Origin of the sequence: Xanthomonas hyacinthi, assembly GCF_009769165.1 — a bacterium.
GTDB classification, from domain to species: domain Bacteria; phylum Pseudomonadota; class Gammaproteobacteria; order Xanthomonadales; family Xanthomonadaceae; genus Xanthomonas_A; species Xanthomonas_A hyacinthi.
Genome location: NZ_CP043476.1, coordinates 1,598,447 through 1,655,204, shown reverse-complemented (window position 1 = coordinate 1,655,204; position 56,758 = coordinate 1,598,447). Strand labels below are relative to the sequence as shown.

The 56,758-nt window shown below is 70.6% G+C and carries 48 protein-coding genes and 4 pseudogenes (2 of these 52 cut by a window edge); 28 read left to right on the top strand and 24 right to left on the bottom strand.

Annotated elements, in window-relative coordinates; translation table 11 throughout:
• From FZ025_RS07435 to yccS, 5 genes are all read left to right on the top strand, one after another.
• Positions 1-1,373: the 3' portion of a TonB-dependent siderophore receptor gene (locus FZ025_RS07435; RefSeq protein ID WP_053057245.1), read on the top strand. It extends 721 nt beyond the left edge of the window; 1,373 of the gene's 2,094 nt are visible here — the last part of the coding sequence; its start codon lies beyond the left edge, outside the window; it ends in the stop codon at positions 1,371-1,373.
• 96 nt (positions 1,374-1,469) lie between these two features.
• Positions 1,470-2,012, top strand: coding sequence for a TonB-dependent receptor plug domain-containing protein (locus FZ025_RS07430; protein WP_053057244.1), 543 nt, complete (start codon positions 1,470-1,472; stop codon positions 2,010-2,012).
• Positions 1,904-3,583 carry a TonB-dependent siderophore receptor gene (locus FZ025_RS07425; protein WP_158185534.1) on the top strand — a complete coding sequence of 560 codons (1,680 nt, stop codon included), beginning with the start codon at positions 1,904-1,906 and terminating at the stop codon, positions 3,581-3,583. Before FZ025_RS07430 ends, FZ025_RS07425 begins: the two co-directional genes overlap by 109 nt.
• Before the next feature lie 182 nt (positions 3,584-3,765).
• Positions 3,766-5,859 (top strand): TonB-dependent siderophore receptor, encoded by a 2,094-nt coding sequence (locus FZ025_RS07420; RefSeq protein ID WP_046979442.1) that lies wholly within the window; start codon positions 3,766-3,768, stop codon positions 5,857-5,859.
• A 108-nt stretch (positions 5,860-5,967) separates the two neighbouring features.
• On the top strand, positions 5,968-8,190 hold the full coding sequence (gene yccS, locus FZ025_RS07415; RefSeq protein ID WP_046979441.1) for a YccS family putative transporter: 2,223 nt from the start codon (positions 5,968-5,970) through the stop codon (positions 8,188-8,190).
• Here yccS and FZ025_RS07410 read toward each other — a convergent pair.
• The gene (locus FZ025_RS07410; protein WP_104558415.1) at positions 8,135-9,346 is read right to left on the bottom strand and encodes an MFS transporter; all 1,212 of its coding nucleotides are present in this window, start codon (positions 9,344-9,346) and stop codon (positions 8,135-8,137) included. The two genes, yccS and FZ025_RS07410, sit on opposite strands and share 56 nt — an antisense overlap.
• Before the next feature lie 105 nt (positions 9,347-9,451).
• Here FZ025_RS07410 and FZ025_RS07405 point away from each other — a divergent pair.
• The 5 genes and pseudogenes from FZ025_RS07405 to FZ025_RS07385 form a co-directional block, all read left to right on the top strand.
• Positions 9,452-10,048 (top strand): annotated as a pseudogene (locus tag FZ025_RS07405) (LysR family transcriptional regulator); the annotation flags it as partial.
• A gap of 113 nt (positions 10,049-10,161) precedes the next feature.
• On the top strand, positions 10,162-12,084 hold the full coding sequence (locus FZ025_RS07400) for an MFS transporter (RefSeq protein ID WP_046979439.1): 1,923 nt from the start codon (positions 10,162-10,164) through the stop codon (positions 12,082-12,084).
• A 210-nt stretch (positions 12,085-12,294) separates the two neighbouring features.
• On the top strand, positions 12,295-12,429 hold the full coding sequence (locus FZ025_RS07395) for a DUF2752 domain-containing protein (RefSeq protein ID WP_146093531.1): 135 nt from the start codon (positions 12,295-12,297) through the stop codon (positions 12,427-12,429).
• A gap of 65 nt (positions 12,430-12,494) precedes the next feature.
• Positions 12,495-12,836 (top strand): CD225/dispanin family protein, encoded by a 342-nt coding sequence (locus FZ025_RS07390; protein WP_046979438.1) that lies wholly within the window; start codon positions 12,495-12,497, stop codon positions 12,834-12,836.
• A gap of 5 nt (positions 12,837-12,841) precedes the next feature.
• On the top strand, positions 12,842-13,249 hold the full coding sequence (locus FZ025_RS07385; RefSeq protein ID WP_046979437.1) for a DUF2752 domain-containing protein: 408 nt from the start codon (positions 12,842-12,844) through the stop codon (positions 13,247-13,249).
• 13 nt (positions 13,250-13,262) lie between these two features.
• Here the strand turns inward: FZ025_RS07385 and FZ025_RS07380 are convergent, their stop codons facing one another.
• The 5 genes from FZ025_RS07380 to FZ025_RS07360 form a co-directional block, all read right to left on the bottom strand.
• Positions 13,263-14,159, bottom strand: coding sequence for a membrane protein (locus FZ025_RS07380; RefSeq protein ID WP_046979436.1), 897 nt, complete (start codon positions 14,157-14,159; stop codon positions 13,263-13,265).
• Between the two features lie 62 nt (positions 14,160-14,221).
• Positions 14,222-15,154: an NAD(+) diphosphatase gene (nudC, locus tag FZ025_RS07375; RefSeq protein ID WP_046979435.1), complete on the bottom strand. Its 933-nt coding sequence runs from the start codon at positions 15,152-15,154 to the stop codon at positions 14,222-14,224.
• 48 nt (positions 15,155-15,202) lie between these two features.
• A complete protein-coding gene (erpA, locus tag FZ025_RS07370; protein ID WP_046979434.1) occupies positions 15,203-15,589 on the bottom strand; it encodes an iron-sulfur cluster insertion protein ErpA in 387 nt (128 codons plus the stop codon).
• Positions 15,590-15,620: 31 nt separating this feature from the next.
• Complete coding sequence (locus FZ025_RS07365; RefSeq protein WP_046979433.1) at positions 15,621-16,073, bottom strand: bactofilin family protein; 453 nt, start codon at positions 16,071-16,073, stop codon at positions 15,621-15,623.
• A 7-nt stretch (positions 16,074-16,080) separates the two neighbouring features.
• Entirely contained in the window at positions 16,081-16,815 is a 735-nt protein-coding gene (locus FZ025_RS07360; RefSeq protein ID WP_046979432.1) for a DUF6776 family protein, read from the bottom strand.
• A gap of 206 nt (positions 16,816-17,021) precedes the next feature.
• On the opposite strand from FZ025_RS07360, the gene FZ025_RS07355 reads away from it, so the two are divergent.
• The 3 genes from FZ025_RS07355 to FZ025_RS07345 are packed head-to-tail and all read left to right on the top strand — an operon-like array spanning position 17,022 to position 22,050.
• A complete protein-coding gene (locus FZ025_RS07355; protein ID WP_046979431.1) occupies positions 17,022-17,654 on the top strand; it encodes a DUF4126 domain-containing protein in 633 nt (210 codons plus the stop codon).
• A 41-nt stretch (positions 17,655-17,695) separates the two neighbouring features.
• Positions 17,696-19,591, top strand: coding sequence for an EAL domain-containing protein (locus FZ025_RS07350; RefSeq protein WP_104558416.1), 1,896 nt, complete (start codon positions 17,696-17,698; stop codon positions 19,589-19,591).
• A gap of 35 nt (positions 19,592-19,626) precedes the next feature.
• A complete protein-coding gene (locus FZ025_RS07345) occupies positions 19,627-22,050 on the top strand; it encodes a hybrid sensor histidine kinase/response regulator (protein WP_167523895.1) in 2,424 nt (807 codons plus the stop codon).
• Between the two features lie 159 nt (positions 22,051-22,209).
• Here the strand turns inward: FZ025_RS07345 and purD are convergent, their stop codons facing one another.
• Together purD and purH are read right to left on the bottom strand one after the other, a co-directional pair.
• Complete coding sequence (gene purD, locus FZ025_RS07340; protein WP_046980771.1) at positions 22,210-23,514, bottom strand: phosphoribosylamine--glycine ligase; 1,305 nt, start codon at positions 23,512-23,514, stop codon at positions 22,210-22,212.
• A gap of 67 nt (positions 23,515-23,581) precedes the next feature.
• On the bottom strand, positions 23,582-25,168 hold the full coding sequence (purH, locus tag FZ025_RS07335; protein ID WP_046980772.1) for a bifunctional phosphoribosylaminoimidazolecarboxamide formyltransferase/IMP cyclohydrolase: 1,587 nt from the start codon (positions 25,166-25,168) through the stop codon (positions 23,582-23,584).
• 63 nt (positions 25,169-25,231) lie between these two features.
• On the opposite strand from purH, the pseudogene FZ025_RS07330 reads away from it, so the two are divergent.
• Together FZ025_RS07330 and FZ025_RS07325 are read left to right on the top strand one after the other, a co-directional pair.
• A pseudogene (locus FZ025_RS07330) lies at positions 25,232-25,396 on the top strand (1-acyl-sn-glycerol-3-phosphate acyltransferase); the annotation flags it as partial.
• Positions 25,397-25,439: 43 nt separating this feature from the next.
• A pseudogene (locus FZ025_RS07325) lies at positions 25,440-25,694 on the top strand (phosphatidate cytidylyltransferase); the annotation flags it as partial.
• Between the two features lie 26 nt (positions 25,695-25,720).
• Here the strand turns inward: FZ025_RS07325 and fis are convergent.
• The 4 genes and pseudogenes from fis to prmA form a co-directional block, all read right to left on the bottom strand.
• Positions 25,721-25,993 (bottom strand): DNA-binding transcriptional regulator Fis, encoded by a 273-nt coding sequence (gene fis / locus FZ025_RS07320; RefSeq protein ID WP_003471008.1) that lies wholly within the window; start codon positions 25,991-25,993, stop codon positions 25,721-25,723.
• Positions 25,994-26,108: 115 nt separating this feature from the next.
• Complete coding sequence (locus FZ025_RS07315; protein WP_244292477.1) at positions 26,109-26,984, bottom strand: DUF3426 domain-containing protein; 876 nt, start codon at positions 26,982-26,984, stop codon at positions 26,109-26,111.
• A 32-nt stretch (positions 26,985-27,016) separates the two neighbouring features.
• Positions 27,017-27,311 (bottom strand): annotated as a pseudogene (locus tag FZ025_RS22250) (transcriptional regulator); the annotation flags it as partial.
• A 223-nt stretch (positions 27,312-27,534) separates the two neighbouring features.
• Positions 27,535-28,455: a 50S ribosomal protein L11 methyltransferase gene (gene prmA, locus FZ025_RS07305; RefSeq protein WP_046978070.1), complete on the bottom strand. Its 921-nt coding sequence runs from the start codon at positions 28,453-28,455 to the stop codon at positions 27,535-27,537.
• Between the two features lie 205 nt (positions 28,456-28,660).
• Here prmA and FZ025_RS07300 point away from each other — a divergent pair, with 205 nt between their 5' ends.
• Positions 28,661-29,602, top strand: coding sequence for a hypothetical protein (locus FZ025_RS07300; protein WP_046978071.1), 942 nt, complete (start codon positions 28,661-28,663; stop codon positions 29,600-29,602).
• Positions 29,599-29,952: a hypothetical protein gene (locus FZ025_RS07295; RefSeq protein WP_046978072.1), complete on the top strand. Its 354-nt coding sequence runs from the start codon at positions 29,599-29,601 to the stop codon at positions 29,950-29,952. Before FZ025_RS07300 ends, FZ025_RS07295 begins: the two co-directional genes overlap by 4 nt.
• Positions 29,953-30,352: 400 nt before the next feature.
• Here FZ025_RS07295 and accC read toward each other — a convergent pair whose 3' ends face one another.
• The 5 genes from accC to FZ025_RS07270 all read right to left on the bottom strand — a co-directional run bounded on the left by accC (position 30,353) and on the right by FZ025_RS07270 (position 33,784).
• Positions 30,353-31,720, bottom strand: a complete 1,368-nt coding sequence (gene accC, locus FZ025_RS07290; protein WP_046978073.1) for an acetyl-CoA carboxylase biotin carboxylase subunit — start codon at positions 31,718-31,720, stop codon at positions 30,353-30,355.
• 54 nt (positions 31,721-31,774) lie between these two features.
• Positions 31,775-32,152, bottom strand: coding sequence for a four helix bundle protein (locus tag FZ025_RS07285; protein ID WP_046978074.1), 378 nt, complete (start codon positions 32,150-32,152; stop codon positions 31,775-31,777).
• A gap of 16 nt (positions 32,153-32,168) precedes the next feature.
• Positions 32,169-32,657, bottom strand: a complete 489-nt coding sequence (accB, locus tag FZ025_RS07280; RefSeq protein WP_046978075.1) for an acetyl-CoA carboxylase biotin carboxyl carrier protein — start codon at positions 32,655-32,657, stop codon at positions 32,169-32,171.
• A gap of 96 nt (positions 32,658-32,753) precedes the next feature.
• Positions 32,754-33,200, bottom strand: a complete 447-nt coding sequence (aroQ, locus tag FZ025_RS07275; RefSeq protein ID WP_046978076.1) for a type II 3-dehydroquinate dehydratase — start codon at positions 33,198-33,200, stop codon at positions 32,754-32,756.
• A 260-nt stretch (positions 33,201-33,460) separates the two neighbouring features.
• Complete coding sequence (locus tag FZ025_RS07270; protein ID WP_046978077.1) at positions 33,461-33,784, bottom strand: winged helix-turn-helix transcriptional regulator; 324 nt, start codon at positions 33,782-33,784, stop codon at positions 33,461-33,463.
• A 145-nt stretch (positions 33,785-33,929) separates the two neighbouring features.
• On the opposite strand from FZ025_RS07270, the gene FZ025_RS22245 reads away from it, so the two are divergent.
• The 3 genes from FZ025_RS22245 (at position 33,930) to FZ025_RS07260 (ending at position 36,161) form a co-directional block, all read left to right on the top strand.
• Complete coding sequence (locus FZ025_RS22245; RefSeq protein WP_244292476.1) at positions 33,930-34,220, top strand: glutathione S-transferase N-terminal domain-containing protein; 291 nt, start codon at positions 33,930-33,932, stop codon at positions 34,218-34,220.
• A 72-nt stretch (positions 34,221-34,292) separates the two neighbouring features.
• Positions 34,293-34,559 carry a glutathione binding-like protein gene (locus FZ025_RS22240; RefSeq protein WP_244292475.1) on the top strand — a complete coding sequence of 89 codons (267 nt, stop codon included), beginning with the start codon at positions 34,293-34,295 and terminating at the stop codon, positions 34,557-34,559.
• 204 nt (positions 34,560-34,763) lie between these two features.
• Positions 34,764-36,161, top strand: a complete 1,398-nt coding sequence (locus FZ025_RS07260; RefSeq protein WP_046978078.1) for an FAD/NAD(P)-binding protein — start codon at positions 34,764-34,766, stop codon at positions 36,159-36,161.
• A 54-nt stretch (positions 36,162-36,215) separates the two neighbouring features.
• On the opposite strand, the gene FZ025_RS07255 is transcribed toward FZ025_RS07260, so the two are convergent.
• The 4 genes from FZ025_RS07255 to FZ025_RS07240 all read right to left on the bottom strand — a co-directional run bounded on the left by FZ025_RS07255 (position 36,216) and on the right by FZ025_RS07240 (position 41,373).
• The gene (locus FZ025_RS07255; RefSeq protein ID WP_046978079.1) at positions 36,216-36,797 is read right to left on the bottom strand and encodes a TlpA disulfide reductase family protein; all 582 of its coding nucleotides are present in this window, start codon (positions 36,795-36,797) and stop codon (positions 36,216-36,218) included.
• Positions 36,794-39,088 carry a protein-disulfide reductase DsbD family protein gene (locus FZ025_RS07250; RefSeq protein WP_104558417.1) on the bottom strand — a complete coding sequence of 765 codons (2,295 nt, stop codon included), beginning with the start codon at positions 39,086-39,088 and terminating at the stop codon, positions 36,794-36,796. Before FZ025_RS07250 ends, FZ025_RS07255 begins: the two co-directional genes overlap by 4 nt.
• 4 nt (positions 39,089-39,092) lie before the next feature.
• Positions 39,093-39,425 (bottom strand): divalent-cation tolerance protein CutA, encoded by a 333-nt coding sequence (gene cutA / locus FZ025_RS07245; RefSeq protein ID WP_046977375.1) that lies wholly within the window; start codon positions 39,423-39,425, stop codon positions 39,093-39,095.
• Positions 39,426-39,606: 181 nt separating this feature from the next.
• The gene (locus tag FZ025_RS07240; protein WP_046977374.1) at positions 39,607-41,373 is read right to left on the bottom strand and encodes an endonuclease; all 1,767 of its coding nucleotides are present in this window, start codon (positions 41,371-41,373) and stop codon (positions 39,607-39,609) included.
• 280 nt (positions 41,374-41,653) lie between these two features.
• On the opposite strand from FZ025_RS07240, the gene FZ025_RS07235 reads away from it, so the two are divergent.
• The 8 genes from FZ025_RS07235 (at position 41,654) to FZ025_RS07200 (ending at position 54,631) form a co-directional block, all read left to right on the top strand.
• Complete coding sequence (locus FZ025_RS07235) at positions 41,654-41,941, top strand: co-chaperone GroES (RefSeq protein ID WP_046977378.1); 288 nt, start codon at positions 41,654-41,656, stop codon at positions 41,939-41,941.
• Positions 41,942-42,081: 140 nt separating this feature from the next.
• Positions 42,082-43,728 carry a chaperonin GroEL gene (gene groL / locus FZ025_RS07230; protein ID WP_046977373.1) on the top strand — a complete coding sequence of 549 codons (1,647 nt, stop codon included), beginning with the start codon at positions 42,082-42,084 and terminating at the stop codon, positions 43,726-43,728.
• Between the two features lie 176 nt (positions 43,729-43,904).
• A complete protein-coding gene (locus tag FZ025_RS07225) occupies positions 43,905-44,147 on the top strand; it encodes a hypothetical protein (RefSeq protein ID WP_046977372.1) in 243 nt (80 codons plus the stop codon).
• A gap of 263 nt (positions 44,148-44,410) precedes the next feature.
• A complete protein-coding gene (recC, locus tag FZ025_RS07220) occupies positions 44,411-47,824 on the top strand; it encodes an exodeoxyribonuclease V subunit gamma (RefSeq protein WP_046977371.1) in 3,414 nt (1,137 codons plus the stop codon).
• Positions 47,821-51,633: an exodeoxyribonuclease V subunit beta gene (gene recB / locus FZ025_RS07215; protein WP_046977370.1), complete on the top strand. Its 3,813-nt coding sequence runs from the start codon at positions 47,821-47,823 to the stop codon at positions 51,631-51,633. Before recC ends, recB begins: the two co-directional genes overlap by 4 nt.
• On the top strand, positions 51,630-53,681 hold the full coding sequence (gene recD / locus FZ025_RS07210; RefSeq protein ID WP_046977369.1) for an exodeoxyribonuclease V subunit alpha: 2,052 nt from the start codon (positions 51,630-51,632) through the stop codon (positions 53,679-53,681). Before recB ends, recD begins: the two co-directional genes overlap by 4 nt.
• Positions 53,682-53,788: 107 nt before the next feature.
• A complete protein-coding gene (locus tag FZ025_RS07205; RefSeq protein WP_244292474.1) occupies positions 53,789-54,244 on the top strand; it encodes a type II toxin-antitoxin system Phd/YefM family antitoxin in 456 nt (151 codons plus the stop codon).
• Positions 54,245-54,247: 3 nt separating this feature from the next.
• Positions 54,248-54,631, top strand: coding sequence for a type II toxin-antitoxin system RelE/ParE family toxin (locus FZ025_RS07200; RefSeq protein WP_046977367.1), 384 nt, complete (start codon positions 54,248-54,250; stop codon positions 54,629-54,631).
• A 104-nt stretch (positions 54,632-54,735) separates the two neighbouring features.
• Here FZ025_RS07200 and FZ025_RS07195 read toward each other — a convergent pair whose 3' ends face one another.
• The 3 genes from FZ025_RS07195 to FZ025_RS07185 all read right to left on the bottom strand — a co-directional run.
• Entirely contained in the window at positions 54,736-55,068 is a 333-nt protein-coding gene (locus FZ025_RS07195; protein WP_046977366.1) for a lipoprotein, read from the bottom strand.
• Positions 55,069-55,422: 354 nt separating this feature from the next.
• The gene (locus FZ025_RS07190) at positions 55,423-56,706 is read right to left on the bottom strand and encodes a type II toxin-antitoxin system HipA family toxin (RefSeq protein WP_046977365.1); all 1,284 of its coding nucleotides are present in this window, start codon (positions 56,704-56,706) and stop codon (positions 55,423-55,425) included.
• Positions 56,703-56,758: the final stretch of a helix-turn-helix transcriptional regulator gene (locus FZ025_RS07185; RefSeq protein WP_080999079.1), read on the bottom strand. 238 nt of this gene lie beyond the right edge of the window; the window shows 56 of its 294 coding nt (coding positions 239-294); its start codon lies beyond the right edge, outside the window; its stop codon occupies positions 56,703-56,705. Before FZ025_RS07185 ends, FZ025_RS07190 begins: the two co-directional genes overlap by 4 nt.

Genomic DNA, 56,758 nt, shown 5'->3' with positions numbered 1-56,758 from the left:
TGGACGCGCGCCTGAGCGATCGCCTCACCTGGACCGCCGACCTGGTCCATCAGAGCCGCAAGCTGTCCGAGGAAGCGCCGCAGTACTACTTCATCGGCCTGAGTGCGGTGCCGCGCGCGATCGGCGGCGATGCCGACCGTTCGGTGAACGGTTCGTACTACGACACCCGCTCCACGCTGCTGTCGACCGGCCTGGAATGGCGTTTCGCCGACGGCTGGAAGGCCAGCCTGAACTACGGCGTCACCACCTCCTGGAACGACGTCAACAAGATCTTCGCCTACATCGACGACGCCAACGGCGACTACGACGTCAACGCCTACGCGCTGGGCGGCAAGAGCGAATGGAAGCTGCTGCAGCTGATGCTGCAGGGCAGCTTCGCCACCGGCCCGCTGACTCACCAGTTGGTGGCCGGCGCCTCGCGCCAGGACGCCACCGGCTGGGACCGTCCCTACGTGTGGCAGACCATCGGCCGCGGCAATCTCTACGACTGGCAGGGCATGACCCACTACAGCAGCGCCTCGCGGGTGATGACCCGCAGCAGCGAGACGCTGCAGAAGGCGCTGTTCGTCAGCGATACCGTCGGGTTCGCGCCGGGCTGGTCGCTGCTGGCCGGCTGGCGCTACAACGACTACGCGCAGCGCGGTGCGTATCACACCTATCCGGTCACCCCGACCTATGCGTTGATGTACAAGCCGGCCGATGCCGTCACCCTGTATGCCAGCTACATCGAGTCGCTGGAAGCCGGCGGCCGCGTCGGCGACGACTACATCAACGCCGGCCAGGTGCTCGACCCCACCATCAGCAAGCAGTACGAGATCGGCGCCAAGATCGCCTATTCGCGCTGGAACGCCAACGCGGCCGCGTTCCGGCTGGAGCGCGGCGCCAGCATCGACCGCGTCACCGCCACCGGCAAGTATCTGGAGCAGGACGGCATCACCCTGTACGAGGGCATCGAACTGAGCGGCGACTACCGCCTCAGCGAGCAGCTGAGCATCGGCGGCGGCGCCACCTGGCTGGATCCGCGCTACGACAAGCTGTCGCCGGGCAACGCGGCCGACCAGGGCCACCGGGTCAGCTTCGCGGCGCGCTGGCAAGGCGTGGTGCACGTGGACTACGCCTTCCCCGCCATCGACGGACTCAGCGTCTACGCCGCGCTGCGCTACTTCGGCGACGTCTGGTACGACACCGCCAACACACTGAAGCTGCCGGACTACACCCTGGCCAATCTGGGCGCCGGCTATCGCATGCAGCTGCGCGGGCATCCGGTCACCTGGCGCGCCAGCATCGACAACCTCACCGACCGCAAGTACTGGATCACCAACAGCGTCGGGGCCCCGCGCACCTACGCGCTCAGCGTGCAGTTCGAGCTGTGAACCGCGCGGCGGGCTGTGCAGGTCCACCGCGCTTTCGTCCACCCCGCCGCAGCGGCAAGGCACGACGCTCTTTTCTCTCGATCAACGGACGCCCTCATGCCTGCTACCCGACGCCAACGCCCCTCGCTGCTGCCGCTCGCGCTGGCGGCCACGCTGTGCGCTCCCGCGCATGCCGCCGAACCCGCAGCCGCAGCCGCCGAGCGCAAGACCACCGACCTGGACGCGATCCGGGTCAGCGCCGAACGCGTCGACGTGCCGGCCGGCGCCCTCGGCGAACGGCCCGCGCGCGACACGCCGTTCTCGATCACCCGCATCGATGCCGAGGATCTCCAGGCGCGCCAGGTGAACTCGCTGGCGCAGATGTTCATGACCGATCCGTCGGTCTCCGGCAACGTCGGCGCCTACAACAGCAGCTGGTACACCACCATCCAGGTGCGCGGCCTGCCGGTGAGCTACAGCAACGGCTACAAGCTCAACGGCATGCCGCTGTACACTATGGCGCCGAATGGCCGACGGAAACCCTGCAACAGGTGCAACTGCTCAAGGGTGCCAGCGGCTTCATGTACGGCTTCGGCGCGCCCGGCGGGATCATCAACTACGTCACCAAGAAGCCCACCGACGCGCCGCTGCTGGACCTGAGCGTCGGCTACCGCGACGGCGGTGTGTACAGCGCACAGGTCGACAACGGCCGCCGCTTCGGCGAGGACGACCGCTTCGGCTACCGGCTCAACGTGCTGCGCGAACAGGGCGACACCTACAACGACACCCATGTCGAACGCACGCTGGCCTCGCTGGGGCTGGACGCGCGCCTGACCGACGACCTCACCTGGAGCGCCGACCTGCTCTACCAGGACCGCAAACTGGAGAATGAAGCGCCGACCGTCACCTTCTACAGCTACGCCGACAGCGCACTGCCCAAGCGTGTCGATCCGCGCCGCGACCGCTCCATCCACGACACCTTCTTCAACACCGAGATGCAGTCGGCGATGAGCGGCCTGCGCTGGCGGATCGACGACGCCTGGAACGCGCGCCTGGACCTGAGCTACAGCAAGTTCCGCAGCGCGATCAACAAGATCTGGGACTACGTGCTCGACCGCGAGGGCGACACCAGCACCTATATCTACGACCTGGGCAACCTCGCCGAGAACTACCTGGCGCAGGGCCTGCTCGAAGGCCGCTTCAGCACCGGCCCGATCGACCATCAACTGGTCGCCGGCCTGAGCTGGCAACAGGCCGACAGCGGCTGGGCCAAGCAGAACCTCTGGTACCAGCTGGGCAGCTCCAACCTGTACGAGGACAGCGACCTCAGCTACCACAGCACCCATTCGCGCGACACCTACCGCAGCGACCGGGTCGAGCAGAACGCGTTGTTCGCCAGCGATACGCTCCGCGCCGGCGCGCACTGGTCGCTGCTGCTGGGCCTGCGCCATACCCGCTACGAACAGAACAGCTGGGACGTGGACGGCGCGCATACCGCCCGCTACCAGAAATCGGTCGATACCCCGACCGTGGCGCTGATGTTCAAGCCGCGCGTGGACCAGACCCTGTACGCGAGCTACGTGGAATCGCTGGAGCAGGGCAGTACCGTCGGCCAGCTCTACGAGAACCGCAATACGCTGCTGCCGCCGCTGCAGAGCAAGCAGTACGAGCTGGGCTACAAGCTGGAGCGCGCGGGCTGGGCGCTGGATGCCGCCTGGTTCCGCATCGAGCGCGGTGCCGAGTACGGCAACGCCGCCAACTACTACGTGCAGGACGGCGAGGTGCGCTACCAGGGCGTGGACGTCAGCGCCAGCGCGCAGGCCACGCCGAATTGGCGCATCGGCGCCGGCGCGACCTGGCTCGACGCCGAATACCTGCGCAGCGAGGCCGCCGCGATGGGCAGGACCCCGGCCGGAGTGGCCAAATTCCAGGCCACGCTCAACACGGTCTACATCTTCGACGCAATCCCCGGGTTGAGCGTGCACGCGGCGGCCAAGCACTATGGTTCGCAGCCCTACGGCACCTCGATGTGGAACGACCTGTACGACCTCACGCTGCCGTCCTTCACCCTGCTCGATGCCGGCATCGGCTATCGCATGCGCTTGGCCGCCACGCCGGTGACGCTGCGCGCGGAGATCACCAACCTCACCGACCGCCGCTACTGGAGCAACGACGGCAACGGCTACGGCCAGCCGCGCACCTGGGCGTTGAGCGCGACGTTCGAACTGTGAGTTCCGCGCCGCCAGCCGGGCCATTCCCGCCGGCGCGGTCGGCGCGCAGCTCAGGCCTCTCTTCCTTCCCTTCGACCTCGGCCACCCCCATGCGCCTTCGCTCCTTGCGTCCTGCCCGATTGCGGCCCATAGCGGGCGCCGCGCGCCCCGTTTGCGGCCATGTCGCCGTCGCCGATCGCGGCATGGCGGGCGGCTGGCCGTTCGCGCTGATCCTGTTGTTGCCGATCGCGGCGCAGGCCGCGGTGCGGGCCCAGGACGCCACTGGACAAGCCGCCGAACAAGCCACCGAGCTGGACGCGGTGCAGGTGCATGCCGAACCCAAGCGCAACCTCACCCGCGCGCTCGGCGAGCGCACGCTGCTGGACACGCCGTTCTCCATCGCCAACGCCGACAGTGCGCTGCTGGAAGAGCGGCAGGTCGCCGGACTCGGGCAGGCCTTCTTCGGCACCGCCTCGATCTCGCCGGTGGGCAACAGCTACGGCATGTGGGCCTCGCTGCTGGAGGTGCGCGGGCTGGCGCTGGACTGGTCCAACAGCTACAAGATCAACGGCATGCCGTTCTACGCGTTCGGCGTGGAGCAGCCGCTGGAGGCGTTCGAACAAGTGCAGTTGCTCAAGGGCGCGAGCGGCTTCATGTACGGCTTCGGCGCGCCCGGCGGCATCGTCAACTACGTGACCAAGCAGCCGACCGACACGCGCCTGCTGAGTGTGGACATGGGCTATCGCTCCGACAGCTTGTTCAGCGCGCATGTCGATGCCGGCGGCCGCTTCGGCGACGGCGACCGCTTCGGCTACCGGCTCAACGCCTCCAGCGAGCGGGGCGACACCTACTTCGGCTCGCGCCTGGATCGCCAGGCGCTGGCCGGCGCGTTCGCTGCCAGGCTCAGCGAGACCCTGACCCTGAGCGCCGAACTGATCTACCAGCGGCGCTACATCCAGCGCCCGATGCCGTACATCGCGGTCAGTTATCTGCGCGGCGCGAAGCTGTTGCGGGGGGCGATCGATGGCGACACCGGGCTGGCCGCCGACGCCGCGTTCGGCAACACCCGCTCCGCCTATGCCGCCAGCGGCCTGCGGTGGCAGTTCGCGCCGGATTGGCAATTGCGCGTGGACTACAGCGCGCTGCGCACCGGCCAGCGCTTCAACCAGGAATACTTCTACCTCAGCGACCAGGACGGCGACTACGTCGACAACACCTTCACCGGGCACAACCTCAATCGCTTCGACGTGGTCCAGGCGCTGCTGCAAGGCCGCTTCGCGACCGGATCCTGGGAACACCAACTGGTCGCCGGCCTCTCCTGGCAGCAGCAACAGGTGTGGGCGGCGCGTTCCAGCAACTGGATCGCGAGCGGCACCGGCAACCTGTACCGGCCGCAGCGCCTGCAATGGACGCCGGCGGACAGCGACGGCGTGTATCGCAGCAGCGATTACCTGCAGCGGGCGGCGTTCGTCAGCGACACCATCGCGTTCACCCCGCGCTGGTCGGTGCTGCTGGGCCTGCGCTACACCGACTACCTGCAACGCAGTTTCGACAGCGACGGCACGCGCAGCTCGCGCTATGCGCAGTCGTCGGCCACGCCGACCGCGGCGCTGCTGTTCAAGCCGCGCGCCGATAGCACGCTGTACGCCAGCTACGTCGAGTCGCTGGAGCAGGGCAACGTGGTCGGCAGCAACTACGCCAACCACGATGCGGTGCTGCCGCCGCTGAAGAGCAAGCAGCTCGAGCTCGGCGGCAAGATCGAGCGCGACGCCTGGTCCGCCGCTGCCGCCGCGTTCCGCGTGCAGCGTGGCGCCACCTACGTCACCGCCGACAACACGTTCGTGCAGGATGGCGAGATCCGCTACCGGGGCCTGGAGCTGGAGGGGCAGCTGCATCCGACCGAGGGCTGGACCGTCGCCGCCAGCGCGCTGCTGATGGATGCCGACTACGCGCGCAGTTCCGCCGCGCTGGCCGGCAAGCGCCCGGGCGGCTTCGCGCGCAGGGCCGCCACGCTGTCGCTGGAACATACGCTGGCGCGGCTGCCGGCGCTGTCGCTGCATGTCGACCTGCGCGCCACCGGTCCCAAGCGCCTGCTGCCGGGCAGCCCGCTGGTCGCGCCCGGCTACCTGCTCAGCAACCTCGGCGCCAGCTACCGCACCAGCTGGAGGCTGCACCCGCTGACCCTGCGCGCGGAAATCGACAACCTCTTCGACCGCCGCTACTGGATGGGCAGCAGCTACACGATCCAGCCCGGCGCCTCGCGCACGCTGGCGCTCAACGCCAAGCTGGATTTCTGAGCGGCGTCCGCGCAGCGCGGGGGCCGGCCTGTCCGGCGCGGCCGCGGCGCCGGCGCGCGGCGACCGCAACGGCGATAATGGCGGCCATCGTTACGCTATCGTGTCGCCGTGCCGAAATCCTCGATCGAATCGCGCCTCAGCCGCCTGTGGGCCCATGAAAAGGCCAGCTACGGGCTGCGCGTGTGCATCGCCCTGGGCGTGGCGATGGGCGTGTGCTGGCAGCAGCAGCAACTGACCGCGCTGCCGGCGATCTTCCTCGGCGCCATCGCCAGCGCCATCGCCGAGACCGACGACAACTGGCTGGGCCGGATCAAGTCGGTGCTGCTGGCGCTGCTGTGCTTCGCCGCCGCCGCCGCCGCGGTGGTGCTGCTGTTCCCGTATCCGCTGGCGTTCGCCGTCGGCATGGCGCTGTCCACCTTCGCCCTGACCCTGCTCGGCGCGCTCGGCGAACGCTACGCCTCCATCGCCCAGGCCACGGTGGCGCTGGCGATCTACGCGATGATCGGCATCGACCATGGCGGCCGCGCCGGCTACGTCGGCGGCAGCGCCTGGCACGGTGTCGCGCTGTTGATGCTCGGCGCGGCCTGGTACGGGCTGCTGTCGATCCTGTGGACCCTGCTGTTCGCCAACCGCCCGGTGCGCGAACGGCTGTCGCGGCTGTTCTTCGAACTCGGCCGCTACCTGCGGCTGAAGGCCGCGCTGTTCGAACCGGTGCGGCAGAGCGACCTGCATGCGCGGCGGCTGGCGCTGGCCGAGCAGAACGCGCAGGTGGTGGCGGCGCTGAACGCGGCCAAGACCGCGATCATGAGCCGCTTCGGCCGCTCCGGCCGGCCCGGCGTGCAGTCCGGCCTGTACTTCCGGCTGTACTACATGGCGCAGGATTTCCACGAACGCGCCAGCTCCTCGCACTATCCCTACGAAGCGCTGACCGACGCGTTCTTCCACAGCGACGTGCTGTACCGCTGCCAGCGCCTGCTGGCGCTGCAGGGCAAGGCCTGCGCGGCGCTGGGCGAGGCGATCCGGCTGCGCCATCCGTTCGAATACGGCGAACAGACCCAGCTGGCCACCACCGACCTGCGCCAGTCGCTGGATTTCCTGCACGCGCAGGCCGATCCGCGCCAGGCGCGGCTGCTCGGCTCGCTGGAACTGCTGGTCACCAACCTGCAGAGCATCGAGCGGCGGCTGTCCGAATCTGCGCAGTCCGACACCACCAGCGACACCCTCGACACCCGCCTGCGCGACTCCTCGCCGCACACCTTGCGCGAGATGCTGGTGCGCGTCGGCCAGCAGCTCACCCCGGGCTCGGTGCTGTTCCGGCACGGGCTGCGCATGGCGATCGCGCTGGTGGTCGGCTACGCCATCATGCAGTCGATCCACGCCAGCAACGGCTACTGGATCCTGCTCACCACCGCCTTCGTGTGCCGGCCCAACTACGGCGCCACCCGGCTGCGCCTGGCGCAGCGCATCGCCGGCACGCTGATCGGCCTGATCGCGACCTGGGCGCTGATGCAGCTGTTCCCCGGCACCGAGTTGCAGCTGCTGTTCGCGCTGTTCGGCGCGCTGCTGTTCTTCGTCACCCGCACCGACCGCTACATGCTGGCCACCGCCGCGATCACGGTGATGGCGCTGTTCTGCTTCAACCTGCTCGGCGACGGCTTCGTGCTGATCTGGCCGCGCCTGGTGGATACCCTGATCGGCTGCGCGATCGCCGCGGCGGCCTCGTTCCTGATCCTGCCCGACTGGCAGGGCCGGCGCCTCAACCAGGTGATGGCGACGGTGCTGGCCAGCTGCGCGCGCTACCTGGCGCAGGTGCTGGAGCAGTACCGCAGCGGCATGCGCGACGACCTGCCGTACCGCATCGCCCGGCGCGACATGCACAACGCCGACGCGGCGCTGTCGGTGGCGCTGTCCAATATGCTGCGCGAGCCTGGCCGCTACCGCCGCAACCTGGATGCGGGCTTCCGTTTCCTGGCGCTGTCCAACACCTTGCTCGGCTACCTGTCGGCGCTGGGCGCGCACCGCGCCGCGCTGGCCGGCGAGGCCGATCCGGCCATCGACCGCGCCGGCGGCTACCTGCAGGACACCCTGGGCGCGATCGCCGATGCCCTGGCGCAGCGCCAGGCGCTACCGCCGGCCGACGAAACGGCCGAGGTGGCCATGGTCGATGCGCTGGAACAGGAGCACGGCGTGGACGAGGCCAAGCGGCGGCTGGTGCGCAACCAGTTGGCGCTGACCCTGCGCCTGCTGCCCAAGCTGCGCGCCGCCGCGCATGCGGTCACCGCTCCGGCATCGACGCCAGCGCCGTCGGCTGCCGTGCCGGCCGCACGCTGAGACCCATCCACAGCAGCGCGGCCAGCGCCAGCGCCGCGCCGCCGGCCACCACCCCGTGCCAGCCGGCGTAGGCATAGGCGGCGGTGCCGAGACTGGAACCGATCGCGCCGCCGATGAAGTAGCAGGTGATGTAGGCGGAGGTGATGCGGTTGCGCGCCGTCGGATCCAGTTGGTAGATCACGTGCTGGTTGCCGATGTGCACGCCCTGCACCGCCACGTCCAGCAGCAGCACCCCGGCGATCAGCAGCCACAGCGAATGCGGCGCGGCGGCCAGCAGCAGCCACGCCAGCAGCAGCATGGCCAGCCCGCCCCAGCCCACCCAGTGCCCCGCGCCGCGGTCGGACAGCTTGCCCGACAGGTTGGCGGCGAACGCGCCGGCGGCGCCGATCAGGCCGAACAGGCCGATCGTGGCGGTGCCGTAGCGGTAGTCGGGACCGGACAGCAGAAACGCCAGCGTGGTCCAGAACATGCTGAAGCCGGCGAAGATCAGCCCGCCCAGGATCGCCCGCGAACGCAGCAGCGGTTCGTCGCGCAGCAGCGCCAGCACCGAACCGATCAGCTGCGGATACGACAACTGCGGATTGCCCGGATGCCGCGGCAGCGCGCGCCACAGCAGCGCCGCCACCAGCAGGATCAGCACGGCCGCCACCCAGTACACGGTATGCCAGCCGCCGGCGCCGGCCAGCAGCCCGGACACGGTGCGTGCCAGCAGGATGCCGAGCAGCAGCCCGCTCATCACCGTGCCGATGACCCGCCCGCGCTCGTGCGGCGCGGCCAGGGTGGCGGCGAACGGCACCAGGATCTGCGCGGCCACCGAACTGAGCCCGGTGACCAGGGTGCCGAGCAGCAGCAGCGCGAAACTGGTCGAAGCCGCGCTGATCAGCAGGCCCACCGCACTGAGCGCGTACAGCCCGACGATCAGGCTGCGGCGCTCGACGCGGTCGCCCAGCGGCACCAGCACCAGCAGGCCGGCGGCATAGGCCAGCTGCGCGGTGGTGACCACCGCGCCGGCGCTGCGCACGTCGATCGCGAAGGTCTGCGCCAGCACCTCCAGCAACGGCTGCGCGTAGTAGTTGCTGGCCACCGCCAGCCCGGTGGCCGCGGCCATCAGCAGCACCAGGCCGCGATGCAGCGGCGGATGCGAGGAGGGTTGCATGGGGGGAATCCAGGGCGGAGCGAAAGGAAGAGCGGCAGTCTGGGGCGGCGCCATCGATCTTTCCAATGTATTGTTTTCACCCGACCCATCTTCTTTCGAGATGCCATGCTGACCCTGCGCCAGCTCGAATTCGCCGTCGCGGTGGCCGCGGAAGGCAGCTTCACCGCCGCCGCGCGCCGCTGCCATACGGTGCAATCGGCGCTGAGCCACCAGATCGCCAAGATCGAGCAGGCGCTGGGCGCGCGCCTGTTCGAGCGCGGTGCGCGGCAGGTGCGGCCGACCGCCGCCGGCGAGGTGTTCCTGCATTCCTGCACAACGCCCACGCCACGCTGCGCGCGGCCGAACGCCTGCACGAGGAAATGGCGCAGGCGCTGGGCACGCTGCGCGGGCGCCTGCACATCGGCCAGATCTCCGCGCTGACCACGGTGCAGGTGCCGGCCCTGCTGCGCCGCTTCCGCGCCGCGCACCGCGCGGTGGACGTGCACCTGCGCACCGGCATGAGCGATGCGCTGCTGCTCGACCTGGGCGAAGGCCGGCTGGACGTGGCCCTGATCGGGGTCGGCCCGCACGTCGCCCTGCCCGCACAGCGCCTGCTGCTGCACGAAGAACCGCTGGCGCTGATCGCCGCGCCCGGCAACCGCGTCGCCGCGCGCGCCGAGGTGGCGCTGCACGAACTGGAGGACGCGCCGATGGCCGCACTTCCAAAACGGCAGCACCCGTCCACCGCTGCCCGCGACGTCGCCGATGCAGGCCGCGGCGCCGCCTCCGCCGCGCAACGAACCTGCTAGGCTGCGCGCGTTCGCAAAGGAGCCTGCATGTCCGGCCATAGCCAGTTCGCCCTGCTGAAACAGCGCCGCTTCCTGCCGTTCTTCGTGGTCCAGGGGCTGGGCGCGTTCAACGACAACGTCTACCGGCAGGCGATCATCGGCCTGCTGTTCTATCTGGGCGTCACCCCCGAGCAGCGCACGCTGTACACCAACCTGGCGCCGGCGCTGTTCATCCTGCCGTACTTCCTGTTCTCCGCGCTGGCCGGGCAGATCGCCGAGAAGCTGGAGAAGTCGCGGCTGGTGGTCATCACCACCACGATGGAGATCGCGATCATGTCGCTGGCCGCGGTCGGCTTCCTGACCGAGAACATGGCGGTGCTGCTGGTCGCGCTGTTCTGCACCGGCCTGCAGTCCACCCTGTTCGGCCCGGTGAAATATTCGATCCTGCCGTCGGTGCTGAAGCCGGAGGAACTGACCGGCGGCAACGGCCTGGTCGAGATGGGCACCTCGATCTCGATCCTGTGCGGCATGATCCTGGGCGGGCTGATCTTCCAGATCGCCGGCAGCCACGGCCCGCTCGCCGCGGCCACCGCGGTGATCGCGCTGGCGGTCACCGGCAACCTGGTCGCGCGGCTCATTCCCAAGGTCGATGCCGGCGCGCCGGAGCTGAAGATCAACTGGAATCCGCTGCCCGAGTCGCTGGCGATCATGCGCCTGACCCGGCGCCAGCTGGCGGTGCGCAACGCGGTGCTCGGCGTGTCCTGGTTCTGGTTCATCGGCACGGTGCTGACCGCGCAGTTGCCGACCTACGCCGAACTCAACCTCGGCGGCGCGCAGGACCTGTACATCTTCGCGCTGGCGCTGTTCTCGATCGGCACCGGCAGCGGCTCGCTGCTGTGCGAGAAGCTGTCCGGGCGCACCGTGGAAATCGGCCTGGTGCCGCTGGGCGCGTTCGGCATCAGCGCGTTCATGCTCGACCTGTACTTCGCCCGCCCCGGCGCCGCGCTGCAGGCCGGGCTGGGCATCGGCCAGTTCGTGCACCAGGCCGGCAGCTGGCGGATCATGCGAGACCTGGTCGGCATCGGCCTGTGCACCGGCCTGTTCGTGGTGCCGCTGTTCGCGCTGATCCAGAGCCGCACGCCCAAGGCGGAACTGTCGCGCGTCATCGCCGGGCTCAACATCCAGAACTCGATGTTCATCGTCATCGCCGCGATGGTCGGCATCGCGCTGCAGATGCGGCAGCTGACCCTGTTCGGCGTGCACGTGCCGATGCCCGGGCTGAGCATTCCGCAGGTGTTCCTGGCGCTGGCCATCGCCAACGCGGTGGTGGCGATCTGGATCTTCAGCATCGTCCCCGAATTCCTGATGCGCTTCCTCAGCTGGGTGATGGTGCGCGCGCTGTACCGGCTGCGCCTGCACGGCATCGAGCGGCATGTGCCCGACGAGGGCGCGGCGCTGATCGTGTGCAACCACGTCAGCTACATGGACGCGCTGGTGCTGGCCGCGTCGATCCCGCGTCCGGTGCGCTTCGTCATGTACTACCGCATCTTCAACATCCCGGTGATGCGCTGGATCTTCCGCACCGCCAAGGCGATCCCGATCGCCGGCGCGCGCGAGGACCCGGCACTGATGCAGCGCGCCTTCGACGAGATCGACGCGGCGCTGGCCGAGGGCGAGCTGGTGTGCATCTTCCCCGAGGGCGCATTGACCAAGGACGGCGAGATCGCCAAGTTCAAGTCGGGCGTGGAGAAGATCGTCGAGCGCCGCGCGGTGCCGGTGCTGCCGATGGCGCTGCGCAACATGTGGACCAGCATGTGGAGCAAGCGCGATTCGCGGCTGCGGCGCATGCGCGTGCCGCGCCGGTTCCGCGCACATGTGGAGGCGATCGCCGGCGCGCCGGTGACCGCCGCCGAGGCCAGCGCCGAGTTGCTGGAAGCCCAGGTGCGGCAGCTGCGCGGGGACGCCGCCTGAAATTCCAGAATGCGCGGGACACGCCGCTTCAGGTAGATTGGGCGCCGGGGAGACGCCATGCGCGACCGCGCACTCCGGCCATCGGCTGCAGCGGCGTCCATTTTAGGGATCGATCAGTGAGTCAGGCACCACCACCGCCCAACGGAGCGGGCATCTACGTCCCGCACACTGCGGCGGCGGCGGATCGATCCCAACGTGTCCGGCAGGCGCATGCCCGCGTGCCCGTTCTACACGCTTACCGACGTGTCCTGTCCCGGCCACGGCAGCACTCGCTGCCGGCATGTCGGCGACGCGGTGCTGCGCAACCGGCCGCGGCCTTCGTTCACCCGGCTGGCGCCGGGCTGAGCGCGCCGGCGACCTCGTCTAGACTTCACCCCATGCCCAGCGCATAACCCCTCAAGGAGATCCACATGAGCACCATCAGCCCCGTCACGCCGCCGCCCGCCCCCATCCCCGGCGCAGTACCCAATCATCTGGCCTGGGCGATCATCGCCACGGTGCTCGGCTTCTGCCTGTGCTGCCCCTCGATCATCCCCGGCATCGTCGCCATCGTGTTCTCCAGCAAGGTCAACGGCCTGCTCAACCAGGGCGACCTGGACGGCGCGCGACGCGCCTCCAACACCGCCAAGACCTGGTGCTGGGTGACCACCGCGCTGGCCATCGTCGGCCTGCTGGCCAATATCGGCATGGTCGCTACCGGTGGCATGCAGAAGTACATGGAATACGTGAACCAGATGCAGCACATGGGCTGATCGGCATGCGCGCCTGGCAACAACGGGCGTGCCTCGGCGCCGCCACCGCCCTCGCGGCGGCCGGCGGCGCGCTGCTGTACCGGTTCGATCCCAATGCCGCGGGCAATCCGTTCGCGCCGTGCCTGTTCCATGCGCTCACCGGCTACTCCTGTCCCGGCTGCGGCATGACCCGCGCCCTGCACGCATTGCTGCACCTGGATCCGCTCGGCGCCTTGGCGATGAATCCCGGGGCGATGCTGGGCCTGGCCCTGCTGCCGGGATTGATCGCGTGGAAGGCGGGCTGGCGCGCGGCGTGGTTCGCGCCGGTGGTCGCGCTGGTGTCGCGGCCGAATTTCTGGCTGCTGGCGCTGCCCGGCTACTGGATCGCGCGCAATCTGCCGTGGTTCCCGTTCACGCTGCTCGCGCCGGGCTAGCCAGGCGCGCGGCTCAGCTGACCCAGCCGGCGATCACCAGCAGCGCCAGCACCACCAGCCACAGCAGCAGCACCCGCCAGATCTGGCTCATCGCATCGCGCAGCTCCGGCAAGCGCCGCAGCACCGGCACCACCATGCCGGCATCGCTGTAGTCGTGCGCCTCCGCGTCGAGTTCGCCGCGCACGCCGGCGCAGGCCACCGGGCCGAGGAAACCGCTGTCCAGCCGCCAGCGATTGCCGCCGCTCGCGCGCCAGGCACCGAACACGGTCTCGAAATTGCCGACCAGCGCCAGCGAGAAGGTCATCAGCTGCGCCACCGGCCATTCCATCGCGGCCAGCGCGGTGCGCGCGCCGCGCGCGGTGGCCAGCGGCAGCCGCGGCGCATACGGCCCGCCTGCGGCCAGCGCCAGCAGGCGATAGCCGAGCGCACCGAACGGCCCCAGCAACAGGAACCAGAACAGCACCGCGAACCAGCGCCGCAACGCGCTGAACGCCACCGCCTCGACCAGACCGGCAGGATCCTCGCGCAGCGGCCCGCCGTCGGCGTGCAGCTGCGCGACCGCGACACGGCGCGCGGCGGCATCGTCGGCCTCGATCACCGCTTCCACATCGGTATCCAGGTCGCGCGGGCCCCAGCTGAAGGCCAGCACCAGCACCCCGAACAGCAGCGCCAGCAGGCCCAGGTGCGGCGCGGCGAGCAGCCACTGCAGCAGGCCCACCAGCAGCAAGGCCGGCAGCAGCGCCAGCGCGATGCCGTAACGGCCGCGCCAGCCGCTGCCCTCGCCGGCATGCGCATCCAGCCACGTCAGCCAGTCGCCATAGGCGTCGAAGCGGCGCAGCGAGGCCACCATGCCGGGCGCGACATGGCCCAGCACCAGGGCGACGATCACAGCGACGAGGGTAGTGAACATGCTGGTCCTCCGGGACCGTTCTGAAGCGTGGGCGGCGGCGGACGCCGACGCGGCCGTATGGTCTACGCGGGGTCGCCGCCACGGCGGTACCAGTCCTCGACCAGCGCGTGCGCGATGGAGATCCGCGGCGGCAGGCGCAGGCCGTGCCGGTCGTCGGCGCCGTCGCCCTGCGCCGCCGCGCGTTGCAGGGCGCCACCGATCTCGGCGCGCTCGAACCAGCGTGCGTCTTCCAGCTCGCCATCCACCTGCGGCGCGTCGGGTTCGGCCAAGGCGCTGAACCCGAGCATCAGCGCGCCGGGGAACGGCCAGGGCTGCGCGCCGTAATAGCGGCAGCTGCCGGGCCGCACCCGCACCTGGGTCTCCTCGGCCACTTCGCGCGCCACGGTCTGCTCCAGCGACTCGCCCGGCTCGACGAAGCCGGCGATCACCGAATAGCGCCGCGCCGGCCAGCTCGCCTGGCGCCCCAGCAGCAGTCGCGCGCCGTCGCCGACCGCCACGATCACCGCCGGATCCACGCGCGGATAGTGTTCGCTGGCGCATTGCGTGCACACGCCGAGGAAGCCGCCGCGGCGCAACGCGATGGCGCCGCCGCAGACGCCGCAGAAGCGGGTGCGCGACTGCCAGTGGAGCATGCCGCGGGCGTAGGCGAACAGGCCGGCGTCGGCGGCCGGCCACTCGCCCGCGGCGCGGCGCAGGTCCATGCGCTGCGGCGGCTCCAGGTCCGGATCCAGCGCAGCGGCGGCCATCGCGAACCAGGCATCGCCAGCGCACAGGCCGAGGAAGATGGCGCGGTCCATCGGGTCGCCCAGGGCCGCGCCGGTCAGCAGCAGCACGCGGCCGTCGGCATCGGCGTAGGCGTTGCCGTCGGCATCGAGCAGCAGCAGGCGCGCCTCGGGCCAGATCCGGCGCAGCGCCGCCGGATCGTTGCGCAGCGCGTCGGCGCGGTCGACGACCGCGTCGGCGAAGGCGAAGGAAGCAGGCGTCAGTTCGGGCATGCGGCGCAGGGTGCAGGCAAACCGCGCATCCGGCAAGCCGCAGCGCGTCTACACGCTGAAGCTGCTGCCGCAGCCGCAGGTGGTCTTGGCGTTGGGATTGCGGATCACGAACTGCGCGCCGTGCAGGCCTTCGCTGTAATCCACTTCCGCGCCCATCAGGTACTGCAGGCTCAACGGGTCGACCAGCAGGGTGACGTCGTCGGTGCGCACCGACAGGTCGTCCTCGGCGCGGTTCTCGTCGAACTCGAAGCCGTACTGGAAACCGGAACAGCCGCCGCCCTGGATGTACACGCGCAGCGCCAGCGCGTCGTTGCCTTCCTCGCCGATCAGCTCGCGCACCTTGGCCGCGGCGGCCTGGGTGAAGTTCAGCGGCCGCTGCAGCGACTGGTAGTCGGGCGCGGGCGCGGCGCTGGGCAGGGAAACGAGAGTGCTCATGGCGACAGGATGGGGGCGGCCGGCAGCCGAATCAAGCGTCGGCCGCGGTCAGCGCGCGCTGCGCCGGCGCGGCCTGCGCTTCCTCGTGCGACGGCGCCGGCGGGGCCAGCGCGGCCATGCTGCCGACATGGATCAGCCGCCCGGTCAGCTGCGCGCCGGCGTTCATCTCCACCACCTGGTAGTGCACGTTGCCCTGCACCCGCGCCTTCGGCGCCAGTTCCACGCGCTCGGCGGCATGCACGTCGCCGATCAGCTGGCCGTTGATGACCACGATCGGCGCGCGCACCTCGCCCTCGATGCTGCCGTGCTCGGACAGGGTCAGCGTCGCCGGCGCGCCGTCCTCGGCCAGCACCTTGCCGAGGATGCGCCCTTCCACGTACAGGCCGCCGCTGAACACCAGGTCGCCCCGGATCACCACCTGCGCGCCGATCAGGGTATCCACCACGGTCTGGCCGCTGCTGCGACCGCTCTTGCTTCCGAACATAAGCTGCCTACTCCCCTTTGCCGTTGCCGGCCAGTGTCCAATCGAAACTCTGGGTGACCGGCGCGCCCCCGCCGGACAGCGATACTCGCACCCGCTGCGGGGTGAAATCCCTGGGCAGGATCACGCTGCCGTCCAACTGCTGGAAATAGCGGAACGAATAGTCATGCCCAGGCACGCCGCTTTTCTGGTGCAGTTCGTCCCAGCCCACGCTGGTCAGCTTGCCGCCGCGCACGCCTTCCACCGCCAGGCGCATCTGCCCCTGGCTGATCGCGCCGCGGTTGAGGTTCTGGGTCAGCACCACGTCGTAGTGCCAGGTGCCGCCGGCCTCGGCCGAGAACTCGGCCGAATGCACGGTCAGGCCCTTGCGCTGGCTGGTCGCACCGACCAGGCGCTCGTAGAAGGCCACGTCGGCGCGCAGCCCGGCGATCTCCTCGTCGCGCTCGGCCAGCGAACTCTGCACTTGGTTGTTGGCGGCGCGGCTGATCTGGTCGGAACGCGCCAGCGTGGCCTGGCGCTGGTTCAGCGTGTCGATCTGCCGCTGCTGCGCCTGCAGCTTGCGCTCGGCCGCGCGCAGTTGCGCCCTGACCGCGCCCAGCTGCGGCGCGGCCTGGCGGCTGGCCAGCCACCAGGTCCCGCCCAGCGACAGCAGCCAGACGATGGCGATCAGCAGCCACCGGCCGGTTCCGCGCGGTGGCGCGGCGCCGTTGGGCACGATCTGGAAACGGGGGACGGGTCGGTTCATCGTCAAAGCCGTGCCACCGCGGCGGCAGCGGCGTCGATCCTCGCGGGGTCGGTCGGCCGGCTAGTGTAAGCCACGCGTTTGACCGGCGCCGGACATCGCCGCCGCGAGCATGCCGCATCCAGCCGCCGCGCCCGCCCTGCGCTGGCCTTCGCTGCACGCTTGACCGATAGTGGCCGCCATCCGCGCATCTGCGGGAGCGCCTCGCCATGACCGACGCCCACCTGTTCGTAATCGGCATCCTGCTGGCCTGGCTGGCCGGCATCCGCGTCTATCTGACCGTGTTCGGGATCGGCGTGGCCGGCCTGTTCGGCTGGCTGCAGCTGCCGCCGGCGCTGCAGGCGACCGCGTCGTGGTGGGTGCTCGGCAGCTCCGGCGCGCTGGCCCTGGCCGAGTTCTTCGCCGACAAGATTCCCGGCGTGGATTCGGTCTGGGACCTGCTACAGACCCTGACCCGGATCCCGGCCGGTGCGTTCCTGGCCGCCGCCACGCTGTCCCAGGACGGCCAGCTGAGCGCCGGCGCGCTGGCCACCGGTGCCGGCGTCGCGCTCACCAGCCATGTGCTGAAGGCCGGTTCGCGCGCCTTGCTGAACACCTCGCCGGAACCGGCCAGCAACTGGATCGCCTCGCTGAGCGAGGATTCGGTGGTGCTGGCCACGCTTGCGCTGGCCCTGGTGCATCCGTGGCTGGCGCTGGTCGTATTGCTCGGGGCGAGTGTGCTGGGTGCGCTGCTGGTGTGCTGGGTGTGGCGCAGGCTGTGGCGCGGCGTGCGCCGCCTGCTGGCGCCACCCGCAGACGCCGCCGTCGCCAGGCCGAGCCGAGATGGCTCGCCGTCTTCGTGAACTTCATCGCATAATTGGGCGCGCACCAGGATAAAGACGCGATGGCCGCAAGAGACACCGCACCGCTTTCCAGCCGCGACGAAGCGCGCTCGCGCAATGTCCGTGCCGAGACCCCGCCGCCGCACTACTGGCGGCGCTGGGCCGCCGACGCCGCACCCGACGCGCCAGCGCCGGCGCCCGGCCTGGCGCCGAGCGCGGAGGACGGCGCGGCATCCGCCGCCCCTAGCGGCGGCCACCAGGCCGCTGCCGCCGCGCCCAGCGCGTCCAGCGACGCGGCCGCGCCGCCGCCGCTGGACGCGCCGTACCGCATCCTGATCGTCGAGGACGACCGCTCGCAGGCCTTGTTCGCGCAGAGCGTGCTGCATGGCGCCGGCATGCAGGCGCAGGTGGAGATGCGGGCCGAAGGCGTGCAGCAGGCGATCGCCGAGTACCGGCCCGACCTGATCCTGATGGACCTGCACATGCCCGGCCTGGACGGCATGCGCCTGACCACGCTGATCCGCCAGCAACCGCAGCACCAGTTGCTGCCGATCGTGTTCCTGACCGGCGACCCGGATCCGGAGCTGCAATACGAAGTGCTGGACAGCGGCGCCGACGATTTCCTGACCAAGCCGATCCGGCCGCGGCACCTGATCGCCGCGGTCTCCAACCGCATCCGCCGCGCACGCCAGCAGGCGCAGCGAAGCGACAGCGACAGCGTGCCGCTGAACAATCCCGAGACCGGCCTGCCGACCCGCAGCCACGTGCTGCAGCTACTCGGCGATGCGCTGCGCGCGCGCGCCGGCGGCGGCCTGTTCTTCATCGAGATCGCCAGCGCGCTGGGCCTGCGCGAACGCTACGGCTATGCCGCGTTCGAACGCCTGATGACCCAGGCCGGACGCCGCCTGGCCAGCGTCACCGCGCCGCAGCCGCTGGCCCGGCTCAACGACAACAGCTTCCTGCTGCTGGCCGCGGACCGCGACCTGGACGCACTGCGGCTGCGCGCGCAGGCCTTGCGCGAAGCCCTGGCCAGCCATGCGTTCCCGCTGCGCGAGGACGAGGCGGTGCACCTGCGCTGCGCGATCGGCTACGCCGACCTGGCGCAGGGCTTCGAGGACGCCGGCAGCGCGCTGGAGGCGGTCGAGCGCACCGCGCTGCAGGCCCGCCTGCACCCGCAAGGCGTGGCCGCGTATGCGCCGCCGCGCGAGGACGAGGACCTGGGCCGCATCGCCATGTTCGAAGGCCAGCTGGAGCCGGCCTATCAGCCGATCGTCGCCGTCGCCGGCGGCGACACCGCGCAGTACCAGGTGCTGCTGCGCCTGCGCCAGCGCGACGGCACCCTGCTATCGGCCGCGCAGGTGCTGCCCGCGGCCGAAGCCGGCGGGCGCATCGCCGACCTCGACCAGCAGGTGCTGGACCACGCGCTCGGCCTGCTGCACCTGTACCAGCACGCGCTGCCGCCGCTGCGCCTGTTCGTATCGCAGTCCTCGCGCACGCTGGCGCGCGGCGCCTTCGCCGACTGGCTGGTCGAGGCGATCGGCCGCCGCGGCGTCACCGGCACCTCGCTGGCGATCGACCTGCGCCTGGACGATGCGCTGATCCACACGGTGACGCTGCAGCAGTTCTGCGCCCGGCTGATGCCGCTGGGCGTGCAGTTCTGCCTCAGCCAGTTCGAACCCGGCGCCGAGGCCGAGGCGCTGCTCAACCAGTTGCCGCTGGGCTACCTGCGCCTGTCCGCGCGCTTCGCCAACGCGCATGCGGATGCCGAACTGCGCGACCAGTTGCGCGCCGCGATCGACCTGGCGCACCGCGCCGGGCTGCTGATCATCGGCCAGCAGATCGAGGAAGCGCAGGCCGCCGCGGCGATGTGGATGGGCGGGGTCGATTTCATCCAGGGCAACCTGGTGCAGTCGGTCGGCGACGAACTGAACTTCGACTTCCAGAACGCGGTGCTGTAGCGATGCCCGCACGCCGGCGCCGGCCCCTGCCGTGGCTGGCCGCGTCGAGCGCGGCGAGCGCGGTCGCCGGCGCGCTGCTGGCGGTGCCGGTGCTGGCCCCGCCGCCGCCCTGGCATCTGCTGGCCCCGGCCTGCATCGGCAGCGCCGCGCTGCTGGCGCTGCTCGCCTGCTGGCGCGCGCGGCAGCAGGCCAGCGCACTGGATGCGGCGCTGGCACGCGCCGCGCTGGCCGAGGCCGAACGCGACGCGCTGCAGCGCGACGTGCACCTGCGCGAACGCCTGGAACGCGAACTGGTGCAGGCCAAGCAGGCGGCCGAGGCCGCGGCGATGGCCAAGGGCGAATTCCTGGCCACCATGAGCCACGAGATCCGCACCCCGCTCAACGGCATCATTCCGATGCTGGAACTGATCGCGCGCGGCCAGCTCGGCACCGAGCAGCGCGAAATGCTGCGCGCCGCCAACGACTCCTCGCTGCAACTGCTGCGCATCGTCGACGATATCCTCGACTACTCCAAGCTCGAAGCGAACCGGCTGGAGCTGGAGATCACCAGCTTCAACCTGCGCGACCTGCTCGACGGCGTGCTGCAGCTGATGCAGCGCTCGGCCGAGGCCAAGGGCCTGCGCGTGGCCCTGCAGCTGGATCCGGCGGTGCGCCTGCCGGTGCGCGGCGACCCGGTGCGGTTGCGGCAGGTGCTGAGCAACCTGATCGGCAACGCGATCAAGTTCACCGCGCGCGGCGGTGTGGAGCTGCGCGTGCGCCGTCTCGGCGAGACCCCGGCGCAGCACCTGCTGCGCCTGGAGGTGCGCGACAGCGGCATCGGCATCAGCGCCGAGCAGCAGGAACGGCTGTTCCGCTCCTTCACCCAGGCCGATGCCTCCACCACCCGCCTGTACGGCGGCACCGGCCTGGGCCTGGCGATCTGCAAGCGCATCGTCGACCTGATGGGCGGGCGCATCGGCGTGGAATCGGGCAGCGACCAGGGCGCCACGTTCTGGTTCGAGATCCCGCTGCTGAAGGTGATCGGCGACCTGCCGCAGGTCCAGGGCGGCCTGCCGCGGCTGCACGCGCTGCTGGTCGGCGCCGACCTGCGCCTGTACCAGCGCCTGAAAGGCCTGCTGCCGAACTGGGGCGTGCAACTGAGCAAGGTCGACTCGACCCAGGAAGCGCTGGAGCGGCTGCGCGCCGGCAACCCCGCGCTCCCGCCTTACGACCTGGTGATCGGCGACCTCGACGGCCTGCGCCAGAGCGCACGCGCGTTGCAGCGCGCGGTCGCGCGCTTGCCGGCGCCGCATGGCGTGCGCCTGATCTGGCTGTACGGGGACGTGGAGATCCCCGACGAGATCCGCGCCCACGGCGCGCTGCTGTCGCGGCAGGCGGCGGACCTGGACCTGCGCGGCATGCTCGCGCGGCCGCCCGCGGCCGCCGCACCTTCCGCTGCAGGACTGCTCCTGCGCGCCGATTCCACTCCCGAACGCGATCCCGCGCACGCCGCCGAGACAGCGCCGACAGCGGCGCACGTCGCCGCGCTGGACCCGGACGCCGCGGCCGGCCCGGCCTCGCCGCCCGCCGACTACCGCCTGCTGCTGGTCGAGGACAACCCGGCCAACCTGCTGGTCGCGCAGAAGCTGCTCGACGTGCTCGGCTACCGCAGTGACAGCGCCGCCGACGGCGCCGCCGCGCTGGCGCAGCTGGCCGCGCAGCCCTACGACCTGGTGTTGATGGACTGCCAGATGCCGGTACTGGACGGCTATGCCGCCACCCGTCAATGGCGCCAGTCCGAAGCGGCAGCGGCACGGCCGCGGCTGCCGATCGTGGCGATGACCGCCAATGCGATGGCCGGCGACCGCCAGCGCTGCCTGGAGGCCGGCATGGACGACTACCTGTCCAAGCCGGTCAACCGCGAGCTGCTGGCGGCATGCCTGCAGCGCTGGCTGCCGCACCGCGCCGCCCATGCCGCGCCGGCCGCCGCGGCGCTGGCGGCGGACGCGGATGCGGTAGCAAGTGCGGCCTCGCCGACGCTGCCATCCAGCGCCGCGCCAACGCCCGCCGGCAGCGCCGCCGACCCGCCGATGCTGCCGCCGACCCCGCTGCCGGTGCTGGACATCGCGGTGCTCGACGAATTGCGCGAACTCGCCGGCAGCGCGACCACCGCGCAGATCGTCGAACTGTTCCTGGGCGATGCGCCGCAGCTGATCCAGCGCCTGGAACAGGCCGCCGCAATCCCGCAGCTGGACCCGTTGCGCGAGGCGGCGCATACGCTGAAGTCCTCGGCGGCCAATGTCGGCGCGCTGGCGCTGTCGGCCGCAGCTTCGCGTATCGAGGCCGGCGTGCGCGCCCACCAATTGGAGCGCCCCGCGGTCGCGGTGGCGCTGGTCATCGCCGAATTCGCGCGTGCGCGGCTGGCCCTGAAGGGCTACCGCAACACCTTGCACGACGCCGCAGAAAGCGCCGCGTCGTAGGCCGTTTTCTGTCGGCAGTCCAAATCCTGCGGGAGATACCTTGTGGGAGCAACTTCAGTCGCGACTGAAGTCGACTCCCACAAAGTGCCAATGACGGTGCGGGGCTGGGAGTGCAGCTGCGCTATCTGCGGTGCGCCTCGGTAGTGTGGGAGACGCAGCCTATTCGCCGCGTTCGCGCGCGATCGCGCGCCAGCCGATGTCGCGGCGATGGAATGCGCTGGGCCACTGGATCTGCGCCACGCCGGCGTATGCATTGCGCTGCGCGTCGGACACGCTGTCGCCCAGCGCGGCCACGCACAGCACGCGGCCGCCGGCGCTGAGCACGCGGCCCTGGCCGTCCAGCGCGGTGCCGGCATGGAACACCTTGGCGCTGTCCGGCACCTGGTCCAGGCCGGAGATCGCCTCGCCGGTGACCGGGGCGTCCGGATACGGCGCCGCCGCCAGCACCACGCCCAGCGCCGGGCGCGGATCCCACTGCGCGGTGGTCGCGTGCAGGCGCCCGTCGATCGCCGCCTCGACCAGCTCCACCAGGTCCGACTGCAGGCGCAGCATCACCGGCTGGGTCTCCGGGTCGCCGAAGCGCACGTTGAACTCGATCACCTTCGGCGCGCCGCTGGCATCGATCATCAGTCCCGCGTAAAGAAAACCGGTGAACGGCACGCCGTCGGCGAGCATGCCGCGCACGGTGGGTTCCACCACCTCGCGCATCACTCGCGCATGCACCTGCGGCGTGACCACCGGTGCCGGCGAATACGCGCCCATGCCGCCGGTGTTGGGGCCGGTGTCGCCGTCGCCGACGCGCTTGTGGTCCTGGCTGGTGGCCATCGGCAGCGCGGTGGCGCCATCGACCATGCAGATGAAGCTGGCTTCCTCGCCGTCGAGGAATTCCTCGATCACCACGCGCGCGCCGGCATCGCCGAACGCATTGCCGGAGAGCATGTCGCGCACCGCGGCCTCGGCCTCGTCCAGGGTCATCGCCACGATCACGCCCTTGCCGGCGGCCAGGCCGTCGGCCTTGACCACGATCGGCGCGCCCGCGCTTTCGACCGACATGCGGCGCACATAGGCCAGCGCCGCGTCCACCTCGGTATGCACTTCGTAGAACCCGGTCGGGATGCCGTGGCGGGCGAGGAACTCCTTGGCGAAGGCCTTGCTGCCTTCCAGCTGCGCGGCCTTGGCAGTGGGGCCGAAGATGCGCAGGCCGGCGGCACGGAAGCGATCCACCACGCCCAGCACCAGCGGCACTTCCGGGCCGACCACGGTCAGCGCCACGGCTTCGTCCTGCGCCAGCGTGAGCAGCCCGTCCAGGTCGTCGACCTTGACCGCCACGTTGCGGCACTTGGCCTCGCGGGCGGTGCCGGCATTGCCGGGCGCGACCAGGACTTCGCTGACGCGCGGGGACTGGGCCAGCTTCCAGGACAGGGCGTGTTCGCGGCCGCCGGCGCCGATGACGAGCAGTTTCATGGGAATGCCTTTGCTTTCCTGTTGAATCCGCGCACATGGATGTGCGGGTTCTTGCGAGGGATTCGCCTCAATGCCGGAAATGGCGCACGCCGGTGAACACCATGGCGATGCCGTGTTCGTCGGCGGCGCCGATCACCTCGCCGTCGCGCATCGAGCCGCCCGGCTGGATCACCGCCGTGATGCCGGCCGCCGCCGCGGCGTCGATGCCGTCGCGGAACGGGAAGAACGCGTCGGAGGCCATCGCCGAGCCTTGCACCACCAGCTCCGCATCGGCGGCCTTGATGCCGGCGATGCGCGCCGAATAGACCCGGCTCATCTGCCCGGCGCCGACACCGATGGTGCGCTTGTCCTTGGCGTAGACGATGGCGTTGGACTTGACGTACTTGGCCACCTTCCACGCGAACAGCAGGTCGGCGAACTGCGCCTCGGTCGGCGCCAGCCGGGTGACGACTTTCAGTTCCTCGCGGCTCACCACACGGTCGTCGGCGGTCTGCATCAGCAGGCCCGAGCCGATGCGCCTGGTGTCGATGAAACCGCTGGAGGGCGGCGCCAGCGGAATGCGCAGCACGCGCACGTTGGCCTTTTTCTTCGCGTACTCCAGCGCGCCGTCCTCGTAGTCCGGGGCGATCAGCACCTCGACGAACTGGCGGTCCAGGATGACCTTGGCGGTGGCCGCGTCCAGCGTGCGGTTGAAGGCGAGGATGCCGCCGAAGGCGCTGGTCGGGTCAGTCGCGTAGGCCAGTTCGTAGGCATCGCCGCAGGCCGCGCCCACCGCCACGCCGCAGGGATTGGCGTGCTTGACGATGACGCAGGCCGGCGCGTCGAACTGGCGCACGCATTCCCAGGCCGCATCGCTGTCGGCGATGTTGTTGTAGCTCAGTTCCTTGCCCTGCACCTGCTGGAACGTGGCCAGCGAACCCGGCGCCGGACGCAGGTCGCGGTAGAACGCGGCGTGCTGGTGCGGGTTCTCGCCGTAGCGCAGGTCCATCACCTTGACGAAGCTGCCGTTGGCCTGCGCCGGGAACGCGGCACGCACCGGCACCTCGCTCGCAGGGTCGGCGACCGCCGACAGGTAATTGCTGATCGCCGCGTCGTACTGGGCGACGCGGTTGAATGCCGCCACCGACAGCGCGAAGCGCTTGGCCGCCGACAGCTGGCCGTCGTGCGCCTCCAGGTCGGCGAGCAGGTCGGCGTATTGCGCCGGATCGGTGGCCACCGCCACGCGCGCGAAGTTCTTCGCCGCCGAGCGCAGCATCGCCGGGCCGCCGATGTCGATGTTCTCCACCGCGGTGTCCAGCGTGCAACTGAGGTCGGCGGTGACCTGCTCGAACGGATACAGGTTCAGCACCAGCAGGTCGATCGCCGCGATGCCGTGTTCGGCCATTACCGCAGCGTCGGTGCCGGCGCGGCCGAGCAGGCCGCCGTGCACCAGCGGGTGCAGGGTCTTGATCCGGCCGTCCATCATTTCCGGGAAACCGGTCAGCTCGGACACGTCCTTGACCGCCAGCCCCGCATCGCGAATCGCCTTGGCGGTGCCGCCGGTGGACAGCAGCTCCACGTTGCGCGCGGCCAGCGCGCGGGCCAGGTCGATCAGGCCGGTCTTGTCGGAAACGGACAGCAATGCCCGGCGCACGGGCAGCAAATCGGAGGACATGGGGGCAGGGCACACATCGGAGCGGGGAGCCGATATTGTAGGCTGCGCCGCCTCGGCATGCGGGCGCGGCACCGCCCGGAGCTGGAGTTCGTGCCGGTGTGGATCGACAACCTGAAGCGGGTGATGCCCAGGGGCAAGTGGCTGCCGCTGCTGTGCACCACCACCTTCGGCGAACCGTTGCGGCCAGGCGCCGGCGAGGACAGGCAGGCGTTCCTGGAGCGCACGCGTGAACCTGGTGGCGCGGATCCGCGCGTGGTGGGTGATGGCCGCGGTGGTGGCGCTGGCGTTCCTGGCGATCGTGGTGCAGTCCTCGGACGTGCGGCAGTGCGTGTGGGGCACGCTGATCGGCGGGCACCTGATCGCGCCGAAGCCGTCGCCGTCCAAGACCGTGGAAGGCTTGGTCGACGGCCTCCTGTCGGCCAGCGCGCTGGGCGCGGCGCTGTGGTGGATCACCCCGTTCTCGCCGCTGCAGGCGTTCGCGCTGGCGCTGGTGGCCAACCTGATGGGTTTCTTCGGCGGCCTGGTGCGGACCTGCGGACCCCGGTCCCCGCCTCACGCCAATCCGTATTCCTTCAGCTTCTTGCGCAGCGTGGCGCGATGGATGCCGAGCATCGCCGCGGCGCGGCTCTGGTTGCCTTCGCAGTGGTTGAGCACTTCCACGAACAGCGGGATCTCCATCTCGCGCAGCACGATCTCGTATACGTCGTCGGCATCGCAGCCATCGAGGTCGCGCAGGTAGCGGCGCACGGACTGGGCCACGTGTTCGCGCAGCGGCGGCTTCGGCGCGCCGCGACTGGAGTCAGGACGAGTGGTGGCAGCGTTCAAGTTCGGCGGGTCCCCGGATGACGGCGGCGCCGGAAGGCTGGAGGGCCGGCGCGGGGGGACGAGTCTAGCGCGTGGCCTGCCTGGCTGCCATGCCGGATCGCGGTGTCACAGCGTTTCAGTGGAAGTCGAAACTGAATGCCGCGGTGCCCGCCGCCGGTTCGCGCACCTGGAACGCCACCTGCGCGCTCTGCCCAGGCGCCAGCGTCGCCGCATCGGGACGGGTGCCGTCCAGGTATTGCTCCGGGCGCAGCACGCGGCTGCCGATGGTGCGGCCGTCGGCGTCGGCCAGCGACAGTTGCAGCAGCGGCCAGGCCTGCGCCCAGCGCGCGTCGTTGCGGAACGTGGCCTGGATCTGCAGCGTGCCGGCGCGGCCAGGCAGTGGCCGTACTTCGCGGCTGAGCATGGTGAACGCGCCCGGCTCGCGCCACGGCGGCAGGCTGCAGCGCAGCGCCTGGCACACGCCGGCCACCCATGGCCGCCAGCGCGCGTCGGCGCCCAGCCGCTGGCGGTCGGCGACCAGGATCTGCAAGGCCAGCAGCAGGCCCAGCCCGGCCAGCGCGCTCCACTGCCACGGCGCGGCGCGTAGCACCTGCCGACGCGGCGCGGCGCGCTGCATGAAGCTGGGCGTGGCGGCGGTGGCAGCTGGCGCGGCGCTAGGTTCAGGCGCCGGCTCCAGTGCCGATTCGGATTCGGATTCCAATGCCGATGCGGCGGCGTCGGACGCCATCGACGCGCCGGCCTCGGCAGCGGGGAGCGGCGAGGGGGCCACGGCGGCGAGCGAAGCGTCCGTGGCCGGACTGGACGTGACCGGCGCGGCTTGCGCTGGCGTGGGCACGGCCTCGGCGTGGGCTGCAGCGGCAGTACCACCGGCCTGGGCAGGGCTGGCGGCCGCGCCCGGCGCGGCGGCATCGGCCTGTTCTTCCGGCGCCGGCCGGTCGGGCTGGCGCAGCAAGGTCGCGAGGCTGGGGCGGGGCGGGGCGGGATCGGGCATGCGCGGAGGCGACGGGGCAACGAGAACGCTATTCAAGCACGCGCGGCAGCCGGCTGCCGCGCGGTGCCGGCGCTGAGCAGTTCCAGCAGGCCGGCGCGCTGGCGCGGGTTCAGGGTCTCGAAGCCGTCGAGCAGGCGCGCTTGCTGGTCGGACAGCTACCGGTAGTGCGCGGCTTCCCCGGCGTCGGACAGAGGGTTCGCCGAACACGCGTTCGCCGCGGCCGGTGGCCAGGTATTCGAAGGTCAGCCCGCTGCGGCGGGCCAGCGCGATCAGGTGCTGCACCGCCAGCGCGGTGCCATCGGCCATTTTCCACTGCGCCCATGCAGACGCCGCGGCGTTCGTGCCGTATCTGCCACCTCCAGTCGACCGACCCGCTGCCATGGACCAGGACGCGCCGGTGCACACGCAGGATGCCTACCGTCCCCGTTTCGCACCCGCGTCGCCGCGCGCGCACCGCCGTCCGCGCCCACCGCCGGGGATCGGCGCGCACCGTTACCGGATCTGGGAGCGCCGGCCGTGCGGCCGGGCAGACGGCCGGCGCGGGCCGGCCTCAGCGGCGGCGGACGCCGTCGATGCGCATCCAGTCGCCGTCCTGTTCGCTGCGCAGTTGCTCGAACCACGGTGCGTAGCGCTGCAGCAGTTCCTGTTCCTGGCCGTGCAGGATGCCGGACAGGGCGATGCGCCCGCCTGGCGCGACCCGTTCGGCCAGGATCGGCGCCAGCGCGTCCAGCGCCGCGGCCAGGATGTTGGCGACCACCACCGGGTAGGTGGCCGCCGGCTCGTCGGCCGGCAGATGGACCGCCAGGCGCGCGCCGAGCGCATTGCGCTCGGCGTTGTCGTGCGTGGCCAGCAGCGCCTGCGGATCGTTGTCCACGCCCACCGCCGCTGCCGCGCCCAGCTTCAGCGCGGCCAAGGCCAGGATCCCGGAGCCGCAGCCGAAGTCGAGCACGCGTGCCTGCGCCAGTGCGCCGTCGGCGGCCAGGGCGTCGAGCCAGCGCAGGCACAGCGCGGTGGTCGGGTGGGTGCCGGAGCCGAACGCCAGGCCCGGGTCCAGCCGCACCACGGCGGCATCGGCGCCGCGCGCGTCCTCCGGCAGCGCGTGGTTCCACGGCACGATGAAGGTGCGGGCGCCGAAGCGCATCGGCTGGAACTGGTCCAGCCAGGCGCGCTCCCAATCCTGGTCGGCGACCTGGCGGAACCCGGCCTGGCTCCAGTCCAGGCCCGGGTCGAAGGCCTCCAGTGCGGCCAGCAGCAGCAAGGCGTCCTGCTCGGCGGGGAACAGCGCGCTGAGCACCAGCGTGCCCCACAGCGGGATCTCGCCGACGCCCGGTTCCAGGATCGCGCGCTCGTTGCTGGTGTCGGCCTCGGCGTCGAGCAGGGTGACCGCCAGCGCGCCGACGTCCTCCAGCGCGTTCTCGTAGCGGGGCTGGGTGGCGTCGGTGCAGCGCACAGTCAGTTCGAGGAACGGCATCGGTCGGGCACGCGGGGGAAGGACCGCGCATCTTAGACGACCGCCGCGGCGGCCCGAACCGGCGCCGGCCGCGCGCGCCGTGACCGCGGCCGGCACCGTGTGTCCTTGTCTGCCATCGGCTGCGCTAAACTGCGACATTGCGGCGGCCGCCGGTTCCAGCGGCCGCGGCCGCCGCCGTCGCCTGCTGCCCCGATCGCCTACGCGCATGCCCTTCGCCGTGTCCCGCAAAACCTGGCTGTTGCTGGCGCCCGCTGCGTTGCTGCTGGGCGTGGTCGCCTACCGCGCCGCGCTGCTGGCGGCCGCGCCGGCGCTGCCGGTGGCCGCGGGCGCCGCCGTGGCCGCGCCGGCTGCCGCGGGCGCGCCGAGTCAGGACCAGCGCAAGCGCACCTCGGTGCAGGTGATGCAGGCGACCTCGCCCGACCGCCGCGCCGCGCTGGAGCGCAGTTCCGACCTGTACCGCAGCGCGCAGCAGCTGTCCGCCGCCGCCGCGCAGGGCGATGCCGATGCGTCCTGGCTGCTCAGCCGCATCTACGACTACTGCGCCGGCTACGCGATGGACCCGGCCGGCTATGCCACCGACACCCGCGCGATCGACACGGCGCAGCTGCCCACCTCGGCGCGCATGGCCGCTGCGCGCGCGCGGGTCGGCCGCCGCTGCGCCGGCTTTGTGCCCGGCGACGGCCTGAGCCGCCAGGCCATCGTCGCCCAGCGCGTGCAGGCCGCGCGCGGCGGCAACCTGGCCGCGGAGGCGGCGCTGCTGGCGCTGGGGCAGCCCTTGCAGCCCTCGGCCGGCTACAAGCGCGATCTGATCGGACGGGTGCGCGCCTCCGCCGATCCGGATGCGTACATGGCGCTGGCGCCGGCGATGGGCCTGGCCGCCAGCGGCGACGACAGCCTGGACGAGCGCATCGCCGGCACCGCCTTCACCGAACTGGCCTGGCAGCTGGCGGCCTGCCGGCTGGGGCTGGATTGCGGCCCGGACAGCGAGCTGATGACCCGCTATTGCGCCAACGGCGGCATCTGCGCGCAGGATCCGACCCAGGATTTCAGCAGTTTTGTTTACGACGCCGCGGTCCCGCGGCAAGGCACGGACACGATGAACGACATGGTCAACCGTCTGGTGGATACGACAGGAGCGGGCTCATGAATTACCGGCGATGGCTGCACGGCGCCAAGTTCTGGTTCTGGGTGTTGGCCCTGGTCGCCTATTCGGCGGCGGCGGCCGGCTTGCTGATGATCGACACGGCCGAGCAGCGCTACCGCGGCCTGTCCAAGGTCGAACTGACCACCGCGCATGCCGACCCGGACCTGCGCCGCGCCGGCGCCGCGCAGGTGGCGGCGATCTACCGCGCGCGCAGCGGCATGCCGTTCTCCACCCTGAGCCCGGGCAGCACCTTCCAGATCGTGTGGCCGGACGGCTCCACCGAGACGGTGATGATCGTCAGCCCGACCTCGAGCCTGGGCGCCGAACCGGTGCCGGGGACGCAGACGAAGTAGCCGGGAATGGGGAGTGGGGAATGGGGAATCGCAACAGCCGGTTCCCGGCCCCGCACTGCCATGCGCGACGTTGGCGCGCGCCGGCGCCTTCGGGCGCTGCACCTGCAGGAGGGGCTTCAGCCCCGGCCGGAGGCCGGAGAACCGCATCGGGATCGCGTTCCTCCCGTAGCGGCATCGTTCCGAAGCCGGCCGTTCCGAATCCGAACCCCGAGCCTCGGCTCTCAGGCCAGACGCGCCGCCAGGCGATCGGTCGCGGCTGAAGCCGCTCCTACAAGGGCGGGCCGACCATCGGTGCCGCCCGCAGCCCGCAATCCCCATCGAGATCGCAGCCTTTCATCGTCAGGAATCGATCAGGAACCGGCTCTACCGATTCCCGATTCCCGTTTCCCCATTCCCAGCCTCAAACCAACGCAATCGACTTGTTCTTGCGCTCGGCCAGGCGCTTTTCCAGGTAGTGGATGTTCTGCCCGCCGGCCTGGAAGCCCTTGTCGCGCATGATCCGCTGCTGCAGCGGGATGTTGGTCTTGATCCCGTCCACCACCATCTCGCTCAGCGCCACGCGCATGCGCGCGATCGCGGTCTCGCGGTCGGGGCCGTGCACGATCAGCTTGCCGATCATCGAGTCGTAGTTCGGCGGCACCTTGTAGCCGCTGTAGATGTGCGTGTCCACGCGCACGCCGGGGCCGCCGGGCGGGTGGAAGCCGGTGATCAGGCCCGGGTTGGGCATGAAGGTTTCCGGGTCCTCGGCGTTGATCCGGCATTCGATCGCATGCCCGCGCAGCACGATGTCGCTCTGCTTGATGCTCAGCTTGTGGCCGGCGGCGATGCGCAGCTGTTCGCAGACCAGGTCGATGCCGGTGATGCGCTCGGTGACCGGGTGCTCGACCTGGATGCGCGTGTTCATTTCGATGAAGTAGAAGCGCCCGTCCTCGAACAGGAATTCGAAGGTGCCGGCGCCGCGGTAGCCGATGCGCACGCAGGCATCCACGCAGACCTTGCCGATCTCGCTGCGCAGCTGCTCGGTGATGCCCGGTGCCGGCGCTTCCTCCACCACCTTCTGGTGGCGGCGCTGCATCGAGCAGTCGCGCTCGCCCAGGTGGATGGCGTTGCCCTGGCCGTCGGCCAGCACCTGGATCTCCACGTGGCGCGGATTCTCCAGGAACTTCTCCATGTACACCTGGTCGTTGCTGAAAGCGGCCTTGGCCTCGGACTTGGTGGTCTCGATCGCCGCCTTCAGCGCCGCCTCCGAATGCACCACGCGCATGCCGCGGCCGCCGCCGCCGCCGGCGGCCTTGATGATCACCGGGTAGCCGATCTCGCGCGCGACCTTGGTGTTGGCGACGATGTCCTCGCCCAGCGGGCCGCCCGAGCCGGGCACGCACGGCACGCCGGCGGCCTTCATCGCGCGGATCGCCTCGACCTTGTCGCCCATCAGGCGGATGGTGTCGGCCTTGGGGCCGATGAAGATGAAGCCGGACTGCTCCACGCGTTCGGCGAAGTCGGCGTTCTCCGACAGGAAGCCGTAGCCGGGATGGATGGCCTGCGCGTCGGTGACCTCGGCCGCGGCGATCAGCGCCGGGATGTTGAGATAGCTCTCGGCCGAGGACGCCGGGCCGATGCACACTGACTCGTCGGCCATGGCCACGTGCTTGAGGTTGCGGTCCACGGTGGAATGCACCGCGACCGTGCGGATGCCGAGCGTATGGCACGCGCGCAGGATGCGCAGCGCGATTTCGCCGCGATTGGCGATGACGACTTTATCGAGCATGGGAAGGCCGGGAATGGGGAATGGAGAATCGGGAATGGAGGACGGCATGCATCGTCAATTTCCGCGCTTGCTCAGGGCATTCATCAATGCGGTCAACTTGGCGAAGATCGTATCGATCAATCCGTCGAGTGCCGCGATGTCGCCGCTGTAGTCGAGCCGGCGCGCGATCTGCAGATGCGTGCTGGCCTCCGACAACGAGCCGCGCGCGATCGACAGGAAGCGCAGGTATTCGGGAGTGGAGCGGCGTGCCGCGCCTTCGGCGATATTGGCGGGAACGCTGACCGCCGCACGGCGCAGCTGCGCCGTCAATCCGAAGCGCTCCGCTGCCGGAAACGTATCGGAAAGGCGGTAGATCATTTCCACCAGATCCATGGAGTCGCGCCAGACATCCAGCCGCTCGTGCGGCCGCTTCGACGATTCCCCATTCTCCATTCCCGGTTCCCGCGCATCAGCCAATCACGAACAACGGCTGATCGAACTCCACCGGCAGGCCGCTTTCGCTGAGGATCGCGACGATGGTGCCGGAGACGTCGGCTTCGATCGGGTTGAACATCTTCATCGCCTCGATGATCGCCAGGGTCTCGCCGGCCTTGACCGCCTGGCCGACGCTGACGAAGGCCGGCTTGTCCGGCGACGGCGAGGTGTAGAAGGTGCCGACCATCGGCGCGCGCAGCACGTGGCCGTCGGGCAGCGCGTTGCCGGACTTGGCGGTGCCGCCGGTGGAGGCCTCGGTGGGCGAGCTCATCGGCATCGGCGCGGCCGCCGGCGGCGCGGGCGCCGGCGCGGCGTACTGCGGAGCGTACTGCGGGGCGCTGGCGATCATGCCCTTGGGCGTGCGCGCCAGGCGCACGCTCTCCTCGCCTTCCTTGATCTCGATTTCGGCGAGATTGGATTCTTCCAGCAGGTCGATCAGCTTCTTGATTTTACGGAGATCCATAACGGCCTCTTGAGGTGAATCGGGAAATGACCGGGCACGCGGCCCGGCGAACTCGGACAGGGTGGTGCGGCGCCGCCGGGCACGCGCGACGGGTGTTCATGCGGCCGCTCCCAGCCGCGCCAGCGCCGCGTCCATCGCGTAGCGGTAGCTGTCGGCGCCGAAGCCGCAGATCACCCCGACCGCGTGGTCGCTGAAATAGCTGTGGTGGCGGAACGGCTCGCGGCTGTGCGGGTTGGACAGGTGGATCTCGATGAACGGGATCGCCACCGCGGCCAGCGCGTCGCGCAGCGCCACCGAGGTGTGGGTGAAGGCGGCCGGGTTGATCAGGATGAAGCCGGTGCCGTCGCCGCGCGCGGCCTGCACCCGCTCCACCAGCACGTGCTCGGCGTTGGACTGCAGGCTGTCGAGCTGGTGCCCGGCGGCCGTGGCCTGCGCGAGCAGCGCCGCATCGATCTGCGCCAGCGTCGTGTGCCCATACAGCCCCGGCTCGCGGGTGCCGAGCAGGTTGAGGTTGGGGCCATGCAGCAGCAGCAGTCGCGCCATGGAAGACAAAGCAGCGGAAAGGGCGGCAGTCTGCGCGAAGCCGGGATTACTGTCCAGTTCGGCGAAGTTGCGTGTGTTTTAAAACGATCGTTTGGTTTTTGCGCGAGGACCGCACCGGCGGCAAGCGGGGCGAAGGTACACGATCATCCATGCAGCGCCTGTCTGCGGTTCGACTGCGTCGGCCAACGCGCCCGCAATGGGTCCGACGGGCTGATCCCCGGGGCGCAAGCGCATGCGATCCGATCCCGAGCCGGCGTTGCTCAGTTCGAAGCGCGCGCCTTGACCCACAGCCCGAACTCCTTCATCACCGCGACCACCGGCTGCAGGCGCCGGCCGTCGTCGGTCAGCGCGTATTCGACTTTCACCGGCACGCTCGGATAGACGGTGCGTCGGACCAGGCCTGCTTCTTCCAGGGCTCGCAGGTCCAGGGTCAGCATGCGTTGCGAGATCGCCGGGATGGCGCGTCGCAGTTCGTTGAACCGCTTGGGCCCCTCGAGCAGATACGACACCAGCAGCAGGCGCCATCTTCCGCCCAGCAGGCGCATGGCTTCTTCCACGGAGCATCCGGACACGTTGTCTTTCATCGCGGAGTTCTCGGCAGTCTGTTGGTATAAATTTTGTACCTATACAACATTATAGTGCCTTCTTACTTTTTTATACCACGCTCCTAGAATGCAGCGAGCCGCGCCCGTCGAGGAGCCGCGGACCGCCTTTTTCCTGGAGATCCTAATGAAGCTCTATTACATCCCGGCCGCGTGCTCGCTGGCTCCGCATATCGTGCTGAACGAGCTCGGTCTCGATGCGACCCTGGTGAAGGTCGATCAGCGGACGCATCTGGCCGAGGACGGAGAAGACTTCTATCAGGTCAATGCACTGGGCTACGTGCCGGTGCTCGCGTTCGACGACGGCAGCGTGCTGCGCGAAGGTCCTGCCATCGTGCAGTATCTGGGCGACCGGAAGCCGGAACTCGGTCTGGTGCCGCGCAATGGCAGCATCGAGCGCTACCGTCTGCAGGAGTGACTGAACTTCCTGGCCTCGGAGATCCACAAGGGCTTCATCCCGCTGCTGTATGCGCGGCTCGCCGGCCGGTACGTGGACACCGCGCGGCCGAAGCTGCAGCAGCGCTTCGCCTGGATCGACGCGCAGCTCGCCGATCGCCGGTTCCTGATGGGGGATGATTTCACCGTCGCCGATGCGTCTCTCTACGCGCTGATCGGTTGGGGACAGGCGTCCTGGCTGACCTCGTACTACAAGGCGGATATCCATTTCGACGGCTTGCGGCACCTGCAGGCCTGGTACCAGCGTGTTCACGCGCGGCCTTCGGTGCAGCAGGCGTTGGCCGAAGAAGGCCTTCGCTAAGCCGGCCGCGTGCCTGCGCGGCGGTGCCGCCTTGCACGGCCGATTCCAGGTCGGGTCGAGACCGATCGGCCGCGGCTCATGTGCCAAGCGCATATGTTGATACCCGATCGGCATGTGCCATGCGGCACGCATTAACGGGCGATTTACACCCGCCGCCGGCATCCCGGGCACAAAGGACGCCCGACCGGCCACCGAGTGCGAGCCATGCGAATTGCGATCATCGGCGCAGGATTCTGCGGCAACCTGTTGGCTGCGGCCCTGGCCAGGCAGGGAACCGCCAGCCAACTCACGCTGGTCGGGGTGGCCGATACCTTCGGCCGCGGCATCGCCTACGGCGCCGCGCGGCCCGAGCATCTGTTGAACGTGCGCGCCAAGGACCTGGGGGTGGATCCGCAGGATCCGGGCGGGTTCGCCGACGCCTTGCAGCTGGACGCCGAGCAGCGCCTGGAATTCCTGCCGCGGCTGCGCTACGGCCGCTACCTGGAGCAGCACCTGGACGCGGCGCTGGCCGCCTCGGCGGTCGAGGTGGCGCGGGTGAGCGAGGAGGCGGTGGCGGTGGAACGCGGTCCTGACGGGTTCCGCATCTTCCTGGCCAACGGCGGGGATGTGGTCAGCGACGTGGTGGTGCTGGCGATCGGCGCGCTGCCGCCGGCGGCGCTGCCCGGCATCGGTCCGCGCCTGGCGGTGCACCGGCGCTACATCGGCTGGCCGTGGCAGGACGGGGTGCTGGACGAGGTGCCGCCGCAGGCGCGGCTGTTGCTGGTCGGCACCGGCCTGACCATGGCCGATGTCGCGCTGACCCTGCGCCGCCGCGGCCATCGCGGCCCGATCACTGCGCTGTCGCGGCGCGGCCTGGCGCCGCAGGCGCACCTGGCCCAGCCGGGCGCGCCGGTGACGCTGCCGCCGAGCGTGGCGCAGGCGCTGCGCAACCACGACCTCACCGGCCTGCTGCGCAGCCTGCGCCAGCTGACCACGGTGGTGGAGGATTGGCGTTGCGTGGTGGACGCGTTGCGTCCGCATCTGCAGCCGTTCTGGAAAGGCCTGGCGCCGGCGGCGCGCGCGCGCTTCATGCGCCATCTGCGTCCGTACTGGGAGGCGGCGCGGCATCGGCTGGCGCCGGCCGCGGCCAGTGCACTGGCGCAGATGCAGCAGCAGGGCCAGCTGCGCATCCGCGCCGGGCGCCTGCTGCGCGCGCGGCTGGGCGAGCGCGCGGTGGAGGCGGTGATCCGCGACCGTGCCAGCAACAGCGCGCGCACCGAAGACTTCGACGTGCTGATCCGCGCCACCGGGCTGGACACCGACGTCGCCCGCACCAGCCATCCGCTGGTCGCCACGATGCGCGATGCGGGCCTGCTGCAGGCCGATCCGCTGGGCCTGGGCCTGGTGGTGGACGAGCGCCTGCAGGTGCGCGACGGCAGCGGCCATGCGGTCGCCGGGCTGTACTGCCTGGGGCCGCTGCTGCGCGGCGTGCTGTGGGAAATCACCGCGGTGCCGGAATTGCGCGCCGGCGCGCAGCGCCTGGCCGCGGAGCTGGCGGCGCTGGGGCAGGCGCGGGCGAAGGCCGGTGGCGCGGGCGGCGAGGCGCAGCGGCAGGCGGTGTAGTGCATTCGATCTGGTGCTGTGATGTGTGGGACGCGCCGAGGAACATTCCGCCAGCTAGTGCGGCGAATGACTGCTGCCGCCGACCCAGCGCTCCGCTTCGCCCGGCGCGAACGGCCCCAGCTTCTGCCGCACGATGCGGCCGTGCGCATCGATCAGCACGCTGTACGGCAGCAGGCCCTGGGTGTCGCCCAGGCGCACGCTGGCGTCGGCCGGGCCGGGGGTTTCCAGCGCGATCGGGTAGGCGATCGGGATCCGCTGCAGGAACGCGCGCACGTCCTCGGGGCGGTCCAGGGCGATGCCGAGTACCTGCAGTCCGTCGGCCGGCTGCGCGCGCGCCAGGCGATCGAGTTCCGGCATCTCGCGCACGCACGGTTCGCACCAGCTGGCCCAGACGTTGACCAGCAGCGGGCGGCCGCGGAACTGGGCCAGGCTCAGGCTGCCGCCGTCGAGGGTGGGCAGGCGCAGCGCGAGTGCCGGGTCGCCGGGGCGCGCCGCGGCGGCGCCGGCGGGCGCCGCGCTGCCGCTGGCCGGCGTCGCCACGGGTGACGGCGTGCGCCACCAGAACTGCGCGGCGAGCACGCCCAGCGCCGCCGCGACCAGCGCCACCGCGAGCAGCCGCGGCGGCGTGGCCTTCATCGCGACGCGCGCAGCAGGGCGTCCTCGACCACCGCCTGGCTCAGCACCGGCGGCAGCACGGTCGGCGGTGCTCCCGGGCCGTAGACCACGTACAGCGGCACGCCCACCGCCTTGTGTTCGGCCAGGAAGGCGCTGATGCGCTGGTCCTCGTTGGTCCAGTCGCCCTTCATGTACACCGCATCCACGCGCTTGAGCGTGTCGCGGAAGGCGTCGCTGCTGAACACGTTGCGCTCGTTGGCCTTGCAGGTCACGCACCAGTCGGCGGTCATGTTGACGAACACCACGCGGTTGTCGGTGCGCAGCCGGTCCAGCATCTGCGGCGAATACGCCACCGTGTTGCGCTCCGCGGTGGCGCCGGGCGGCGCCAGCCGGGTCACGCCCCACACCGGCAGCAGCGCCAGCAGCACCAGCAGCGAGGCCAGGCGCAAGCCGAGCTTGTGGCTGCGCCAGCGCGCGCGCTCGATCCACCACAGGCCCAGCGCCAGCAGCGTGGCGCCGACCAGCAGCAGCGCCACCGCGTCCACCCCGCGCTGCTTGCCCAGCACCCACAGCAGCCAGATCGCGGTCAGGTACATTGGGAACGCCAGCACCTGCTTGAGCGTTTCCATCCACGCGCCGGGCCTGGGCAGGCGCCTGGCCAGCGAGGGCACGAAGCCGATCAGCAGGAACGGCAGCGCCAGGCCCAGGCCCAGGGTCAGGAACACCAGCATCGCCATCGCTGGCGGCGCGGTCAGCGCGTAGCCCAGCGCCGGACCCATGAACGGGCCGATGCAGGCGCTGGACACCACGCAGGCCAGCACGCCGGTGAAGACGTCGCCGACCGGGCCGCTGCGCGAGGACAGCGACTGGCCCAGGCCGCCGAGGTTGGCGCTCAGGGTGAACACGCCGGACAGGCTGAGTCCGACCACGAACATCAGGTACACCAGCACCGCGACGAAGCCCGGGCGCTGCAGCTGGAAGCCCCACAGCAGGTGCGCGGCGACGGCGATGCCGCCGACCACGGCGAAGGACGCCAGCACGCCCAGCGTGTACCACAGCGCATGGCTGCGCGCGCGGCTGCGGCTCTCGCCGCTTTGCGCCAGGCCCAGCACCTTCAGCGAGAGGATCGGCAGCACGCACGGCAGCAGATTCAGCACCAGGCCGCCGCCCAGTGCCAGCAGCAGCATCCACAACAGGTTTTCCGGTTCCGCCGCCGGCGCGGTGCTGCGCGCGGCGTTGTGCGCCGAGGCATCGGGCGCGGTCGCCGCGTCGGCGGCGCTCACCGGGGCCGTGTCGGCCGCGGCATCGGCCGCCGCGGCGCTGGCGTCGGCCTGGCTGCTGTTCAGCGGCGCCACCAGCAGTGGCGCCACCGCGGCCTGGTCGGCGGGGCTGAGCTTGCCCTTGGGCAGCGACAGCTTCACCCGCCGGGTCATCGGCGGATAGCAGATGCCATCGGTCTGGCAGCCCTGGAAGGTGGCGACCAGGGTCGCCTTGGCGGCATCGGCGCGCTGGCGCTGCAGCGGCACGGTGACCTCGGCCTGGTCGAAGTACACCACCACGTTGCCGAAGTGCTCGTCCTGGTGCGAACGGCCCTGCGGCCAGCGCGGCAGGCCGGTGCGGATGCCGGCCGCGCCTTCCAGCGCCAGTGCGGTGCGGTCGCGATACAGGTAGTAGCCCGGCGCCGGGGTGAAGCGCAGCAGCAGGGTATTGCCGTCGCCGACGATGGCCTCGAAGCCGAACGCCTGATCCGACGGCAACGGCAGGCCCTGCACGGCGCCGGCGCCGAACAGGGGCTTGGCGGCGGCGCCGGCGTTGCCCGGCGCGCTGCCCGGCAGCGGCGGGGAGGCGGGCGCCGGCGTCGCCGCGCCCGCCGCCTCCGCCGGCAGCGCCACGCTGAGCAGGCGCTTTTGCGGCGGATAGCACACGCCGGCGTCGGCGCAGCCCTGGTAGCGCACTTCCACCTGCAGCGTGTCCACGCCGCTGGCCGCCGCGCCGGTCTGCACCGCGCTCAGCTGGTCGCGGTAGGTTTCCACTGCGCCGAAATAGGGGTCGGTCTTCTTGTGCCCGGCGGGCAGTTTCAGCGTCGGGTTGGCCTTGAAGCCGCTTTCCACACGCACGGCGATGCGGTGCCGGTACAGGTAGTAGCCGTCGGCGATCTTCCAGTGCAGCTCGATGCGGCCGCGCTCGGGCGCCCGTGCGCTCAGCACGAAGGCCTGGTCGACCGGCAGCAGATCCTTTTCGTCGACCGCCAGGGCGGGGAAGGCGGCCAGGGCCAGCAGGCACAGGGCGGCGATACGGTGCAGCACGGTCATCGGCTTACGGTTCCTCACGGGTTTCGGCGTACACCCACTGCAGGTAGGCGGGCAGGCCGCCAGCGACCTCGACCTCGATCAGTTCGGGGACGGCGTAGGGGTGCAGCTCGCACAGCCGCTGTTGCAGCGCGGGGATGCGCTCGGCAGTGGTCTTGATCAGCAGCAGCACTTCCTCGGCCTGCTCCACGGCGTCCTGCCAGCGATAGGTGGCGTGCACGCCGGGCAGGCGGCTCACGCACGCGGCCAGGCGTTCCTCGACCAACACCTGGGCGATCCGCGCGGCGCTGGCCGGATCGGGGCAGGTGCTGAACAGCAAACGGAGCGGGGGCAGGGACATGCGGCCGACAGTATAGGGACGCCGGCAGGGCTTTGCCGGGCCTGTTCTGGCGTAGGTCCGTGCGTGCGGGCGTTTGGTTGCAGGTGCGTGCGCGACGGCGCCTGTCGGGCATGGCGCAGGCCCACGGGGCGGCGCACGCATGGACCCCGGCGCACCGCGATCGGCGCGCCGGGGATCCGGCTCAGTCGAGCAACTGGCAGCTCGCCGGCGTGGCCGAGGTGAACAGCGAGGAGGTCGCCCACTCCGGATGGTCGATGAACGGGTTGCGGTTGCCCTGGAAGCTGTACACCACTTCGTTGCGGGCGCGCTCGGCATCGTCCGGCGGATCCTGCTGGCTCCACGCGATCAGCGTGGACAGCAGGCCCATGTAGGCCGGCGAGGCCGAGGTCTGCACGATCTTGCTGCGCTCGTCGGTCAGCTCCAGATCCGGCTCGGACTGCCCGGTGGCCGCGTCGGTGCCGCCTTCGTAGCGGATCGCCATGTACATGACCGCGCGCGCCATGTCGCCCTTGCGGTGGTTCCACACTTCGAAGCTGCCGCCGTTGCCGTCCGGGGTGCGCACCCAGTTGGAATTGCCCGGGTAGCTGCCGCTGCCGCCGCCGAAGCCGGCGTTGGCCTCGGTGATGCGCTCGCCGCAGTTGCTGTCGCAGTTCGCGTAGGGCTTGTTGCCGCGGTCGGCGTTCCAGGTGGAGTCGGTCAGGTACAGCATGTGCGTGTCGGTGTACGGCGCGTAGGGCAGGCCCTTGTCGCCGCTGGCCGAGCCGAAGCCCAGCGAGTTCGGCCAGCTGTGCTCGCGGTTGTACTTCAGCCCGCTGCCACTGCCGGCGCGGTCGGTGCCCTTGGCGTAGCTGCCGTTGCGGTAGGCGTCGAGGATGCGCCCGCTGTCGTTCGGGTCCTCGTCGGCGATTTCCAGGATGGTCCAGGTGCTGGTGCCGGAGCTGCTGCTGTACGGGTAGACGGTGTGGCCCTTGATCGTCTCGTGCAGCGAGCAGCGCAGCTGGCTGGCGCTGGAGGTGTTGACCCGCGCGTAGTAGCCGCTGGCACCGCCGCTGCCGCTGGCGACGCTGAAGGCGGTGCTGCTGTCCTGCGCCGGGTGCGCGCCGCCGGCGTCGCTGACGCGTGCGGCGAGGATGCTCAGGCTGCAGCTTTCGCCGGCGGCCAGCGCGGCGTTGGTGGAGATCGCGAACTGGCTGCCGCTGCTCGGGTAGCTCAGCGCCACCGTGCCGGACTGGCTGCAGCTCAGCGCGAACGCGCCGCTGGCCAGGGTCACCGCCTCGCTGAAGGTCACCGCCAGGTCGCCGGCGGCGGGGAAGCTGCCGGCGCCCTGCGTCGGCGTGGTCGAGGTCACCGCCGGCGCGGCGTCGCTGCTGCCGCCGCTGAAGGTCTGGCCGCTGTTGCAGGCACCGAAGCTGCTGGCCGAACTGCCGGCCCAGCTGAAGTCGGCCGCGGCGCGGCCGTTGCTGCCGCGCAGCTGCAGCGAGGTGCCCGCGGCGGTGCTATTGCTCTCGCTGACCGGCAGGTTCTGGCTGCCCAGGCCGGCGGCCGGGCCGCCGCCGCCGGTGATCGCGCCCTCGTAGCTGAGGAACTGCACCACCTGGTCGCTGCCGTCGACCAGCGCCAGGCCGTCGTTGGGACCGTTCTGCACGCCGTTGCTGGCATAGCCGACGGTGGCGATGCGCACCTGCCCGCCGCAGCTGACCAGGCTGCCGGCCGGCACCGAGGTCGTGGCGTAGACCGTGGCGCTGCCGGGACTGCTGCCGTTGTACAGGTAGACCTTGTAGCCGCTCAGGCTCTCGCCGGCGGTGGCGAGGATCTCCACGCCCTCGCCGGTATCGCCGGCGGCGGTGGCATCGTCGTAGTGCAATTCGTTGATGAAGACGGCGGCCTGGGCGTGGCCGGCCAGGGCCAGCAGACAGGCGAGAGGGACGGCAACGGCGGATGGCTTCATCGACAACTCCTTTTGGATGGGTCCCCCCCTGGATCTGCGAGACTAGCCTGCCTGTGTGACAGCGTTGCGGAATCCGGGTACCAGTTCCGCGGCCGGGCCGGCGGCGGTACGAAATTTTTTGCCGCCAGCCCTTGAAAGGGCGCCGGCCAGCACCACATCTTGCGCATCCCGGTGTACCGGGTTTTTTCGCGAGCGTTGCTGGCAGTCGTTGCATGCGAGTGCTAACATCGCCAGCCTTTCCTAGACCAATCAATCACTTAAAAGGGTCTCTCTCATGAACATCGACATCAAGCCGCTTCACGACCGTGTTGTCATCAAACCGAGCGACGCCGACGAAATTTCCGCCGGCGGCATCGTGATCCCGGATTCGGCCAAGGAAAAGTCCACCAAGGGCGAGATCGTGGCCATCGGCAGCGGCAAGCCGCTGGACAACGGCAGCGTCCGCGCGCCGGCGGTCAAGGTCGGCGACAAGGTCATCTACGGCCAGTACGCCGGCTCCAGCTACAAGACCGAAGGCGTCGAGTACAAGGTGCTGCGCGAAGACGACATCCTGGCCATCGTCGGTTGACGATGGCGGGAATCGGGAATGGTGAATCGGGAATCGGCAAGCGCGATTTCTGCCGCCTGCGGTTCCCGTCCCTTCCCGATCGTGCGCTTTTGATTCCCCAATTCCCTGTTCTCCATTCCCTATTCCCGAGGTAACTCCACATGGCTGCCAAAGATATCCGTTTCGGTGAAGACGCTCGTGCGCGCATGGTGCGCGGCGTCAACATTCTCGCCAATGCCGTCAAGGCCACCCTGGGCCCGAAGGGCCGCAACGTCGTGCTCGAGAAGAGCTTCGGCGCCCCGACCATCACCAAGGACGGCGTCTCCGTCGCCAAGGAAATCGAACTGGCCGACAAGTTCGAGAACATGGGCGCGCAGATGGTGAAGGAAGTCGCGTCCAAGACCTCCGACAACGCCGGCGACGGCACCACCACCGCCACCGTGCTGGCGCAGGCGCTGATCCGCGAAGGTTCCAAGGCGGTCGCCGCCGGCATGAACCCGATGGATCTCAAGCGCGGCATCGACCAGGCCGTCAAGGCTGCCGTGGCCGAGCTGAAGAAGATCAGCAAGCCCACCGCCGACGACAAGGCGATCGCCCAGGTCGGCACCATCTCGGCCAACTCCGACGAGTCGATCGGCAACATCATCGCCGACGCGATGAAGAAGGTCGGCAAGGAAGGCGTGATCACCGTTGAAGAAGGCTCGGGCCTGGACAACGAGCTGGACGTGGTCGAGGGCATGCAGTTCGATCGCGGCTACCTGTCGCCGTACTTCATCAACAACCAGCAGAGCCAGTCGGCCGACCTGGACGACCCGTTCATCCTGCTGCACGACAAGAAGATCTCCAACGTGCGCGACCTGCTGCCGGTGCTGGAAGGCGTGGCCAAGTCGGGCAAGCCGCTGCTGATCGTGGCCGAGGAAGTGGAAGGCGAAGCGCTGGCGACCCTGGTGGTCAACACCATCCGCGGCATCGTCAAGGTCGTGGCGGTCAAGGCGCCGGGCTTCGGCGATCGTCGCAAGGCGATGCTGGAAGACATGGCCACCCTGACCGGCGGCACCGTGATCTCCGAGGAAGTGGGCCTGGCGCTGGAGAAGGCGACCATCAAGGACCTGGGCCGCGCCAAGAAGGTGCAGGTCTCCAAGGAGAACACCACCATCATCGACGGCGCTGGCGACAGCTCGGCGATCGAGTCGCGCATCAAGCAGATCAAGGCGCAGATCGAAGAGACTTCTTCGGACTACGACCGCGAGAAGCTGCAGGAGCGCGTGGCCAAGCTGGCCGGCGGCGTGGCGGTGATCAAGGTCGGTGCCTCGACCGAGATCGAGATGAAGGAAAAGAAGGCGCGCGTCGAAGACGCCCTGCACGCCACGCGTGCGGCCGTGGAAGAAGGCGTGGTCCCGGGCGGCGGTGTGGCCCTGGTGCGCGCGCTGACCGCGATCGGCGATCTGAAGGGCGCCAATGAAGATCAGACCCACGGCATCCAGATCGCGCTGCGCGCGATGGAAGCGCCGCTGCGCGAGATCGTCACCAACGCCGGCGAAGAGCCGTCGGTGATCCTGAACCGGGTCAAGGAAGGCACCGGCAACTTCGGCTACAACGCCGCCAACGGCGAGTTCGGCGACATGGTCGCGTTCGGCATCCTGGATCCGACCAAGGTGACCCGTTCGGCGCTGCAGAACGCCGCGTCGATCGCCGGCCTGATGATCACCACCGAAGCGATGGTGGCCGACGCGCCGAAGAAGGACGAGCCGGCCGGCGGTGGCGGCATGGGCGGCGGCATGGGTGGCATGGGCGGCATGGATTTCTGATCCAGCCGGCGCTACCGCAATACCGCTGTATGAAGACCCCGCCGCAAGGCGGGGTTTTTCTTTGTCGGCCCTGCCCGGAATGTTCTCCTTGGCGAGTGCCAGCCGGTAGACTGTCGCGCGGCACCATCGATCCATCTTCCGTAAAGGGGCATCCATGTCGCCCCAGCGAGGCAGGCATGCACATCAGGGAAAGCGCCATCGAGCAGGAACTCATCGCCAAGCTGGATGAGCTGAAATACACCCTGCGGCCGGACATCCGCGACCGCAAGTCGCTGGAGTGCAACTTCCTCGACAAGTTCGATGCGCTCAATCGGGTCTATCTGACCGGCAGCGCACGCGCCTGCTTGAAGACGTCGTCACCGACGATGTTTTCGCCGCCGCACAGCGGCTGCGCGAACGGGTTGCCTTTCTTCGTTTGATGCATTTCCAGATCGCGCTTGCCTTCCTTTGCCTGCCTACTCGGCATCGGAGATGCTCAGTTGGGTCATCGATGTGCCTTCGATGGCTTGCCGGGCCATGTCCTACATCTGAGGCGACTTGTTCAGGCCTTCCATGGCGGCATGGCAGGCGCGATCGGCAGGCAGGCGCGCCTGGCCGCACCTGTGGATAACGCGGCTGCCGGCAGCGCGCACGGCGGCAGGCGACGGCGCAGCGCGCGCGCATCCGGCACAATGCCGCACGCATGCACGCCCCTTCCGCGCCCGATTTCCGCCTGTACCCGTCCAACGCGCTGGATACCCTGGCCGCCCTGCTCGCCGAGGAACTGCGCCGGCCGGTGCCGGAGCAACCCTTGCTGGCACCGGAGGTGGTGCTGATCCCGCAGGTGGCGATGCGGCGCTGGCTGCAGTCCACGCTGGCCGCCGCGCACGGCGTCGCCGCCAACCTGGAATTCCTCACGCCCGGCGAATTCGTCGCGCGCGCGCTGGACGCCAACCTCGGCCCGGCCGCCGACGATCTGGACATGGCCACCACGCAGTGGCGGCTGTACGCGGCGTTGCAGGCCGATCTCGGCAGCGATGCGGCGCTGGCGCCCCTGGCCGGCTACCTGGCCGACGGCGATGCGCTCAAGCCCTGGGCGCTGGCCGGCGAGCTGGGCAACGTGTTCGAGAAGTACCAGGCCTGGCGCCGCGACTGGCTGCTGCGCTGGGAAGGCGGCGCCGACGCCGACGACCCGCAGGCGCGCTTGTGGCGCCGGATCGCCAACGGCCGCCAGTACCGCGCGCGCCGCATCGGCCAGTACCTGGACCGCTACGCGCGGCCGGACGGTCCGCTGCCGCAAGGCCTGCCGAAGCGGCTGTTCGCCTTCGCCATCCTCAACATCTCGCCGGACGTGCTGCGCGTGCTGGCCACCCAGGCGCGGGTGGGCACGCTGCATTTCTACCTGCCCACGCCGACCCAGGGCTACTGGGGCGATCTGCAGACGCTGTGGCAGCGCCGCCGCGAGGACGGCGCGGTCGACCTGTTCGCCGCGCAGGTGCAGGAAAACCCGCTGCTGCAGGCCTGGGGCGCGGCCGGGCGCGATTTCATGGCGCTGGTCGGCGACTACGAGGTGGTGCATCCGCTCGCCGAGATCGCGGTGTATGCCGATCCGCTGGCCTCCGGGCATCGCCCGCTGGCCGCCGGCGGGCTCGGCGACAGTCTGCTGCGGCGCATGCAGAGCGACCTGTTCCAGCGCCGTGCGCCGGCCGTGCCGGCGCCGTTGCCGCAGGTGGACCTGGCCGACCCCAGCCTGCAGATCCACGCCTGCCACACCCGCCTGCGCGAATTGCAGGTGCTGCACGACCAACTGCGCGCGCTGCTCGACGACCCGCGCTTCGACCCGCCGCTGCAGCCGCGCGAGATCGCGGTGCTGTCGCCGGACATCGATCCCTACGTGCCGTACCTCGACGCAGTGTTCGGCGGCCACGGCCGCGACGACGCGCTGCCGTACGCGCTGGCCGACGCCAGCCCGCTGGCCAGCGAGCCGCTGGCCGAGGTGTTCCTGACTTTGCTGGGCCTGCCGTTGTCGCGCTTCGGCCTGCACGAGATTCTCGACCTGCTGGCCAGCGCGCCGATCGCCGAGGCGGCCGGCCTGGACGAGACCGGGCTGGAGCGCCTGCGCGGCTGGTTGCATGCCGCCGGCGCGCGCTGGGGGCTGGATGCCGGACATCGGCGCCAGCACCAGGCGCCCGTCGACGATGCCTACACCTGGCGCTTCGCGCTGGACCGGCTGCTGCTCGGCCACGCCAGCGGCGCCGAGGACGACATCGCCGGCGTCGCGCCATGGCCGCAGCTGGAAGGCAGCGCACTGGTGGCGCTGGACACGCTGCTGCGGCTGCTGCGCGTGCTCGACCGCCACCAGGCCATGCTGGCCGAGCCGATGCCACCTGCCGAGTGGCGCGAATGCCTGCTCGGCCTGCTCGATGCGCTGATCCCGCAGGTACCGTCGGCGCCGCGCGCGCAACGCGCGCTGGAACGGCTGCGCAGCGTGATCGACCAGTTCGCCCGCGACGCCACACGCGCGGAGTACGCCGGCAAGGTCCCGGCCGAGGTGCTGCGTGCGCATTTCGCCGCGGTGCTGGGTGAATCGGACACGCGCGCGCCGCTACTCACCGGCGGCATCAGTTTCGGCCGCATGGTGCCGATGCGCCTGCTGCCGTTCCGCGTCATCTGCCTGCTCGGCATGAACGACGGCGACTTCCCGCGCCGCGACCCGGCCGCCGGCCTCAACCGCCTCACCGCCGAGCTGGGCAGCGAGCGCCGCCGCCACGGCGATCGCTCCACCCGCGAGGACGACCGCTTCCTGTTCCTGCAACTGTTCGCCTCGGCGCAGGACGTGTTCTACCTCAGCTACCTCGGCGCCGATGCGCGCGACGGCAGCGTGCGCGAGCCATCGGTGCTGGTCAGCGAACTGCGGGCCAGCGCCGCGCAGTACCACGCCCAACCGAAGGCCATCGACAGGCTCGTGGTACGCCACCCGCTGCAACCGTTCGCCGCCGCCGCCTTCGGTGCGCTCGGCGAGGACGGCGCCGATCCGCGCCGCTTCAGCTATCGCCGGCAGTGGCGGCCGGCGGTGGACAGCCTGGCCGGGCAGCGCCAGCCGCTGGCGCCGTGGGTGGCCGCCGCCTTGCCCGCGGACGACATGGCCTTGCCGACCAGCGTGGCGATCGACGACCTGCGCCGGCTGTTCGCCGATCCGGCCGGGCAGTTCCTGCGTCATCGCCTGGGGATGCGCCTGCCCGACCCGGCCGGCGAGGACAGCGACCTGGAACCCTTGCTGGCGCCGGGCAGCGGCCTGGACCAGTACGGTTTGCAGCAGCAGGTGCTGGAGGCCGCGCTGAGCGACAACACGGATGGGCTGTACGCGCGATTGCGCGCGCGCGCGCTGCTGCCGTCCGGGCCGCTGGGCCGGCGCCTGCTCGACGAGCGCCTGCGCCAACTGCGCGCGTACGCGCAGGCGTTCGCGCAGTGGCGCGGCAGCGCGCCGGCGCGATCGCAGCGGTTGCAGGTGCAGATCGACGGCATCGAACTGCATGGCCGCCTGCCCGACTGGTACGCGAACGGCGTGGGCCGGGTGCAGGTCGGCGCGCTCGGCGGCCGCGCGGCGATCCGCCACGGCCTGGAATGGCTGCTGCTGCGCGCGGCCGGCGAACGCGTGCCGTTCGTGCGCTTCTTCGAAGACGACGACGGCCTCGGCCCGCATCCCATGCAGGGGGAAGAAGCCGAACCGCTGCCGCAAGCGCAGGCGCAGGCGGCGCTGGCCGAACTGCTGCGGCTGTATCGGCAGGGCCTGCAGGCGCCGTTGGCGTTCGCCCCGTACAGCGGCTGGAAATACCACCAGGCCGCGCGCACCCACGACCTCGACAAGGCGATCAAGGACGCCGCCGCGCAATGGCAGGCCAGCTTCGGCTGGAGCGAGGCAGCGACGCCGGAACTGCGCCTGGTCCACCGCGGCCGCGAGCCGTTCGCCGATGCGCAACGTTTCGCCGAATTCGCCGCCACCAGCCACACGCTGTATTCGCTGCTCGAACGCGGCAATGCCGGCAGCGCGCTCGATCCGGCGCGGCTGGCCGAGAGCTGGCGGCAGTGGCGCGGCGCGCAGGAGGACGCCGAATGAGCGCGACGCTCGGCGACGACCCGTACCTGAGCCTGCCGCTGCACGGCGTGCGCCTGATCGAGGCCAGCGCCGGCACCGGCAAGACCTTCACCCTGGCCACGCTGTTCACCCGGCTGGTGGTCGAGCGCGGCCTGCGCATCGGCCAGATCCTGGCGGTCACCTTCACCGAAGCCGCCACCCAGGAACTGCGCCGGCGCATCCGCGAGCGCCTGGCGCTGGCCGCGACGCTGGTGCCCGAGGCAGCATTCCCTGTCGATGGGATTCCCCTTGTGGGAGGGGCTTCAGCCCCGACGGGCCTTACCGAGGACGCCTCGACAGCGAAGTTCCTCACGGACACTCCCGACGCCACCCTCACCCGCACCATCCTCGCCACCCATCTGGCCACCGCGCAGGAAACCCCCGCCGCCCTGCGCCGCCGCCTGCAGCAGGCCGTGGAGGAAATCGACCTCGCCGCCATCTTCACCATCCATGGCTTCTGCGCGCGGGTGCTGCGCGAGCACGCGCTGGAGAGCGGCCAGACCTTCGCCGCGCCGGAGCTGCTGGCCAACGACCGCGACCTGCTCGGCGAAGTCGCCGCCGACCTGTGGCGCCAGCGCGCCGCCGACGCGGCGATGGCCGACGACCTGGTCGCGCTATGGCCGGGTGGACCCGACGCGCTGGCCAGCGACCTGCGCCAGCTGGTGCGGCATCCGCAACTGCTGCCGGCGGCACCGGCGCTGGCCGACGATGTCGCCGCGGCCACGCAGCAGGTGCAGGACGCGGCCGCCGCGCTCGCCACCGCGTTCCACGCGCACGGCACCGTTTTTTTCGAAGCGATCGCCGCCGCCATCGAAGACGGCGTGCTGAGCAAGGTCAGCTACAAGCCGGAATGGCTGGCATCGCTGTGGCATTGGTGCGAAGGCTTCGCCGTCGCGCCTGCGGCCGGCCTCCCGCCGCATGCCAAGCTGATCAAGCTCAGCGCTGCGGAACTGGCGTCCGGCACCAACAAGAAATGCGTCGGGCGCACGCCGGCCTCGCCGATGAGTCATGAAGTCGTCGGCTATCTGGCCGCGCTGGCGCGGTTGGAGGAAGCGCGCGCCAGGCGCCGCATCCGCCTGCTGCACGCGCTGCGCGGCGACGCGGTCGTGCGGCTGGCCTTGCTCAAGCGCCAGCGCCGCGTGCAGACCTACGACGACCTGGTCGATGGCGTCGCGCACGCGTTGCGGCCCGACGGTCCGCAGGCCGAAGCGCTGGCGCGGCGGCTGCGCGCGCAATACGCCATCGCCCTGGTGGACGAATTCCAGGACACCGACGACCGCCAGTGGTCGATCTTCTCCAACGTGTTCGGCGAAGGCGCGCTGGCGCGCGAGGCGGGACTGGAGCCGGCACTGTTCGTGATCGGCGATCCCAAGCAGGCGATCTACGGCTTCCGCGGCGGCGACGTGCAGACCTACCTGGCCGCGGCCGCCGATGCCGAACCGGCGCCGCCGCTCGGCCACAACTTCCGCTCGCGCCCCGCGCTGCTGGCGGCGATCGACGCGCTGTACGCGCAGGCCGGTTATGCGCAGGCGTTCCTGACCGACGGCATCGCCTTCCATCCGGTGCAGCCGGGCAGCAAGCGTCGCGATGCCGAGCTGCAGCGCGATGGCGCCACCGCGCCAGCGCTGACCCTGTGGCGCGCGCCGGAGCCGCCGCCGCCGCCGGCCGCGTCTGCGGCCAAAAACAAGTCCGCAGGCAAGCCCAAACCCTGGAGCGCCGGCCGCGCGCGCGCGCTGTGCACCGCCGCCTGCGTCGCCGCGATCCGCGACTGGCTGGCGGATGCCCGCGCCGGCACCGCCAGCGTCGCCGGGCGCACGGTGCAGGCCGGCGACATCGCGGTGCTGGTGCGCAGCCACGGCGAGGCCATCCGCATCCAGCAGGCGCTGGGCGCGGTCGGCATTCCCGCGGTGGCCGCCGGCAAGCAGAGCCTGTTCGCCACCGACGAAGCGCTGGAACTGCTGACCCTGCTGCAGGCGCTGCTCGACCCGGGCGACGACAGCCGCCTGCGCGCGGCGCTGGCGACGCTGCTGATCGGCGAGGACGCCGCCGCGATCGCCGCGCTCGAACACAACGGCGATCAGCACCGCAGTTGGCAGCAACAGGCGCTGGACTGGCGCGAGCGCTGGCAGCGCGGCGGCCCGCTGGCGCTGATCGGCGACCTCGGCGCCGCGCATGCGCAACGCCTGCTGGCATTGGTCGATGGCGAGCGCCGCCTGACCAACTATCTGCAGTTGGCCGAAACGCTGCAGGAGGCCGACACCCGCGCGCTCGGGACGCACGGCCTGGTCGACTGGCTGGCGCGGCGCATCGCCAATGCCGACGACAACGACGAGACCCAGCAACTGCGCCTGGAATCGGATGCGCGGCGGGTGCAGATCGTGACCCTGCACAAGAGCAAGGGCCTGGAGTATCCGCTGGTGTTCCTGCCTTACGTCGGCATCGGCCGCAGCGACCGCGGCGCCGGCCGCCACTGCGTCGTGCACGCGCCGCCGCTCGGCCGCCAACTGCACTGGAACACAGGCAAGGACGACCCGGCCTGGAGCGCCGCCGAGGCGGCATGGAAACAGGAACAGCGCGCCGAGGACGCACGCCTGCTCTACGTCGGCCTGACCCGCGCCGAGCACGCACTGTGGATCGCCACCGGTCCCTTCCACCAGCACGAACGCACCGCGCTGGCGGCGATGGTCGGCGACCCGGATGCATTGCAGGCGGCCGCAGGCGAGGGCGCGATCGCCATCGACACCACCCCGCCGCCGGCCAGTCTGCCGCGCCTGCCGCCTGCCGCCGACGTGCAGGTGCCGCCGGCGCGCATCCCGCAGCGCCACGTCGTGGCGGACTGGTGGGTGTACAGCTTCACCCAGCTGGCCAACGCCGATGCCGGCGCCGCCGCCGACCCGATGGCCAGCGCCACCGTGGTCGGCAGCGGCGGCAGCGACGAGCCGTCCACCAGCGAGGCCGTCGCGACGACGCTGGACGTGGAAGCGTTCGACCGCCGCTTCACCGGCAACCGCTTCGGCGTGGCCATGCACGACGTGTTCGAACGCTGCGACTTCGCCGCCTGGCGCGACTGGGTCCCCGGCCAACCGGCACCGGACGGGCAGACCGCGGCGCTGATCGAAGCCCTGCAGCGCGGCGGCTACGCCCAGGACGAACTGGAGGATGGCGCCGCCATGCTCACCGCCCTGGTCGGCCACACCCTCACCGTCGCGCTGCCGGAAGGCACCCGCCTGGCCGCGGTGCCCGCAGCGCAGCGCCGCAACGAAATGGAGTTCCACTTCGCCATGCGGCCCACCCGCGTCGATGCGCTGCTGGCCCTGCTGCACCGCTTCGGCGTGGTCGGCGAGCGCCAGGCCTTCGGTGCGCGCCAGCGCCTGGAAGGCCTGATGACCGGCCTGATCGACCTCACCTACCAGCACGACGGGCGCTGGTACGTGCTCGACTACAAATCCAACCGCCTGCCCAGCTACGACGCCGACGCGTTAGTGCGGGCGATGGCGCACAGCGAATACGCACTGCAGGCGCTGATCTACACCGTCGCGCTGCACCGCTGGCTGCGTTTCCGCCTGGGCGAAACGTACGACTACGCCCGCGACTTCGGCGGCGTGCGCTACCTGTTCTGCCGCGGCCTCGACGCCACCCGCGACCCCTCGCCAGGCGTCCACGCCTGGCGCTTCGACCCCGATCTGGTCGAGTCCGTCGACGCCCTGTTCGCCGGCGCCCTAACGCCCCTCTCCCCCCGGGAAAGGGGTTGGGGTGAGGGTACGCCGGCACATGGAGCGTCCACCTCATGACCCCCACCCACAACCTACTAACCGCCCTGCACCGCAGCGGCACCCTGCGCACGCTCGACCACGCCTTCGCCCAAACCCTGAGCCGCCTGGACCCGAACACTCCCGACCTGGTCCTGGCCGGCGCCGCACTGGCTTCACTGGCCGTCGCCAGCGGCCACGCCGGCCTCGACCCGGCCCGCGGCAACGTCCTGCTCGACCCGCGCGACGGCCCGCCGCCCACGCTGCCGGACCCCGCCGACTGGCACCGCGCCCTGGCCGCCTCGCGCTGGGTCGCCCAGCCCGCGCCCGAAGACCCGTCCGCCGCCGACTGCCCGCTGGTGCTGGAACACGGCCTGCTCTACCTGCGCCGCTACCGCGAATACGAGCGCCGCCTGGCGCAAGGTCTGCGCCGCCTCGCGTTGCAACCGCTGCCGGCCTTCGACGTCGCCACGCTCGCGCCCCTGTTCGCTCAGTTGTTCCCGAAGGCAGCAGCTTCCCCTCTCCCATCGGCGACCGAAGGAAGTCCCCGTGGGAGAGAGGGTGCCCGAAGGGCGGGTGAGGGTACGGGCATCACCGACCAACCCACCGACCGCCAAGCCCAGGCCGCCGCACTCGCCCTGCGCCGCGCCCTGCTGCTGGTCACCGGCGGCCCCGGCACCGGCAAGACCACCACCATCGCGCGCCTGCTGCTGCTGCGCATCGCCCAGGCCCAGGCCAGCGCCATCCCCGCACCACGCATCGCCCTGGCCGCCCCCACCGGCCGCGCCGCCGAACGCATGGCCGAGAGCCTGCGCACGGCGGTGGCGCGCGCGCTCGACAACGGCATCGACCCGGCCCTGGCCGCCGCGCTGCCGGCCGGCGCCAGCACCCTGCACCGCCTGCTTGGCGTGATCCCCGACCTGCCGCGCTTCCGCTTTGATGCCGACAACCCGCTGCCGTTCGACCTGATCGTGGTCGACGAAGCCTCGATGGTCGATCTGCCGCTGATGTGCAAGCTGGTCGAAGCGGTGGCCGACGGCACCCAGCTGATCCTGCTCGGCGACGCCGACCAGCTGCCCTCGGTCGAAGCCGGCGACGTGCTCGCCGCGATCCTGCAGGCCGCCGGCCCCGGCGACGCGCTGCAGCCGGACGACGCGCAAGCGCTGCACCCTCTGCTCGGCCACACCCGCAGCGACACCCACCGCGGCGGCCTGGCCGGCCACCGTGTGCATCTGCTGCGCGGCTACCGCCAGGCGCAAGGCTTCGCACTGGCCCCGCTGGCCGACGCCGTACGTGCCGGTGACGCCGACACCGCGCTCGCCCTATTGCGCGGTGGCGAACTGGCTGGCGTGCACTTCCACGAAGACAGCGAGGACCCGCTGGCCACGCGCCGCGACGCCCTGCTCGCGCACTGGCGCGCGCTGGCCGCTGCCGCAGACCCGGCCGCCGCCCTGCGCGACGCCGCACGCCTGCGCCTGCTCACCGCCGTGCGCGCCGGCGCGCACGGCGCGCGCGGCCTCAACGCGCGCATCGAACAACTGCTGGCCGACAGCGGCGCCGGCGCGCGCCGCCTCGGCGCCGCTTCGCCCTGGTTCCATGGCCGGCTGCTGCTGATCACCGAAAACAGCTACCGCCACGGCCTGTTCAACGGCGACGTCGGCATCTGCCTGCGAAGCGAAGCGAGTCCCTCTTCGGAGCGCGACGCGCAGGGCGCCCTGGTGGCCTGGTTCGAAGGCGAGGGCGACGGCCAGGTCCGCGGCTTCCACCCCGCCGCGCTGCCCGCGCACGAGAGCGCCTTCGCGATGACCGTGCACAAGGCGCAAGGCAGCGAGTTCGACGACGTCTGGCTGCAACTGCCCACGCGCGACGCCCGCGTGCTCAGCCGCGAACTGGTTTACACCGGCATCACCCGCGCGCGGCAGAGCCTGCACCTGGCCGCCAGCGAAGCCGTGCTGCGCGCCGCGCTGGCCCGGCACGCGGCGCGGATCTCGGGGTTGGCGTGGCGCCTGGGCGGGGAGCAGGAGGCGGCACCCGCCACGCAAGCAGCGGAAACACCCACGGTCGCGCCCGTGCAGGGTGCGTTGTTCTGATGGAGGCGGACCGGAGCGATGGCAGGATCACCTACGGCAGGACGGCAGGTTTGCCTATCGCGGTCCCCCGGCCGGGCCAGATAGCATAGTGGGCAAAGAAAGCCTGGTTGCGCGATATCGCCGGCATGGGGAGGCATCGGTGGCGGAAAATTCGCCTTGCTGGCCTGCGGGGGCGATGGCAAGATGGACTGTACAGAATTCTGTCATCCGAGTTCCAGGAGTCGATCATGGGCTTTTCCGCCAGCGATGTAGTGCCTTTCACCCTTGCACGCGCCAACCTCTCCGAGTTGGCCGACCAAGCGAAGGCCGGCACCGAAAAGATCATCACCAAGAACGGCGAGAGCTATGTGGCGCTGATCGACGCCGACCGGCTGGACTACTACCACCGGCTGGAACGCGAGCGCATCCACCTGCTGCTGCTCGACGATGCCAAGCGCGGCCTGGCCGACATCGCCGCCGGCCGCACGATCGAAGCGGACGCGGCCATCGGCCAGCTGCAGCAGCGACGTGCGGCATCCAGTGCGGCAAGCGCTGGCAAGCGCGCGGCCAAGAAACGCAGCTGACCGTTGTACCGGGTCGAACTGACCGCGAGCTTCCTCGCGTGCCTGGACGCCATCGAGGCGTTCTTGCTGGAAGCCGATGCCGGTGTTGCCTTTGATGACCTGCTCGCCGAGTTGCGCGCCACGGTCATCCCGAACCTGCGGCGTTTCCCACGCATAGGCCGGCGTTACCTGGACAACCCACCGCAGTCGGCCGAGGCATTGGCGCAGTTGGCCGCGTTGCCGGTGGGCGCGCCCGATGCATTACGCAATTACCCGCATGGCGACTACCTGATGCTCTACACGGTGGTGGAGGCATCCGCCTCGATCAACGCCACGGTGTACTTGCTCTCCATCCGGCACCACCGGCAGCTTTCGTTCGACTTCGTAACGCTGTGGCCCGGGGGATGATGGCGGCCGGCGGGGGCGTGCACCCTAACGCTCGTTTTCGTTCATCCTCGGCCCCGTGGGGGATCGCAGGCGGAGTAATTGCCTGCGTCCCTGTTCGCTCGCGCTCACTTGGCCGGAACGCGCTGGTACTCGTCGCTGCCGGTGCGCAGGTGCCCATTGGCCCGGTCGATGGCGAAGTTCACCGTTTCGCCGTCGTTGGAGACCTGCAGCACGTCGTCCTTGTAGATGGCCGGGTAGCTCTCGGTCTTGGGCTTGCGGCTGAAGAACCGCGGCGTGGTGTTGCGCACCATGAAGGACTCGCCGTTGCGCTCGATGTCCATCACGTCGTCCTGCGACTGTACGTTGACCCAGTTGCCGACGAACTTCTCGCCCTCCACCTTGGCGCAGCCGGCCATCAGCATCGCCGCGGCCAGCGCGGCACCCATCCACTTCGTCATCTCCAGCGCTCCGGTGTTGAGGTAGGGGAAGGATGAGGCGTTCCGGATGTATGGAAGGTCAAGAGTCCACGGGGGGCCAGGCGTCAGCCGCCTGTCGTGCCGAAAGCGCAAGCGCGCCCAGGGGGCACCTGGCCTTGCCCGGTGCTTCAACGCGACGGAACATGCAGGGTGGAGGCAATGAATTCAGAACCAGGATGGCGGCGAGGGACATGGCCAAGGTCTCCTCGTCGCTATCTCCTTCGCGAAGATGTCTGTCCCCGAGAGGCGTTGCGAATTACCCCAAGGGGTGATTCTTAATTGCCTCCCCCTGAGGTTGCCGCGAGCAAGGGCGGAAGCGTGTGCTTGCGCGGCATCTCAGCGCTCCGCGTCGATGACCGCGTCCATCGACGCGATCTCGGCGCCGCGCGCGCCGCAGCGCCGGGCCTCCTCTTTCCAGCCGCGCACGGCCGTGCGTACCTGCTCGATGATCTCGCCCGCCTGCGTCTTGCGCAGGCGGTAGTACGCGCAGGTGTCCAGCAGCAGCCGCATGTCGGGTGTCGGATCGTCCAGGCCGATGCCAAGCACGTGGGCGTCCTTGTTCGGATTGGGGTTCACGTCGAAGGCCGGTGACAGCCGCCAGCCGCCCGGTTCGCGCAGGAATCCGTGGTTGCGCAAGTGGTCGTCGCGGTTGCCGACCAGCACATTGAACGCCACGCGGCGGAACAGCTGCCGCAAGTCGTCGGCGATCGCCGAGGCCACGCCGTAGTTCTCGATGGCATGGGCAAGCTCGGCGTAACTGCTGCCCTCGCTGTCGTCCACGTCCAGCAGGGTGAAGGCGGAAGCGTAGGCGCGGCGCTCGGTGCCGGCCCGGTCGAAGCGCTGTACCGCGTAGGTGGTGCCAAGCTCGGACAGGGCGAGCTGGCGTGCGGCAGGCATGGCGATCCCCGCCGCCAGCGACAGCCGGTAGGTCACGAATTCCCACAGGCCCACGTCGTGGCGATCGTCGCTGGAGGGGAACTTGGCCAGCCACAGCGTGCCATCGGTGTCGCGCACGCTGGCCTTGGGTCTGGCCCCGCCCAGCGATGCGCCGGGCGCCACCAATTGCTTAATCCATCGGATGTCATGGTCGCTCTCGTCGGTGTCGCCGCGTTCCACGCGCACCGCAATGGCCTCCAGCGCGCGCAGCTCGGTCATCGGCGGCGCGCCCAGCGCGTGGTCGTCCAGATAACGCCCGTCGCGCGCGCGCAGGCGCAGCGCGCCCATCCGGGACGCATCGTTGACGCCGATCAGGTAATCCCACGGGCGCAGCGCGCGCACCCGGCGATTGTGCTCGCGCGCGTCGATGACCTCGCGCCGGTCCATCAGGCGCTTGCCCCAGCGGTCGGGCGAGCAGTCCACGAACGCGCCGGTCAACGCACTGGCGCCGTCGCGCGCGACCAACGGGCCGCGGTGGAGCGGCAACTGCGGATCCAGCGCAAAGGCGCGGATCGGCGCGGCCTGGTCCACCCAACTGTCGGAATAGTGGAACTGGAGCGTGTCGCCCGTGCGGCTGGGCCGGCGGGTCAGGTGGCCGACCAGGGCGCGGCCGCCGAGTGCGGCGTCGTCCAGCCATACCTCGACCTGGCTGAGTTCCTGCACCTCATTGGCTGCGCGGCTCACGGCGTGGGCTCGCGCTTCGTGTTCGTGCGCCGCAGCTGGCTGTCCTGCAACT

Excerpts from the sequence above, each read along its gene's own strand:
- FZ025_RS07365 (WP_046979433.1), bottom strand. The coding sequence starts at position 16,073 with ATGTTCGGAAGCAAGAGCGGTCGCAGCAGCGGCCAGACCGTGGTGGAT.
- purD (WP_046980771.1), bottom strand. The coding sequence starts at position 23,514 with ATGAAACTGCTCGTCATCGGCGCCGGCGGCCGCGAACACGCCCTGTCC.
- FZ025_RS07385 (WP_046979437.1), top strand. The coding sequence starts at position 12,842 with ATGCGCGCCTGGCAACAACGGGCGTGCCTCGGCGCCGCCACCGCCCTC.
- prmA (WP_046978070.1), bottom strand. The coding sequence starts at position 28,455 with ATGCCGTTCCTCGAACTGACTGTGCGCTGCACCGACGCCACCCAGCCC.
- FZ025_RS07355 (WP_046979431.1), top strand. The coding sequence starts at position 17,022 with ATGACCGACGCCCACCTGTTCGTAATCGGCATCCTGCTGGCCTGGCTG.
- groL (WP_046977373.1), top strand. The coding sequence starts at position 42,082 with ATGGCTGCCAAAGATATCCGTTTCGGTGAAGACGCTCGTGCGCGCATG.
- FZ025_RS07390 (WP_046979438.1), top strand. The coding sequence starts at position 12,495 with ATGAGCACCATCAGCCCCGTCACGCCGCCGCCCGCCCCCATCCCCGGC.
- accC (WP_046978073.1), bottom strand. The coding sequence starts at position 31,720 with ATGCTCGATAAAGTCGTCATCGCCAATCGCGGCGAAATCGCGCTGCGC.
- FZ025_RS07255 (WP_046978079.1), bottom strand. The coding sequence starts at position 36,797 with ATGAAGGCCACGCCGCCGCGGCTGCTCGCGGTGGCGCTGGTCGCGGCG.
- FZ025_RS22245 (WP_244292476.1), top strand. The coding sequence starts at position 33,930 with ATGAAGCTCTATTACATCCCGGCCGCGTGCTCGCTGGCTCCGCATATC.
- FZ025_RS07300 (WP_046978071.1), top strand. The coding sequence starts at position 28,661 with ATGCCCTTCGCCGTGTCCCGCAAAACCTGGCTGTTGCTGGCGCCCGCT.
- FZ025_RS07410 (WP_104558415.1), bottom strand. The coding sequence starts at position 9,346 with ATGCAACCCTCCTCGCATCCGCCGCTGCATCGCGGCCTGGTGCTGCTG.
- FZ025_RS07195 (WP_046977366.1), bottom strand. The coding sequence starts at position 55,068 with ATGACGAAGTGGATGGGTGCCGCGCTGGCCGCGGCGATGCTGATGGCC.
- FZ025_RS07430 (WP_053057244.1), top strand. The coding sequence starts at position 1,470 with ATGCCTGCTACCCGACGCCAACGCCCCTCGCTGCTGCCGCTCGCGCTG.
- FZ025_RS07295 (WP_046978072.1), top strand. The coding sequence starts at position 29,599 with ATGAATTACCGGCGATGGCTGCACGGCGCCAAGTTCTGGTTCTGGGTG.
- FZ025_RS07400 (WP_046979439.1), top strand. The coding sequence starts at position 10,162 with ATGTCCGGCCATAGCCAGTTCGCCCTGCTGAAACAGCGCCGCTTCCTG.
- FZ025_RS07395 (WP_146093531.1), top strand. The coding sequence starts at position 12,295 with ATGCCCGCGTGCCCGTTCTACACGCTTACCGACGTGTCCTGTCCCGGC.
- FZ025_RS07420 (WP_046979442.1), top strand. The coding sequence starts at position 3,766 with ATGGCGGGCGGCTGGCCGTTCGCGCTGATCCTGTTGTTGCCGATCGCG.
- FZ025_RS07315 (WP_244292477.1), bottom strand. The coding sequence starts at position 26,984 with ATGCCCGATCCCGCCCCGCCCCGCCCCAGCCTCGCGACCTTGCTGCGC.
- FZ025_RS07240 (WP_046977374.1), bottom strand. The coding sequence starts at position 41,373 with ATGAAGCCATCCGCCGTTGCCGTCCCTCTCGCCTGTCTGCTGGCCCTG.
- aroQ (WP_046978076.1), bottom strand. The coding sequence starts at position 33,200 with ATGGCGCGACTGCTGCTGCTGCATGGCCCCAACCTCAACCTGCTCGGC.
- cutA (WP_046977375.1), bottom strand. The coding sequence starts at position 39,425 with ATGTCCCTGCCCCCGCTCCGTTTGCTGTTCAGCACCTGCCCCGATCCG.
- FZ025_RS07225 (WP_046977372.1), top strand. The coding sequence starts at position 43,905 with ATGCACATCAGGGAAAGCGCCATCGAGCAGGAACTCATCGCCAAGCTG.
- purH (WP_046980772.1), bottom strand. The coding sequence starts at position 25,168 with ATGTCCTCCGATTTGCTGCCCGTGCGCCGGGCATTGCTGTCCGTTTCC.
- FZ025_RS07270 (WP_046978077.1), bottom strand. The coding sequence starts at position 33,784 with ATGAAAGACAACGTGTCCGGATGCTCCGTGGAAGAAGCCATGCGCCTG.
- FZ025_RS07285 (WP_046978074.1), bottom strand. The coding sequence starts at position 32,152 with ATGGAGAATGGGGAATCGTCGAAGCGGCCGCACGAGCGGCTGGATGTC.
- FZ025_RS07250 (WP_104558417.1), bottom strand. The coding sequence starts at position 39,088 with ATGACCGTGCTGCACCGTATCGCCGCCCTGTGCCTGCTGGCCCTGGCC.
- accB (WP_046978075.1), bottom strand. The coding sequence starts at position 32,657 with ATGGATCTCCGTAAAATCAAGAAGCTGATCGACCTGCTGGAAGAATCC.
- nudC (WP_046979435.1), bottom strand. The coding sequence starts at position 15,154 with ATGCCCGAACTGACGCCTGCTTCCTTCGCCTTCGCCGACGCGGTCGTC.
- erpA (WP_046979434.1), bottom strand. The coding sequence starts at position 15,589 with ATGAGCACTCTCGTTTCCCTGCCCAGCGCCGCGCCCGCGCCCGACTAC.
- recC (WP_046977371.1), top strand. The coding sequence starts at position 44,411 with ATGCACGCCCCTTCCGCGCCCGATTTCCGCCTGTACCCGTCCAACGCG.
- FZ025_RS07260 (WP_046978078.1), top strand. The coding sequence starts at position 34,764 with ATGCGAATTGCGATCATCGGCGCAGGATTCTGCGGCAACCTGTTGGCT.
- FZ025_RS07350 (WP_104558416.1), top strand. The coding sequence starts at position 17,696 with ATGGCCGCAAGAGACACCGCACCGCTTTCCAGCCGCGACGAAGCGCGC.
- recD (WP_046977369.1), top strand. The coding sequence starts at position 51,630 with ATGACCCCCACCCACAACCTACTAACCGCCCTGCACCGCAGCGGCACC.
- FZ025_RS07380 (WP_046979436.1), bottom strand. The coding sequence starts at position 14,159 with ATGTTCACTACCCTCGTCGCTGTGATCGTCGCCCTGGTGCTGGGCCAT.
- FZ025_RS07360 (WP_046979432.1), bottom strand. The coding sequence starts at position 16,815 with ATGAACCGACCCGTCCCCCGTTTCCAGATCGTGCCCAACGGCGCCGCG.
- recB (WP_046977370.1), top strand. The coding sequence starts at position 47,821 with ATGAGCGCGACGCTCGGCGACGACCCGTACCTGAGCCTGCCGCTGCAC.